Source organism: Nitrospira sp., assembly GCA_005116745.1.
Classification (GTDB): domain Bacteria; phylum Nitrospirota; class Nitrospiria; order Nitrospirales; family Nitrospiraceae; genus Nitrospira_D.
Map to the genome: position 1 here is coordinate 341,757 of SWDS01000001.1, position 57,671 is coordinate 399,427.

At 55.6% G+C, this 57,671-nt stretch carries 53 protein-coding genes and 1 tRNA gene (1 of these 54 only partly in view); 29 read left to right on the forward strand and 25 right to left on the reverse strand.

Going from position 1 to position 57,671, the window contains the following annotated elements:
• Positions 1-99: 99 nt before the first annotated feature.
• Complete coding sequence (locus tag E8D52_01625) at positions 100-462, reverse strand: DUF2442 domain-containing protein (protein ID TKB70819.1); 363 nt, start codon at positions 460-462, stop codon at positions 100-102.
• A 72-nt stretch (positions 463-534) separates the two neighbouring features.
• Positions 535-1,128, reverse strand: coding sequence for a thermonuclease family protein (locus tag E8D52_01630; GenBank protein ID TKB70820.1), 594 nt, complete (start codon positions 1,126-1,128; stop codon positions 535-537).
• Between the two features lie 130 nt (positions 1,129-1,258).
• Between E8D52_01630 and E8D52_01635 the strand changes: the two genes are divergently transcribed.
• On the forward strand, positions 1,259-1,489 hold the full coding sequence (locus E8D52_01635) for a hypothetical protein (protein ID TKB70821.1): 231 nt from the start codon (positions 1,259-1,261) through the stop codon (positions 1,487-1,489).
• Between the two features lie 128 nt (positions 1,490-1,617).
• Here the strand turns inward: E8D52_01635 and hemL are convergent, their stop codons facing one another.
• The 3 genes from hemL to E8D52_01650 all read right to left on the reverse strand — a co-directional run bounded on the left by hemL (position 1,618) and on the right by E8D52_01650 (position 4,262).
• A complete protein-coding gene (hemL, locus tag E8D52_01640) occupies positions 1,618-2,901 on the reverse strand; it encodes a glutamate-1-semialdehyde-2,1-aminomutase (protein ID TKB70822.1) in 1,284 nt (427 codons plus the stop codon).
• Between the two features lie 584 nt (positions 2,902-3,485).
• Positions 3,486-4,034: a hypothetical protein gene (locus E8D52_01645; GenBank protein ID TKB70823.1), complete on the reverse strand. Its 549-nt coding sequence runs from the start codon at positions 4,032-4,034 to the stop codon at positions 3,486-3,488.
• Positions 4,035-4,061: 27 nt separating this feature from the next.
• Complete coding sequence (locus E8D52_01650) at positions 4,062-4,262, reverse strand: hypothetical protein (protein TKB70928.1); 201 nt, start codon at positions 4,260-4,262, stop codon at positions 4,062-4,064.
• Positions 4,263-4,823: 561 nt separating this feature from the next.
• On the opposite strand from E8D52_01650, the gene E8D52_01655 reads away from it, so the two are divergent.
• The 9 genes from E8D52_01655 to E8D52_01695 all read left to right on the forward strand — a co-directional run bounded on the left by E8D52_01655 (position 4,824) and on the right by E8D52_01695 (position 12,925).
• Positions 4,824-5,288, forward strand: coding sequence for a hypothetical protein (locus E8D52_01655; GenBank protein TKB70824.1), 465 nt, complete (start codon positions 4,824-4,826; stop codon positions 5,286-5,288).
• Entirely contained in the window at positions 5,288-5,935 is a 648-nt protein-coding gene (locus E8D52_01660) for an HAD family hydrolase (GenBank protein TKB70825.1), read from the forward strand. Before E8D52_01655 ends, E8D52_01660 begins: the two co-directional genes overlap by 1 nt.
• On the forward strand, positions 5,932-7,554 hold the full coding sequence (locus E8D52_01665) for an insulinase family protein (protein ID TKB70826.1): 1,623 nt from the start codon (positions 5,932-5,934) through the stop codon (positions 7,552-7,554). Before E8D52_01660 ends, E8D52_01665 begins: the two co-directional genes overlap by 4 nt.
• Positions 7,551-9,023, forward strand: a complete 1,473-nt coding sequence (locus E8D52_01670; protein ID TKB70827.1) for an insulinase family protein — start codon at positions 7,551-7,553, stop codon at positions 9,021-9,023. Before E8D52_01665 ends, E8D52_01670 begins: the two co-directional genes overlap by 4 nt.
• Positions 9,024-9,276: 253 nt before the next feature.
• Positions 9,277-10,119, forward strand: a complete 843-nt coding sequence (locus E8D52_01675) for an MBL fold metallo-hydrolase (GenBank protein TKB70828.1) — start codon at positions 9,277-9,279, stop codon at positions 10,117-10,119.
• 11 nt (positions 10,120-10,130) lie between these two features.
• Positions 10,131-11,111: a site-2 protease family protein gene (locus tag E8D52_01680; GenBank protein TKB70829.1), complete on the forward strand. Its 981-nt coding sequence runs from the start codon at positions 10,131-10,133 to the stop codon at positions 11,109-11,111.
• A gap of 317 nt (positions 11,112-11,428) precedes the next feature.
• Positions 11,429-11,713 (forward strand): hypothetical protein, encoded by a 285-nt coding sequence (locus tag E8D52_01685; protein TKB70830.1) that lies wholly within the window; start codon positions 11,429-11,431, stop codon positions 11,711-11,713.
• The gene (locus E8D52_01690; protein TKB70831.1) at positions 11,710-11,913 is read left to right on the forward strand and encodes a DUF2283 domain-containing protein; all 204 of its coding nucleotides are present in this window, start codon (positions 11,710-11,712) and stop codon (positions 11,911-11,913) included. The genes E8D52_01685 and E8D52_01690 overlap by 4 nt, the downstream gene beginning before the upstream one ends.
• A 328-nt stretch (positions 11,914-12,241) precedes the next feature.
• Positions 12,242-12,925: a hypothetical protein gene (locus E8D52_01695; protein TKB70832.1), complete on the forward strand. Its 684-nt coding sequence runs from the start codon at positions 12,242-12,244 to the stop codon at positions 12,923-12,925.
• 420 nt (positions 12,926-13,345) lie between these two features.
• Here the strand turns inward: E8D52_01695 and E8D52_01700 are convergent, their stop codons facing one another.
• Positions 13,346-13,690, reverse strand: coding sequence for a DUF2442 domain-containing protein (locus tag E8D52_01700; GenBank protein ID TKB70833.1), 345 nt, complete (start codon positions 13,688-13,690; stop codon positions 13,346-13,348).
• Positions 13,671-13,907, reverse strand: a complete 237-nt coding sequence (locus E8D52_01705; GenBank protein TKB70834.1) for a DUF4160 domain-containing protein — start codon at positions 13,905-13,907, stop codon at positions 13,671-13,673. The genes E8D52_01700 and E8D52_01705 overlap by 20 nt, the downstream gene beginning before the upstream one ends.
• A 163-nt stretch (positions 13,908-14,070) precedes the next feature.
• Between E8D52_01705 and E8D52_01710 the strand changes: the two genes are divergently transcribed.
• The 8 genes from E8D52_01710 (at position 14,071) to E8D52_01745 (ending at position 24,699) form a co-directional block, all read left to right on the forward strand.
• A complete protein-coding gene (locus tag E8D52_01710) occupies positions 14,071-14,823 on the forward strand; it encodes a zinc ribbon domain-containing protein (protein ID TKB70835.1) in 753 nt (250 codons plus the stop codon).
• 246 nt (positions 14,824-15,069) lie between these two features.
• Positions 15,070-15,159, forward strand: a complete 90-nt coding sequence (gene kdpF / locus E8D52_01715) for a K(+)-transporting ATPase subunit F (GenBank protein TKB70836.1) — start codon at positions 15,070-15,072, stop codon at positions 15,157-15,159.
• On the forward strand, positions 15,159-16,964 hold the full coding sequence (gene kdpA, locus E8D52_01720; GenBank protein ID TKB70837.1) for a potassium-transporting ATPase subunit KdpA: 1,806 nt from the start codon (positions 15,159-15,161) through the stop codon (positions 16,962-16,964). The genes kdpF and kdpA overlap by 1 nt, the downstream gene beginning before the upstream one ends.
• A gap of 19 nt (positions 16,965-16,983) precedes the next feature.
• Positions 16,984-19,101, forward strand: a complete 2,118-nt coding sequence (gene kdpB / locus E8D52_01725) for a potassium-transporting ATPase subunit KdpB (GenBank protein TKB70929.1) — start codon at positions 16,984-16,986, stop codon at positions 19,099-19,101.
• Between the two features lie 31 nt (positions 19,102-19,132).
• Positions 19,133-19,705 (forward strand): potassium-transporting ATPase subunit KdpC, encoded by a 573-nt coding sequence (gene kdpC, locus E8D52_01730; protein ID TKB70838.1) that lies wholly within the window; start codon positions 19,133-19,135, stop codon positions 19,703-19,705.
• Positions 19,706-19,878: 173 nt separating this feature from the next.
• On the forward strand, positions 19,879-22,596 hold the full coding sequence (locus E8D52_01735) for a sensor histidine kinase KdpD (protein TKB70839.1): 2,718 nt from the start codon (positions 19,879-19,881) through the stop codon (positions 22,594-22,596).
• A gap of 18 nt (positions 22,597-22,614) precedes the next feature.
• Positions 22,615-23,316, forward strand: coding sequence for a response regulator (locus E8D52_01740; GenBank protein TKB70840.1), 702 nt, complete (start codon positions 22,615-22,617; stop codon positions 23,314-23,316).
• A gap of 291 nt (positions 23,317-23,607) precedes the next feature.
• Positions 23,608-24,699, forward strand: coding sequence for a porin (locus E8D52_01745; GenBank protein ID TKB70841.1), 1,092 nt, complete (start codon positions 23,608-23,610; stop codon positions 24,697-24,699).
• Here E8D52_01745 and E8D52_01750 read toward each other — a convergent pair.
• Positions 24,691-25,419: a hypothetical protein gene (locus E8D52_01750; protein ID TKB70842.1), complete on the reverse strand. Its 729-nt coding sequence runs from the start codon at positions 25,417-25,419 to the stop codon at positions 24,691-24,693. The genes E8D52_01745 and E8D52_01750 overlap by 9 nt on opposite strands.
• 124 nt (positions 25,420-25,543) lie before the next feature.
• Positions 25,544-26,011 carry a hypothetical protein gene (locus E8D52_01755; GenBank protein TKB70843.1) on the reverse strand — a complete coding sequence of 156 codons (468 nt, stop codon included), beginning with the start codon at positions 26,009-26,011 and terminating at the stop codon, positions 25,544-25,546.
• A 113-nt stretch (positions 26,012-26,124) separates the two neighbouring features.
• Between E8D52_01755 and E8D52_01760 the strand changes: the two genes are divergently transcribed.
• Both E8D52_01760 and E8D52_01765 read left to right on the forward strand, forming a co-directional pair.
• Entirely contained in the window at positions 26,125-27,492 is a 1,368-nt protein-coding gene (locus E8D52_01760) for a M20 family dipeptidase (protein ID TKB70844.1), read from the forward strand.
• Positions 27,493-27,861: 369 nt separating this feature from the next.
• Positions 27,862-29,088: an ammonium transporter gene (locus tag E8D52_01765; protein ID TKB70930.1), complete on the forward strand. Its 1,227-nt coding sequence runs from the start codon at positions 27,862-27,864 to the stop codon at positions 29,086-29,088.
• 192 nt (positions 29,089-29,280) lie between these two features.
• Here the strand turns inward: E8D52_01765 and E8D52_01770 are convergent.
• From E8D52_01770 to E8D52_01795, 6 genes are all read right to left on the reverse strand, one after another.
• Positions 29,281-29,356 (reverse strand) — tRNA-Arg (locus E8D52_01770).
• A gap of 192 nt (positions 29,357-29,548) precedes the next feature.
• Positions 29,549-29,944 carry a hypothetical protein gene (locus tag E8D52_01775; GenBank protein TKB70845.1) on the reverse strand — a complete coding sequence of 132 codons (396 nt, stop codon included), beginning with the start codon at positions 29,942-29,944 and terminating at the stop codon, positions 29,549-29,551.
• Between the two features lie 194 nt (positions 29,945-30,138).
• A complete protein-coding gene (locus tag E8D52_01780; protein ID TKB70846.1) occupies positions 30,139-30,372 on the reverse strand; it encodes a hypothetical protein in 234 nt (77 codons plus the stop codon).
• Between the two features lie 351 nt (positions 30,373-30,723).
• On the reverse strand, positions 30,724-32,106 hold the full coding sequence (locus E8D52_01785; protein TKB70847.1) for an HD domain-containing protein: 1,383 nt from the start codon (positions 32,104-32,106) through the stop codon (positions 30,724-30,726).
• Entirely contained in the window at positions 32,107-33,111 is a 1,005-nt protein-coding gene (gene galT, locus E8D52_01790) for a galactose-1-phosphate uridylyltransferase (GenBank protein ID TKB70848.1), read from the reverse strand.
• Positions 33,112-33,147: 36 nt separating this feature from the next.
• The gene (locus E8D52_01795) at positions 33,148-35,349 is read right to left on the reverse strand and encodes a glycoside hydrolase (GenBank protein TKB70849.1); all 2,202 of its coding nucleotides are present in this window, start codon (positions 35,347-35,349) and stop codon (positions 33,148-33,150) included.
• Positions 35,350-35,448: 99 nt separating this feature from the next.
• On the opposite strand from E8D52_01795, the gene E8D52_01800 reads away from it, so the two are divergent.
• The 3 genes from E8D52_01800 to E8D52_01810 all read left to right on the forward strand — a co-directional run bounded on the left by E8D52_01800 (position 35,449) and on the right by E8D52_01810 (position 37,789).
• A complete protein-coding gene (locus E8D52_01800) occupies positions 35,449-35,850 on the forward strand; it encodes a hypothetical protein (GenBank protein ID TKB70850.1) in 402 nt (133 codons plus the stop codon).
• Positions 35,851-35,911: 61 nt separating this feature from the next.
• On the forward strand, positions 35,912-37,015 hold the full coding sequence (locus E8D52_01805; GenBank protein TKB70851.1) for an aminoglycoside phosphotransferase: 1,104 nt from the start codon (positions 35,912-35,914) through the stop codon (positions 37,013-37,015).
• A gap of 12 nt (positions 37,016-37,027) precedes the next feature.
• On the forward strand, positions 37,028-37,789 hold the full coding sequence (locus tag E8D52_01810; protein ID TKB70852.1) for an NDP-sugar synthase: 762 nt from the start codon (positions 37,028-37,030) through the stop codon (positions 37,787-37,789).
• Between the two features lie 53 nt (positions 37,790-37,842).
• On the opposite strand, the gene E8D52_01815 is transcribed toward E8D52_01810, so the two are convergent.
• The 3 genes from E8D52_01815 to E8D52_01825 form a co-directional block, all read right to left on the reverse strand.
• Positions 37,843-39,204, reverse strand: a complete 1,362-nt coding sequence (locus tag E8D52_01815) for a sigma-54-dependent Fis family transcriptional regulator (GenBank protein TKB70853.1) — start codon at positions 39,202-39,204, stop codon at positions 37,843-37,845.
• Between the two features lie 94 nt (positions 39,205-39,298).
• A complete protein-coding gene (locus E8D52_01820) occupies positions 39,299-40,621 on the reverse strand; it encodes a DUF1015 domain-containing protein (protein ID TKB70854.1) in 1,323 nt (440 codons plus the stop codon).
• Positions 40,622-40,750: 129 nt separating this feature from the next.
• Positions 40,751-41,929 (reverse strand): polyprenyl synthetase family protein, encoded by a 1,179-nt coding sequence (locus tag E8D52_01825; protein TKB70855.1) that lies wholly within the window; start codon positions 41,927-41,929, stop codon positions 40,751-40,753.
• A 47-nt stretch (positions 41,930-41,976) separates the two neighbouring features.
• Here E8D52_01825 and gltB point away from each other — a divergent pair, with 47 nt between their 5' ends.
• The 4 genes from gltB to E8D52_01845 all read left to right on the forward strand — a co-directional run bounded on the left by gltB (position 41,977) and on the right by E8D52_01845 (position 49,812).
• Positions 41,977-46,494: a glutamate synthase large subunit gene (gene gltB, locus E8D52_01830; GenBank protein ID TKB70856.1), complete on the forward strand. Its 4,518-nt coding sequence runs from the start codon at positions 41,977-41,979 to the stop codon at positions 46,492-46,494.
• 48 nt (positions 46,495-46,542) lie between these two features.
• Positions 46,543-47,979 carry a glutamate synthase subunit beta gene (locus E8D52_01835; GenBank protein TKB70857.1) on the forward strand — a complete coding sequence of 479 codons (1,437 nt, stop codon included), beginning with the start codon at positions 46,543-46,545 and terminating at the stop codon, positions 47,977-47,979.
• A gap of 308 nt (positions 47,980-48,287) precedes the next feature.
• A complete protein-coding gene (locus tag E8D52_01840) occupies positions 48,288-49,112 on the forward strand; it encodes a hypothetical protein (protein TKB70858.1) in 825 nt (274 codons plus the stop codon).
• A gap of 211 nt (positions 49,113-49,323) precedes the next feature.
• Entirely contained in the window at positions 49,324-49,812 is a 489-nt protein-coding gene (locus tag E8D52_01845; protein TKB70859.1) for a type VI secretion system tube protein Hcp, read from the forward strand.
• Between the two features lie 177 nt (positions 49,813-49,989).
• Here E8D52_01845 and E8D52_01850 read toward each other — a convergent pair whose 3' ends face one another.
• The gene (locus E8D52_01850) at positions 49,990-50,355 is read right to left on the reverse strand and encodes a PilZ domain-containing protein (protein TKB70860.1); all 366 of its coding nucleotides are present in this window, start codon (positions 50,353-50,355) and stop codon (positions 49,990-49,992) included.
• Between the two features lie 149 nt (positions 50,356-50,504).
• On the opposite strand from E8D52_01850, the gene E8D52_01855 reads away from it, so the two are divergent.
• Both E8D52_01855 and E8D52_01860 read left to right on the forward strand, forming a co-directional pair.
• Positions 50,505-50,942, forward strand: a complete 438-nt coding sequence (locus tag E8D52_01855; GenBank protein TKB70861.1) for a DUF5069 domain-containing protein — start codon at positions 50,505-50,507, stop codon at positions 50,940-50,942.
• Positions 50,926-51,372 carry a hypothetical protein gene (locus E8D52_01860; GenBank protein TKB70862.1) on the forward strand — a complete coding sequence of 149 codons (447 nt, stop codon included), beginning with the start codon at positions 50,926-50,928 and terminating at the stop codon, positions 51,370-51,372. Before E8D52_01855 ends, E8D52_01860 begins: the two co-directional genes overlap by 17 nt.
• A 20-nt stretch (positions 51,373-51,392) precedes the next feature.
• Here the strand turns inward: E8D52_01860 and E8D52_01865 are convergent, their stop codons facing one another.
• The 6 genes from E8D52_01865 to E8D52_01890 form a co-directional block, all read right to left on the reverse strand.
• On the reverse strand, positions 51,393-52,025 hold the full coding sequence (locus E8D52_01865; GenBank protein TKB70863.1) for a hypothetical protein: 633 nt from the start codon (positions 52,023-52,025) through the stop codon (positions 51,393-51,395).
• Positions 52,026-52,251: 226 nt separating this feature from the next.
• Positions 52,252-52,683: a hypothetical protein gene (locus E8D52_01870; GenBank protein TKB70864.1), complete on the reverse strand. Its 432-nt coding sequence runs from the start codon at positions 52,681-52,683 to the stop codon at positions 52,252-52,254.
• 207 nt (positions 52,684-52,890) lie between these two features.
• Positions 52,891-53,709 (reverse strand): hypothetical protein, encoded by an 819-nt coding sequence (locus E8D52_01875; protein TKB70865.1) that lies wholly within the window; start codon positions 53,707-53,709, stop codon positions 52,891-52,893.
• Positions 53,710-53,715: 6 nt separating this feature from the next.
• The gene (locus tag E8D52_01880) at positions 53,716-55,275 is read right to left on the reverse strand and encodes an AAA family ATPase (protein ID TKB70866.1); all 1,560 of its coding nucleotides are present in this window, start codon (positions 55,273-55,275) and stop codon (positions 53,716-53,718) included.
• A gap of 236 nt (positions 55,276-55,511) precedes the next feature.
• Positions 55,512-56,123: a hypothetical protein gene (locus E8D52_01885; protein TKB70867.1), complete on the reverse strand. Its 612-nt coding sequence runs from the start codon at positions 56,121-56,123 to the stop codon at positions 55,512-55,514.
• Positions 56,124-56,153: 30 nt separating this feature from the next.
• Positions 56,154-57,671: the 3' portion of a hypothetical protein gene (locus tag E8D52_01890; protein TKB70868.1), read on the reverse strand. 645 nt of this gene lie beyond the right edge of the window; 1,518 of the gene's 2,163 nt are visible here — the last part of the coding sequence; its start codon lies beyond the right edge, outside the window; the stop codon is at positions 56,154-56,156.

Here is a 57,671-nt window from a genome sequence, read left to right on the forward strand (position 1 = left end):
GGTAGCACGCCGGTTTGTTAATCCGTACTTTGAGCGGTGCCTCCTTCATTGGTTTTGTATGAGAGATGGCATTAGGAAAGTGCGAAATCCTTGGAGAGCTTATGCGTTGTTCTTTGGTGACGTTCTGAGGGGACCTGAAGGCAGACCGCTTTTTGATTGTGTGATAGGATCCGTCTTCGCTTGTCGACTAGAACGTGTTGTTGGGCGTGATGTTTGTGACAAAAGCGGAAAGCATCTGACGGATTCGACGGCGAGATCAATCGCGAGATCGGGCCAATGCAGGTAGGTGGGTGTGCGCTGCTCCACATTCATGAGCTTCCGCACGGAGGCGTCTTGAAACCAAGGAAACTCTTTGAAGGAAATAAAGAGCTCACGGTCTCTGGTCGCCAACCAGATTCCGTGCTTGGAGATGTTTAGGACTTCAATTTCCGAAACACCTTTGTCTTGGGTGCTGAATTCCATCTGACTGCTCTCGTATGAGCGGGCTCGTTCTGTTCGTGAATGATGAGAACGATGAATAACGCAGCTATCGGTCTATCCTGCTTTTGAAAAGCCTTCATTTCGAAGAATCTCCGCCACATTCTGCTCGTTCACGAACACGTCGGCCAGAAGACGATTGTAGACATCTCGGCCGTGTGGCTCGATGCGAATCGAGCCGCCGCGAAGGAGTTCTTCTAGCCGTTGCTTGGCTGCCGGTCCTTGCAGCTCGCTCATTTCTGGGGTGTCGATGCCACGAAGTCTGATGCGCTCGCTTCCGACGCGAAGGGTATCTCCATCGACGACACGTACTAATAGCGTACTCAGCAGTCTCGCCTCCTGCCTTGACCGAGTGCGAAGCGTAGAAAGTCGAGACTGTTTGTGCGTAGAGCCGAGTTTGTACCGCCCTTTGGGGTAGCGCTGTGGTCGGCTGTCCGGCGGACGCCGAGGCCGACGCTGCTTGTAGGTGGGGAGGCGATCTGAGTCTTGTTCCTGATTCGGTGACGGATACCAGCAGAGATCACATTGCGGTTGTAGCGTCGAACCAAGATTGGAGTTCGGTAAACGATCAGCATGGGCATTGGGTTGGAAGGGTATGAGAACCCACCAGCCGATAAACAACCAAGTCACAATGGGCACATGCAGTTTCATAGAAAGTGTGCCTATGCAGGTGTCGCGCCAGACTTTGATCGATTGACAATGTTTAAAACCGCATGCTGCAATGGGTTCGCATTTTTACAAGATACGAATGACGCTTCACGATTCACGGAGGTTGAATGTCATGGATATGATGGGACGGGTGGGGCTGGTTGAAATTCCTATATTGATCGCCCCGGATCAAAAGGCTTGGATGGATCGCATGATTAAGGAAGGGAAAATCGCCATCCCGCCTGGCGGCACGTTGGAAAAAGGGTCGCTCTATTCGATGTTTATCCGCATGCTGCTCCATAACGCGATGGAGGAACAGAAGCGGCAGGAGGCATTAGAAGCAGAAGATGAGGATGATGAGTAGAAAGTACTCAGATAGCCCTCAACGAGAAGGGCTCTTAGGCGTCGGTGCCCTGTATCTAAATAGATAACGAGTGTATCCTGGAAGATACGAATGACCGATCTAACTGGACGTCTTGGGCGGGCGTTCAGTTAGAGTTTCTTGAAGGCAGTGTGCGCGGCACGGAGGGTCTTCTCGATGTCCTGTGTGCTGTGGGCGGTGGAGAGAAAGGCAGCCTCGAACTGAGAAGGCGCGAGATAGACACCCTGCTCCAGCATGTGGTGAAAAAAATGGCCGTAGCGCTTCGTGTCCGACTGTTTTGCCGTATTCCAATCCACAACAGGGCCTGGGGTAAAGAAGGTCGTCAACATCGACCCGATTCGGGTCTGCGTCACGGGAATTCCGGCCTTTTTCGCCGCGTCGCCAATCCCCTTGGCGAGAGCTGCTGATCGCTCCTCTAGTTTCTTGTAAACCCCCTTCACTCGCAACTGCTTGAGGGTTGCCAGTCCAGCGGAGACTGCCAGTGGATTCCCAGAGAGAGTTCCGGCTTGATAGACCGGCCCGACGGGCGCAATGAGATCCATGATCTCTCTCCGTCCGCCATAGGCACCGACGGGCAAGCCTCCTCCAATAATCTTACCCAGCACCGTCAGATCAGGCGTGATGCCATAGAGAGCCTGCGCGCCTCCATAACGCACTCGGAATCCTGAGATGACTTCGTCAAAAATCAGCAAGATGTTGTGGTCAGCGGTCAGCTGCCGCAGCGCCGCGAGGAAGTCCGGAGCAGGAGGAACGACTCCCATATTCCCTGCAATCGGCTCAACGATGATACAGGCCAGCTGATCTCGGTTGGCCGTGATCAGTTGCTGAACCGTACGAATATCATTATAGGGAGCGGTGAGCGTGTGTTTGGCAAAGTCATCCGGCACGCCCGGTGAATCCGGAATCCCCAATGTCGCCAGCCCTGACCCGGCTTTGGCTAATAGATAGTCCCCGTGACCGTGGTAGCACCCCTCGAATTTCATGACCTTGGTCCGCTTGGTGAACCCTCGCGCGACGCGGACCGCGCTCATGACGGCTTCGGTCCCGGAGCTGACCAGCCGGATCTTTTCCATGGAGGGGAAGGCGCTGCGGATTTCTCTGGCCAGCGACACTTCCGACTCGGTCGGGGCTCCGTAACTGGTGCCTCGCCCGGCTGCGCTCTTGATCGCGGTGATTACCGACGAATGGGCATGCCCTAAAATCATCGGCCCCCACGAAAGCACGTAGTCGATATAGACGTTGCGGTCTACATCGTAGAGCCGTGATCCCTTGGCACGTGCGATGAAGCGTGGCTGCCCGCCGACCGAGCGGAAGGCTCGAACGGGGCTATTGACGCCACCGGGAATGAGTTGCTGGGCTTCGGTGAAGAGCTTGGTAGAGCGGGATGTTTTCATAATGGCGGCGCACCCTATCATGCAGGGTGAGAGCCGGTCAAGAAACCCAATTGGTGTGCGATCTGTTCGGAGGGGCGCCGTGAGCGGTCAAAAAATGTCGTAAGGGATACCGTACTCATGGATATAGATATGGCAACACACTCTGAGAATCGAAAGGAAGTTGAAGTTCTCGCCTGTTTTCGTCCTAGTCTCTATTGCGGCGTGACGGCGCGATTCTTGCTGGCTTGCTGGGATGTTAGGTTGCTCAGGAAAGCGAGACGAATATGCAAGTCATCTGCTCATGGTGCCGCGGGGAAGGTCGGGTTGGATTCGTCGGAGAAAAGGCTCCCCTTGGAGACCGCCGAGAGACCCATAGTATCTGCCTTGAGCATCTGCAGGTGGTTCGAGCTCGATGGACCGCCTGTCAACGGAGCACAGGTCTCCCTGGCGCTTTCATCGACATGCCGAAGGAGCATCCTTCTCATATTCGCCGGGCGGTGCGATCGGTCGTGCGGTTATGTGTTGGTTTAAGGGGCTTGGCTCAAAAGACTCGCTGGTAGTTTTTTCTCACCGGTGTGGTTTACCCCAGCTCGTCGTCGAACGTGTTACTTTTTAGACCGCTTCGGCGCACGTTTGGGACGGGGTTTCGTCTTGGGTGTTGTTGACTCGGTCGAGGAGAACTCTTTCACGTGCCAGTGTGTCCGTTTCGATTTGTTCTGTTCCATCACTGCCAAACACACATGGAATGGGGCGCGCCGACCTTCAGCCGTTTGTCCCTTGCTCCAGGCTTCGCCAGCGTCGCTGAGGATTTCCAGTAGCGTTTCGTACTCTTCTTCATCCTCGGGAAGCACCGCGTCGGCATCGTGAATGAGCAAGATATACCCTTTAGCGGGAAGCCATTCGAAATCGGCCAGACACTCCTCCAATGCGTCCCAGTTGTGTCCAAAGTAATCCGGAAAATCCAGTGCTCGTGCAAACTCACCGAAGAGAATCGATGGAGTTCGGCATTTCTTTCCCTGGATGGCACGCACGGCAAAGCCTGGCGGTGTTTTCACCAGGGCCGAGGCTGAGGTCCCTCGAGGGACGACGAGAAGAACCGACCAGGGAGGTGTGGCATTGCAAAGATGAGTGTGTAAGATAGGGGTTCCCGCCATAGATCGCTCTGTCGGTTTGGACGTTCGTCAGTTCAGAGGAACAAAGGTTCGGTAGTGATCTCCGGTGTAATAGGCTTTCCCGGTTCGCCGTTCGATGACGATGCGTTCGGCATCGCGACCGCGGCCTCGTCTCTTCGGATTCACATCATACTCCCGATAGGAGCCTCGTGGAAGACGTCGTTCTCGATTTTGGAAGTCACGCCCTCCGACGTAGCCTGGCAGCGGCATCCCGTCTCGCTTCTTGAGCTGTGTGAGCAGATCATAGACCTTCTGGGGAGGTGTGGTGAGCGAGGATGGGTGCTCGATGTGACTCGGTACGCTGAAGATGGGGTTCGTATTCAGAAGTTCGGCGTTGAGGTCGGCAGCGGCGATTGAGCCCGAGGACACCAGATTGATCGTGCACAGCAGGCTGAGAAGAAGACCGATGAGCCGAATTGGTCTCCATCGAGGGGTGAACACAGGCTCTTCTTCCTTAGGCAAGGTGTTGAACGGAAGCTTGACCGTAGCATTCTCTTTTCAAGAAGGTCAAACAAGGCAAGAGCCATCATCTCGTTACCTGGATGTCTCTCGTCCCGTTTGCTAGAATGAGGCGGCGGAAGTGTACCGCTCAAGAAAGAGGGATGTGATATATGTTCTTGGGTCATCGTGTGAAACCTGTCCGCTGTGTGTGAGAGCCATCCGGTTAGACGCGTGTATTCTTTACCCAAGCGCCTCATCTACTCCCTGGTTGCTCTGGTCATCCTCGCTCTGGCCATCCCTTCGAACGCACAACTGAGCCCGAGCGGTTCGATGCGGCGGTCTCCCGTGGAAGTCGTGAAGCGGTATGTGCACTTGGACCAGAAGGGGGCTCGTTTAGACGCGCCGTCCTTCGACACTGTGATCCCCTATATTGATTGGAAAGAAGAGCCGGCATGGGGCCGTGTCGTCATCATTCAGGACACAACCGTCCCGGAGGACTATCGAAAATGGGAGATTCTCAATAATCTGGAAGTGATCATTCCGGTCACCTTTCACGTGCGCGGGGCGGTCTACCTAGAAACCGCTACTTTCGTTCCTGAGGACACGACGGAAGAGGTTCGTTTTCACGTGAAGGTGGTGAAGAACTACTGGCGCATCATTGCGCCGGTCATCCCTCCTCACGTCGGCTTAAAACGGATGGTGAGTTTTGCACGAGAGGCGGAGGCCCATGAACAGGATACAACACAGCGGATCGTGCTCGCTGCCCTCATTGACTCATTGCGAAAGGCGAAGTAATGGCTAAGACTTCTGTGGATTTGATGATTTTCGATTTGGACGGTACACTGATCGAGTCGAAGTGGGATATTGCGCAATCCGTCAACTTGACCCTTGCTGAACTGGGATTACCTGAACGCCCCATTGAAGAAATTTTCGGTTTTGTCGGCGATGGCGTCAAACGGTTGCTGCGTCTGGCAGTCGGGGAGGGCAATCAGACCAGATTCGAAGAAGCGCTCAAAGTCTTTCGAGGCCACTATCTCGAACATTGTCTGGACCGGACCAGCTTCTATCCAGGTATTGAACCGATGCTGCAACATTTTTCCCACAAAGACAAAGTGATTGCGACCAACAAGTCGATCGAATACACCCGTGTGATCCTGAACGGGTTAGGTCCGCAGCATTTCCTGTACATGGTCGGTGGGGACAACGGGTTTGGGCTCAAACCGGAACCAGGGATGTTATTGCACATCATAGAAAAAATCGGTGCGCCGAAAGAGCGGACGATCCTTGTTGGGGACAGCACGAATGATATCAACGGAGGACATAACGCCGGGATTCGTGTGTGTGCCGTTGGGTATGGCATGGGGAATCGAGAGAAGATGGCAGCCTGTCAGCCCGATTGGTTCATCGAAAAGCCAGAACAACTCATGGAGATTTTCATATGACCTATCGTAAGCAGGAACGATTGAACCTGGGCTGCAGGAGGTTCTCGGGGGCGAGTGGTCGTTCAATTATTGGAGCCTGTGTCTTCATCATCTGCGGTCTTCCCTCGATCTTTCACCCGGCGTACGCTGCCACGCCGAGTCTCGCCGAACGGGTGATCGAGCATCGGCTGGGCAATGGGCTGACCGTGCTCATGGTCGAACGACATCAGACGCCTGTCGTCTCCATCAACATCACCTTCGCGGTGGGTGGGATGGATGAGCAGGTCGGCCAAACTGGACTCGCGCATCTCTATGAGCATATGGCCTTTAAAGGCACGCGTGTGGTCGGCACGACAAGCTATGAGAATGAACAACCAATTTTGGACGAACTCGCGCGAGTCGGGACCGAGCTCGACCAACGTCAGCGTGATCGGGCCACGAAAGGGAGTGGTGCAACGGCTGAAGAGCGTGCCGCGATTGAATCGCTCCAGAATCGCCTCGTTGAGCTACAGACGCAGGCCTCGCGCTACGTGGTCGGGAATGAAATGGCGTTGTTGTATCAGCGGCATGGTGGTGTTGGACTGAATGCATCGACGGGCAAGGATGTGACGCGGTATATGATTAGTCTGCCGTCCAATCGGTTGCCCTTATGGGCGGCGATTGAATCAGACCGAATGGCCAACCCTGTGTTGCGCGAGTTCTATAAAGAACGCGGTGTCGTGATGGAAGAACGGCGTCTGCGGAACGAAGACAGTCCGAACGGTCTGTTGTTTGAGACCTTCACGTCGGCCGCATTTCGCGCTCATGGCTATGGGGTTCCCACCATCGGGTGGGGATCGGATATCCTATCGTTGACACCCGCCGCCACGGAAGCCTTCTTCAAGACCCATTATGGCCCCAATCGTGCCACGATCGCGTTGGTCGGTGATATTAATCCACAAGACACCATCGCGTTGATCGAGCAGACGTTCGGGAAAATTCCTGCCGCACCGCCGGTGCCGCCTTTGGTGACGATCGAACCGGAGCAGCGAGGCGAGCGGCGAGTTGACGTCGAGTTTAATGCCGAGCCGGCTATCGTGATTGGGTACCACAAGCCAACCTTGGGGGATTCAGATGACGATGTGTTTGACGTGATCGACGCAGTACTGAGCGATGGACTGACGTCTCGCTTGCATCACAAACTGGTACGGGAGAAGCGATTGGCCGTCTCAGTTGGGTCGGATGCCAGTCATCCGGGAGTGCGGGCGCCGAATCTCTTCGTCGTCACAGCGACTCCCTTAGCCCCTCATACGACAGCGGAAGTCGAAACTGCCATCTATGAGGAGTTGGAACGGTTGAAGCGGGAGCCGGTTTCCTCTCAAGAACTGGAAAAGGTGCTCAACAATCTGGATGCCGATCTCGTCCGAGGCCTACGATCGAATGGTGGTCTGGCTGCTCAGTTGTCCTTATATCAGGCGGTGGCAGGCGGCTGGCGCTACATCCTGACCTCACGTGACAAGGTTGCCAAGGTCACGGCGGCTGATGTGCAGCGAGTGGCGACGCAGTACTTTATAAAATCAAACCGTACCGTGGCGGTCTTGGTGAAGAAACAGACCGAGAAGACCGTTGCCGCAGTACCAGCCGGTGAGGTGAGGCCATGAAGCAGATGAGGGGTAAGGGGTTAGGGGTGAGGGAAAGTGGAATCGCTGGCTTGGTTGGCATGGCCATGCTGCTGACGTCAGTCACCACGGTGTATGCGGGGGACCTCTCACTCGGTGATCCCAGGACCATGGTGTTTAAGCCGGTGGAATTTTCTCCACCGGAACCCGAGCGGGTCGTGCTGGACAACGGCATGGTTCTCTATTTGCTGGAAGACCATGAATTGCCGTTGGTGTCGATCACGGCGACGATGCGAACAGGGAGTTGGCTAGACCCAACCGATAAGATCGGACTGGCTGGCATGACCGGGGCGGTGATGCGGACTGGTGGTGGCGGTGGTCTTTCTGCCGAACAGGTTGATGCTGAACTCGAGCAATTCGCGGCTGATGTGAGTGTCGGGATCGGGCGGCAATCAGGGGCGGCGTCTCTCGATGTCCTGAGCAAAGATGTGAAGCGGGGGTTGGAGATTTTCGCCGGTCTCATTCGGACCCCGGCGTTCGATCCCGCCCGTGTCGAATTAGTCAAGCTGCAGGTTATTGAGGGGATCCGCCGCCGTCAGGATAATCCCGGTTCTATCGTCGGTCGTGAATTTGCCAAGATGCTCTATGGGGCTGCTCATCCAAGTGCCCGAGAGAGCTCGCTGGATTCGGTCACGCGCATCACGAGGGACGATCTCGTCACCTTCCATCGCAACACGATTCATCCGAACGGGATGATCCTCGGTGTGACGGGTGATTTTAAGAGAGATGAGATGGTGGCCTCTCTACGCACAGTATTCGGAAATTGGAAAAAGGGGACGGTGCCGGAATTGAGGATCGTCGATGTCCCGGAGGCGGAGCTGTCCAAGCCGGTTGTCCGGTTCGTCGGTAAAGAGACCTCGCAGACTCATCTTCGGGTGGGACATCTTTCGATCAAGGAGAATGATCCCGATTACGTGGCGTTGGCCATCGTGAACGATATTTTGGGCGGGAGTTCGTTTCGCAGCCGCCTCTTCAACGATGTGCGGACGAAACGGGGGTTGGCCTATTCTGTTGGGAGCCGCCTCAATACGGGGATGCATGACCAAGGTGTCTGGCTGATGCGGGCGGAAACCAAGTTGACCTCCACACAGGAAGTGATTGAGCGGTTTGTGGCGAATATCGAACGAATCCGTGCCGAGTTGGTGACCGATGCCGAGCTGGCGGAGGCGAAGGAAGCGTACGTGAATTCGTTCGTGTTTTCCTTTGCGAGCCCTTCGGCGATCGTCAGCCGATTGGTCGAGTTAGAGTACGATGGATTGCCGAAGGACTTTCTGCAACAGCTGCGGGCCAAGGTCGTGCGACTGACCAAGGAAGACGTCTTGGCGGCAGCCAAGAAACATTTGCGCCCGGATCAATTGAAGATCGTGGCCGTCGGGTCAGGGGAGGCGTTGCCGAAGGCCCTTTCGACCTTTGGAGAGGTGAAAGAAATCACGCTCAGTCCTGAAGGGTGACGAGGGGGGTCGCGTGGCGGGGCGAAGCGCGCATTTCGGTGCCATCATCATGCGTCCAATACGGATGGCAGTCGAGATCATCGCCGGCACGATCGCACGCTCCTCTGGGGCTGCGGCCTTGGGCCGCAATGCCGTCGCGTGCTGTGCGTTTTACTGGTGAGAGCGAGTTGCGCGATGACACGGTGTCTCAACGCGCGCTTCGTCCGCCACGCATAGGTTAAGGGAGAAAGAATTCACGGCTGAGGGTTAATTCATGCCTCTCGAAGACGACTTTTGCGACATCCTCAAGAAAGCGCGGACCGGACAAGGGTTGTCGGTCGGTGACGTGGCCAGAATGACGGGGTTGCCCGGCGGCGATATTACAGCGCTGGAACGTGGCGATCAGCCGCGAGACCATGCGGAGGTGCGCGCACTGGCCAAGGCGTTGGGTTTGCGAGCTGGGCCGCTGGAGCAAATCGCCATTGATAAGTGGGAGCCCGTTGCCCAACGGACACCGCCCTGGGTAGAGATGGTTCAGGGCTCCATCAGTGGGTATGGCGTGCAAGGGTATATCGTGCATGATGAGGGTGAAGCGCTGTTGGTGGATACCGCCTATAACGCCCATGCGATGCTTGATGTGCTTCGACGCCGCAGTTTGCGCCTGGTGGGTATTTGTTTGACGCATGGCCATGCGGACCATGCGGATGGAATCGAGCAGATTCTCAGCCGTCATGAAGTCCCGGTCTATCTTGGACCGGAGGATATGGGCCTGTTGAGCTGGCGGCCACGGACGGAGCTTCTGGTGGTGCCGGCAGATGGATTGTCGATCAGTGTCGGACGCCGCACGGTGTATTGTGTGACGACACCTGGCCATACCGCTGGCGGCATCTGTTATCGGCTGGATGACGCACAACTTCCAGTCTGTTTCGTCGGGGATACCCTCTTTGCCGGATCGATCGGTCGGTCCAATCCCAAGGAACTGTATGCGGCTCATATCGATTCGGTTCGCAACCGTCTGCTGACGCTCTCTCCTGACTATCGCTTCCTGCCAGGCCATGGACCTGCCACAACCGTTGAGGAAGAACTCGATCACAATCCGTTTGCGACGATTCAGTAGACAGGGATGATATGGATGGATTGGGACGGCATGAACATCGAGATCTTGAGAACAGGCCTGTTCTTGATGCCAGGGAAGAGCCGGCTCCAGAGATCATTGACGCGACGGAGGCCGATGATGAGGGAGAGCCGTCGTTTTTTTCGAAGTGGACATTACCGATCGTCCTCTTTCTCCTGACAGTCTTTACGACGTTGTGGGCTGGCGCGTACCAAGCCTACCACGGCCCAGTGCGTGGGCCTCTCAATTTTCTCTTGAGCGCTCCCGAGACGCTGTGGCGGGGCATCCCGTTTGCCGGTGCACTGCTGTTTATTCTCACCACACACGAGTTGGGGCATTATCTGTTATCTAAGATCCACCGAGTTCCCGCCTCCTTGCCGCTGTTCATTCCTGGACCGCCGCATTTCATTGGGACATTCGGTGCCATCATCCGCATGCGCGGTCCAATTCTGAGCCGCCGTGCGCTGTTTGACATCGGTGTCGCCGGTCCCTTGGCGGGCTTCGTGGTTGCCGTCGTGGCATTGATCGTGGGACTGCATCTGTCCACAGTCGTGGATCGAACCGGCACGTTTGGATTGCAACTCGGCGAGCCGTTGCTGCTACAGTTCATGGCCTGGGTGATCATCGGGCCGCTCCCGCCGGAGGCAGACGTGGTGTTGCATCCCATCGGCTTCGCCGCCTGGTTCGGACTCTTCGTCACCTCTCTCAATCTTCTCCCAATCGGTCAGCTCGATGGCGGGCATGTGGCGTATGCCCTGTGGGGCCGGCGCCAACGGACGATGGCGCTCGTCTTTCTCCCGATCTTGTTGGCCTTGGGCTTCTTCGGCTGGCCAGGCTGGTTGCTCTGGGCGTTCATGGCAGGACTCTGGGGACTCGGCCATCCCCCTGTCATCGATCCACATGTTCCGTTGGGTCGCAATCGGACCATTGTGGGCTGGATTGCCTTTGTTGTGTTTGTCGTCACCTTTGCACCGGTACCGTTTTCCTTTCACTAACAGGCACCTCGCCTTGTCATTCACACTCGCACTATTCTTCTGATTTCCTTGTCCGAATTCGTGCCTGATCCTAAAGTAGAGTACTGCGTACGACCGATGTGCCTACGTGGAATCCGTGGCATAGGAGGCAGTGTGTATGGGGCGGGCAGATAGGAACGCAAGTGAATAGTAGCCCGTTCCTATTTGTTCACCAGATCAAACCGGTTCTCCCGGCCATGCGTCATTCACGATCCAACATCACCCGCTGACTCCCTCCTCCAAATCTTCCCAATTGCTCTAACTCAGTGTATCCTGCTTCCGCAACCTGAAGCACGCTCATGGAACCTACGCCCATCACGGACTATATCCTGACGCCTCATGCCCAGTGGGAACTATCCAGGCGCAGCTTGAGTGAGGCTACCATCCATGCCATACTTTCAGCACCAGAACAGCGATTTGAGGTTCGTCCGGGGAGGTTTGTGCTTCAATCAAAGGTCGTCTCCGCACATCCGGGAAAGACAGTCCTCGTTCGGGTCTTCGTGGATGTCGATCGTACGCCGGCAGAAGTAGTGACGGCTTATCAGACAAGCAAGATCGCGAAGTACTGGAGGGACGACAGATGAAAGTATCATATGATGAAACGACGGACACGCTCAGCGTGATTCTCAAAGACAACACGCCAATCGTCGAAAGTGACGAGGATAAACCTGGGGTTGTTCTGGACTATGATGCCGCAGGCAACCTAGTGTCGCTGGAAATTCTTGATGCCTCGAAACGGGTCACTGAAGCACATAAGGTCGAATTCCAGACAACCGGGTCGTGAATTTTCAGGCGTAAGGAGCACGCTTGGGGATCGGATCGTGTTTCGTGTATGGCACAGAGAAGCTGCTTCAGCTTTCCCGCACGACCCCCTAGCAACGACCACATCCGAAATTCTCCTTTACCCTACACGGATGGACTTCCCGTCACTTTCTGATCATCTCTTCTTCAGGAGGAACCTTGCTCGTGCCTCTCACAACGCCTACTATACGATTTGTACGATTCGTTTAGGTTCCTAGGAAAGTGGAAACCGCTTATACGGAAAGACGCAGTCTGTGTCGGGTGGATTATACAGACTGTCTAATCAATGTTAGGCCTTTCTCAGCATCCCTATGAGCCAACGCATTGCCGACTGCATTGAAGTTCTTGATCTCGTGCGATCACTTGCCCGCCAAAGCCCCCGAAGTCATTCGAGCGAATGGAGGCAAAAAGCGATTGCGCATGTGGCTTCGCGCGGTGTCAGAACAAACACAGTTTTTGCTCATCTCGTCGGCAAAAACACAAATGACACTTTGAGCGCTAATGAGATCGACCGGCTCATTACTGCATGGATCAAAGACGGCTCTCCCGCACTACAGCAATGGCTCGCGCGATCATGCTCCGGAAAAGGCGCTAAGCGTGTTGCCCAGTTTTTTCTGACGGAAGATACAACGCCAATCGCGACTGACATTGGCGAGCCAGAGCCAGCGGAGCGCCACCTTGTAACCACCTATCGGGTACTCCGTGATACTGCTCTTGCGCGCCGCGTCAAAGCAGACATGGACTACACCTGCCAGATCTGTTCTGCTCGCATTGTTCTTGGCGACGGAACGCCCTACGCAGAGGCGCACCATGTTAGACCACTTGGGGCACCCCACAATGGCTCAGACCACCTTGGAAATATCGTCTGTGTATGTCCAAACTGCCACGTCATGCTTGACTACGGTGCAATCGCGGCCGATCCGGAGAGGCTCAGCAATGTCTTGCCGGATTTCATCAGTTACCACAATGATGTCATTCTCCGGGGAAAGGCCTAACAAGTTATTCAAGCCGAACCCGCTTCGCGGGTCAGCTTAATTCAGGCGTTAGCCAGCAATGAGCAAAGATCTTATTGGAACGTGTGCTTACTGCGGGAGCGAATTCCAGACCACCCGCGATCACATTCCCCCGAAGTCGATATTCCCCACTCCGAGGCCGGATGACCTGAGAGAGAAAAATAGGGACAGGCTGGTTTTCTAACGGAAGTGAGAGCGGGATGTGGCTTTGAAATGGTGACGAGAGAGTTGTGATGATCCAGTTGGTGATCTCAAACGTGCTGTCGGTAATCTGTTGTCGGTCGCGGCGTTAGGAGCATTGGCTTGCAAGACCACACAAGGATGTTCTACCGGTTCAAAAGAACTGTACAGTGGCCTGCAAGATGAACGAATCCAGTTGGCAAGGGGAGGCTGGATGAATCGCTAATGACGACGATTCCCAGTACGTCGAACAGAGCTTCGTGTCTTACTGGCCCCGCGAGCTAAGAGCCATTTTTTAAACGACGCTTGGCTTTCACCGGACGGTCTGCCTGCAAGAAGGCTTTCGATACTGATGTCCTCGTCGAGCTTGTCCCAGTGAATCCCGTGCCCTCTGCCGATCAATCGCCAGTTTTTGCGTTCTACGGGTGTGGCATGAACCAGACGGGGAAACCAGGCAAGTGGCACGGACAAGCTCCGCCCATCGCTCAGCTCTACGGTGAGCGTGTCTTCTGTCAGAATCACTGTTTCGGCTACCGGCAATGAAATGTCAACTGCCGAAGTATTCATTCCATGCCTCCAGAAGGGTATTCTTGTGCTCGGTCACGCGTGTATGAATCCAAACGATTTCCGGACGTGAAAATCCTCCGCTTTCTTGCAACCGAATCGGATCAAGCCAAAACTTTGCCACCTTATCTTCTCGTTCAATGTGGATATGTGACGGTTCATCACGATCGCCCGCATAAAAGAAGAACCGATAAGGACCAACCCTCAGAACTGTCGGCATAAACCTGCGCTCACATGAGAGGGCATCTTAGCACGTCTGCTCTTTCAAGCTGAAGCGATCTGCTGCTTCTCTGCGGATCGACTTGTTGGGGTTGAGTGTCTAACTGCTGCACTGTTCTGATGATTTTCTTGTCGGACTCCAGGCACAGTCCTACAGTGTAGTAATGCTCACAGCCGGTGCATCCACCACCCACTGTCCGAAATGTCAGGCCGAACGACCGGATGAAGCGGAGGAGTGCGTTCGCTGCGGGATCATCTTCGCCAAGTATCGGCCGGACCTATTAAAAGAGCGTCTCTCGTCATCCTCCTCCTCAATTGCAAAATCTCAGTGGATCCTGACGGCCAGACAGTGGCTGATTGAGTCGGACACCACGACCGATTCGATGACGCTCTACGGTCGGGCTGCCATATTTGTAGCCATGGTCTGGTGGGGGTGGAAATTTATCACCACGCCGCTCGAAACGAATTACACCGGTGAGTCATTTCTCCATCTGATCAATCTGCCGTTTCATGAAGCCGGACATGTGATCTTCATCCCATTTGGTCGTTTCATGACGATTCTGGGTGGAAGTCTCGGCCAGGTTCTCATGCCGATCATCTGTCTCGGTACATTTTTGGTGAAGACCCGTGACCCGTTCGGCGCCTCTGTTGCCTTGTGGTGGACGGCGGAAAGCATGATGGATATCGCGCCCTACATCAACGATGCGCGCGCGCTGGATCTCATGCTCATCGGCGGAGTGACGGGAAAGGAAACCGACGGACACGACTGGAACAATATTCTGACGATGCTGGGCTTATTGGAATGGGATCATCGGCTGGCGCACCTCACGTACCAACTCGGGATTCTCCTAATGCTTGTGTCCTTCCTCTGGAGCGGCGCCCTTTTGCTGCGACACTATCGGCGGCTGTCGGCCTAGCCTGCCTCGCTTTTTACTGCTCAACGCCAGTACACCTTCACCAACATTTCACTGTCTTGCACGAGTTTTGATCTCTTCTTGACGATGCTGACGACCATTTTGACGCCATCTTTACGGCGAGAGAGGTAGACTGATCGCCTATAGAGGATTTTGCGATGGACTTGATCTACATCGGGCTGGTGGTGGGCTTCTTCATCCTCTCCAGATGGCTGATCTCGGGCCTGGAGCGACTCTAAGGTGGTGGGTATGAATGTGATGTACGTGCTGAGCGGAATTGTGTCTGTAGGTCTGCTGATCTACCTCATGATCGCGTTGCTCAAGGCGGAGTGGTTCTGATGACCACGAATGCAATTCTCCAAGTGCTCGTGTTTTTCTTCGTGCTGCTGGCACTTGCCAAGCCCTTGGGCTGGTACATGGCGAGAGTCTATGAAGGCAAACCTTTTGGCTTGGACCGTCTCCTCGGTCCCGTTGAACGGGCACTGTATCGGCTCTGCGGCGTTCGACCAGCCGATGAGATGGACTGGAAACGCTACGGGGCGGCCATGCTGCTCTTCAATGCGGCTGGGCTCTTCTTCCTCTACGGCTTGCAGCGGCTACAGAGTCTTTTGCCCCTCAATCCGTCCAACCTCGGCGCGGTCGCACCGGACCTGGCTTTCAATACAGCCGTAAGCTTCGTGACGAACACCAACTGGCAGGCGTATGGCGGGGAAACCACCTTGAGTTATTTGACCCAGATGCTCGGCATGACCGTGCAGAGCTTTGTCTCCGCCGCGACGGGAATGGCAGTGCTCGTTGCATTGATTCGGGGTTTGAGCCGGAGCACGTCAACGACCCTGGGGAATTTCTGGAGCGATCTGGTCCGGAGCACACTCTATATTCTGCTGCCTTTGGCTCTGCTGTTGTCTCTTCTCTTGGTGTCTCAGGGAGTTGTCCAGACCTTCAATTCATATCAGACGGTGCCCCTTCTACAACCAGCTGGTCATGACAAGCCTATGACCGATGCGAACGGCCGACCGGTGCTCGATGAGCAAGGGAAGCCGAAAACCGAGCCTGCCACGGCGATCGGACAGATCCTTGCCGTTGGTCCAGCTGCCTCCCAAATCGCCATCAAGCAACTCGGCACAAACGGCGGAGGATTCTTCAACACCAATTCCGCGCATCCGTTCGAGAATCCCACGCCGCTGTCCAATTTCCTTGAACTCTTGGCGATCCTCCTCATTCCTGCAGCGCTTTGCTACACGTTTGGTCGAATGGTGGGAGATACCCGCCAAGGCTGGGTTATTCTCGCCGCCATGGCCATTCTTCTTCTCTGTTTTGTTCCCCTCGGACTGTGGGCGGAACAAAGCGGCAACCCGATTCTGACGGGTATCGGTGTGGATCAGCAGCCTCAAGGCGGTCAAGCCGGAGGCAACATGGAGGGGAAGGAGCTGCGCTTCGGCATCACTCAGTCGGTCCTGTGGTCCGCCGTGACGACTGCCGCTTCCAATGGCTCGGTGAACTCGATGCATGATTCCTATACCCCGTTGGGCGGGCTCGTGCCGCTGTTCCTCATGCAGTTCGGCGAAGTGGTCTTCGGCGGAGTAGGGTCGGGACTGTACGGCATGATCGTCTTTGCGATCATCGCCGTGTTTATTGCCGGTCTCATGGTCGGACGGACACCGGAGTATTTGGGCAAGAAGATCGAACCCTATGAGATGAAGATAGCCGCATTGCTCATTCTCATCATGCCCATCGTCGTCTTGGGTTTCACAGCCCTGGCGATCAGCACTGAGACCGGCAGATCGTCTATCTTGAATCCCGGTCCCCACGGGTTCAGCGAAGTCCTCTATGCCTATACTTCCCAAGGGAACAACAACGGCAGCGCGTTCGCCGGTCTCAACGTCAATACGCCCTTCTACAATCTGACGGGTGGCCTTGCGATGCTGATCTCGCGGTTCTGGCTGGCCATTCCGACGCTGGCACTCGCAGGGGCTCTGGCTCGCAAGAAAGTGGTGCCGGGCGGACCCGGAACCTTGCCGACCCACACTCCGCTGTTCGTGGTTCTTCTAATCGGTGTGGTCGTAATGGTCGGGGCGCTCACATTTCTTCCCGCTCTAGCCTTGGGGCCGGTCGTTGAAGGGCTGATGATGAGGGGACAGTAAGGAGTCACACCCGATGAGCATGCCGACAAAAACACACAAGTCCCAGTCTCTGTTCGACATTGCAGTGATACGTCATGCGTGGCGTGATGCCATCTTCAAGCTCGACCCTCGTCATCAGGTCAAGAGCCCAGTCATGTTTATCGTCTGGACCGGAAGTGTCTTGACGACCCTCTTGTTCGTACAGGCGCTAGCGGGAACCGGGGAGGCTCCCACCTGGTTCATTCTCTCGATCTCGGCCTGGCTCTGGTTCACTGTGTTGTTTGCAAACTTTGCCGAAGCGATGGCGGAAGGTCGGGGCAAGGCGCAGGCCGATTCGCTGAGGCGGGCACGCCGGGAACTCACGGCCAAGAAGCTTGGCACAGTCGATCCCAGCAGCGAGCATTATGCGGTGTGGAACCGTCAGTTCCAGCGGGGCGATATATTCAGCGTGGTGTCCGCGAATCAGCTCACGAAGGGGGATGTGGTTCTTGTGGAGGCAGGAGATTTCATTCCGGCCGACGGCGAGGTTGTCGACGGCGTGGCGTCAGTGAATGAGAGCGCGATCACCGGTGAGAGCGCGCCCGTCATTCGCGAAAGCGGCGGCGATCGCAGCGCCGTCACGGGGAGTACGAAGATCCTGTCTGACTGGCTCATTGTTCGTGTGACGGCCAGTTCAGGAGAAAGTTTCCTGGACCGGATGATCGCCATGGTGGAAGGAGCCAAACGCCAGAAAACGCCGAATGAAATCGCCCTCACGATTCTACTCGCAGCTCTGACCATCATCTTCCTCTTGGCCACGGTGACGTTATTGCCGTTCTCGCTGTATAGCGTGCAGGCCATGGGGCAGGGGACGCCGGTCACTGTCACTGTGTTGGTAGCACTTTTGGTCTGCCTGATTCCGACAACCATTGGGGCTCTCCTCTCGGCAATCGGTATTGCCGGCATGGACCGCATGGTACAGGCCAATGTTATTGCGATGTCGGGAAAGGCTGTTGAAGCAGCCGGAGACGTTGATGTCCTGTTGCTGGATAAGACCGGCACCATCACGCTGGGCAACCGTCAGGCGACTGCCTTCCTTCCGGCGGAGGGAGTAGACGCCCAGGCGTTGGCTGACGCGGCCCAACTCTCGTCATTGGCGGACGAAACGCCTGAGGGTCGCAGTATCGTCGTCCTGGCCAAGGAGAAGTATGGGTTACGTGCTCGAGACATCCATGAGATGGGCGCCACATTCATTCCCTTCACGGCCCAGACGCGAATGAGCGGGGTTAACCTTGATGGGCGGCAGATCCGCAAAGGATCGGCGGATGCGGTCGAAGCCTATGTAACGTCACAGGGAGGGCACTTCTCTCAGGTTGTCAGATTGAATGTCGAGACGATTGCCAAACAAGGCGGAACGCCACTGGTGGTGGCGGAGAAAGCCAAGGTGCTTGGGGTAATTGCGCTGCAGGACATCGTAAAAGGCGGGATCAAGGAACGATTTGTTGAGCTGCGCCGGATGGGCATCAAAACGGTCATGATCACCGGCGACAACCCGCAAACAGCCGCAGCCGTGGCGGCGGAGGCCGGGGTGGATGATTTCCTGGCGCAGGCCACACCGGAGGCCAAACTTAAGTTGATCCGCGAGCTTCAGGCAGAGGGCCGGCTCGTGGCCATGACCGGGGATGGAACAAACGACGCACCGGCCCTGGCGCAAGCTGACGTCGCCGTCGCAATGAACACTGGGACCCAGGCGGCAAAAGAGGCGGGCAACCTGGTCGATCTGGATTCCAATCCCACGAAGCTCATCGAAATCGTGGAAATCGGCAAACAATTACTCATGACTCGCGGCGCGTTGACCACCTTCAGTATCGCGAACGATGTGGCCAAATACTTTGCCATCATTCCTGCGGCCTTCGCCACAACCTATCCGGCACTCAACACATTGAACGTGATGGGGCTGGCGACTCCGCAGAGCGCGGTCCTGTCCGCGGTCATCTTCAACGCACTGATCATCGTCGCGCTCATTCCGCTCGCCTTGAAAGGAATCACCTATCGCCCGATCGGCGCCGGTCTGTTGTTGCGGCGCCATCTCCTGATCTACGGATTGGGTGGTGTCGTTGTGCCGTTCGTTGGCATTAAGCTGATCGATCTGATTCTGGTGGCTTTGCATCTTGTTTGACTGAGATAACGATTAGGACGCGAGGAGAGACATGAAGGACCACGTAAGACCTGCTCTGACCATGCTCTTACTTATGACTGTCTTGACTGGCCTGGTCTATCCGCTGGCGGTCACAGGGCTGGCCCACGTGCTTTTCCCAGACCAGGCGAACGGCAGCTTGATCGTGCGCGAAGGCAAAGTGGTCGGGTCCAAGTTGATCGGACAGTATTTTGACAAACCGGAGTATTTTTGGAGTCGTCCCTCGGCGACCGTGCCGTTTCCCTACAACGCCGCTGCATCCGGGGGATCAAACCTCGGACCGACCAACCCGGTGTTGATCGATGGGGTTAAAGCGAGAGTGGTCGCATTGCGGGCCGCTGATCCGGGTAACGATGCGCTTGTCCCTATTGACCTAGTGACTTCATCAGGGAGCGGGCTGGACCCTCACATCAGCCCGGCGGCGGCTCAGTACCAAATCAGAAGAGTAGCTCGTGCTCGAGGGATCGATGAGGTTGTGGTGCGCGACCTCGTGGTCCAACACACAGAGGGCCGCCAGCTCGGTGTTCTTGGAGAACCACGAGTCAATGTTCTTCTGCTGAATCTCGCTCTGGACGAGAGGCGTTAGTTTCAGAGCCTCTATGTCCGGTGGTCATCAGTGGAAGCATTAGCTGAAGCACATGTAGCCCTTGTAGGATCGATCGGGCCGTTGACGCTTTTCCGGGCCTACCCTAAAATTCAACCGCCGTTCACGAAGTTGTCTTCAATTTTGCGCGCAACCTAACGCGGGAAACTGCTTGCATGAGCCAACCACGACCAGATCCGGATGCGCTGCTGAAACGTGTGCAGGCGGAGGAAACTCGCAAAGCCGAAGGCAAACTCAAGATCTTCTTCGGCGCCAATCCCGGCGTTGGGAAGACGTACGCCATGCTCGAAGCGGCACATGAGCAGCGGCGTGACGGTGTCGATGTCGTCATCGGCATCGTTGAAACTCATGGTCGGCGTGAAACCGAGGCGTTGGTGGACGGACTTGAGGTCCTCCCGCGCCGCGTTGTCGGCTATCGTGGCGCAGCGTTGCAAGAATTCGATCTTGACGCGGCCCTCGCGCGACACCCCACTATCATTCTCATCGACGAACTTGCGCACAGCAACGCGCCGGGTCTGCGTCATGTCAAACGGTGGCAGGATGTTCAGGAATTACTCAAGGCCGGCATTTCGGTCTACACCACCGTCAATGTGCAGCATCTGGAAAGCTTGAACGATGTGGTGGCACAGATTATCGGCGTGCGGGTGCGTGAGACCGTCCCGGATTCCGTGCTCGAACGGGCAGATGACGTCGAACTCATCGACCTCCCGCCTGACGATCTTCTTCAGCGGCTCAAAGACGGGAAGGTATACGTCCCGGAACAGATCCAACATGCGATTCAAAATTTCTTTGCCAAAGGCAATCTGATCGCGCTTCGAGAACTCGCGTTGCGCCGCACGGCCGAGCGGGTCGATCAGCAGATGGAAGTCTACCGGCGCGACCACGCAGTGGTCCGAACCTGGCCGGCAGCGGAAACCATCATGGTCTGCGTGAACATGAAACCTCGTGGCTCACGCTTGATCAGGGCTGCGCGCCAGATGGCGGCGGATCTCCATGCCAAGTGGATCGCGATCTATGTGCAGCTTCCTCGGCATCTTGGCTTGCCGCAAACCGAACGAGATCGCCTGGTACAAACACTGAGACTGGCAGAGCAGTTAGGGGCCGAAACCGTCACGCTCACCGGCGAGAACGTCGCCCAAGAGATTTTGAGTTATGCACGCAGCCGCAATGCCACAAAAATTATTGTCGGGAAACCAGTCAGGTCTCGGTGGAAGGAATGGGTGTTTGGGTCGGTTGTCTCGGACCTCGTCCATCAAAGCGGAGAGATGGATATCTATGTCATCACGGGAGAGGCAGGCGAAGGGCAGCCGCTGATGCGTCGCACTCTCCGAAGTGCCAATGATGCCTCAGGATATGCCTACGCCTTGGCAGGGGTGTTGATAGCGACGGCAGTCGCTTGGCTGATGTTCCCCTATTTCGCGGCGGCGAATTTGATCATGATGTATCTCATTGCCGTGATTGTCATCGCGATTCGTTTTGGGCGTGGGCCGTCGGCGATGGCTTCGATTGTGAGCGTGGCGGCTTTCGATTTCTTCTTCGTGCCGCCCTACCTCTCCTTTGCCGTCTCCGATATTCAATACCTATTGACCTTCGGCGTCATGCTCGTGGTTGCCTTGGTCATTGGCAATCTGGCCGTGCGTCTACACCAGCAAGCCGAGCTGGCCCGTTACCGAGAAAGACGCACGGGAGTGCTCTATACCATGAGCCGCGACCTCGCCACGCATCGTGGAACCGGCATGCTGGCGCAACTTGCGGCCAAGCATCTCCGTGAGGTGTTTGACGCTCAAGTTGCCATCTTCCTGGCGGATGTGGAAAAGCGGGTGCAACTGCAACGCGGGGAACTCCTGTTTTTTGAGTTGGACCCAAAGGAAGCGGGTGTGGCTCAATGGGCATTCGATCACAGTGAGCGAGCCGGACTTGGGACGGATACGCTGCCGGGGGCCAGCGCTCTGTACTTGCCCTTGGTCGGATCATCCGGCGCGATCGGGGTAGTCGCAGTCCGGCCGAAGGACCCGGGACTCTTGCTGGACCCCGAGCAACTGCACTTGCTTGAATCTCTGGTGAATCAGGTGGCGCTGGCGATTGAGCGGACGCGCCTGTCGGAGGAGGCGCAGCACGCCCACATGCGCGCCGAAACGGAGCGCATGCGGAACGCTATTCTCAGCTCGGTGTCTCACGACCTGAGGACCCCGCTGGCTACCATCACCGGCGCTGCCAGTAGCTTGGCGGAAGAGCAGAGGGAACTCGACCCCGCCGCTCGGCGTGAGCTCTCTCGGTCCATTTATCGAGAGGCTGATCGTCTTGATCGTTTACTGAAGAACCTTCTCGATATGATGCGTCTTGAAGCGGGAGCCGTACAGCTCAGCAAAGAGTGGCATTCTCTAGATGAGGTTGTCGGTGCAGCCTTGGCCAGACTGGAGGGACGGTTGCGCGAGCATATCGTCAACACGGCGTTTCCAGCCGATCTGCCGCTGGTGTTAGTCGATGGAGTGCTGCTGGAACAAGTGGTCATCAACCTGGTGGAGAATGCCGTGAAGTATGCGCCTTCGGGAGGCCCGATTGATCTGTCCGCATCAGCGAGCGATCGCGACGTGATCGTCGAGGTCGCAGATAGAGGACCGGGTATTCCAGTTGGGGATGAGTCCCGTATCTTTGATAAATTCTATCGCGGTAGTCTTGCGCGAGAGGGAGGGGTTGGGCTCGGGTTGACGATTTGTCGCGGTATCATGGAAGCGCATGGCGGCCGTATTTGGGCTGAGAATCGCTCCGGTGGGGGCGCCCTCTTTCGCTTCTCGATCCCGTTGCCGGATCAGCAGCCGTTTCTGGAGGCGGAGACTCAACAAGGCCAATCATTTTCCATCGAAGAGCAGTGATCAAGACCGTATTGCCATATGTCACAGGAAGCCACGATACTCCTCATTGAAGATGAACCGGAGATTTGCCGCTTCCTGCGGACGACACTACCTGTCCATGGCTTTCGATTGTACGAGGCGACGACGGGGCGGGATGGTCTTGCCGAAGCTCAAGCAAGAAATCCTGACCTTATTCTGCTGGATCTCGGTTTGCCAGATCTAGAGGGGAGCGAGGTCATTCGGCAGGTGCGGGAATGGACCACCACCCCCATCATCGTGCTTTCGGCTCGAGACCAGGAACAGGTCAAAGTAGCGGCACTCGACCTCGGTGCCGACGATTATGTGACAAAGCCGTTCGGGGTCAACGAACTCCTTGCACGGATGCGAGCGGCGCTTCGTCATGCGTCCCGACCTGCTGATGGCGGCGAATCGGTGTTTACGCTGGGTGATCTTGGCGATCTTAAGGTGGATCTCGGACGGCGGCAGGTGTTTGTCTCAGGGAAGGAAATTCATCTTACACCGATCGAGTATAAACTGCTCACAACGTTGATCCGGTATGCCGGCAAAGTGCTGACTCACCGTCAGCTGCTAAAAGAGGTCTGGGGACCGCTCCATATAGAGGAAGGCCATTATTTACGGGTCTATATGCGTCAATTGAGAAACAAACTGGAGAAAAACCCCGCTCATCCCCGCTATCTTGTGACAGAACTGGGAGTTGGATATCGACTCCGGACAGAATAATCTACTCCTGTCTTTATGCCGCACTCACTGTCACGGCATTGGTTTTTATCCCGTTTTGATATCTGACGAAGTATAGTTTGTAAGTGAGAGTTGGCTCTCAGCAGTGGGGAAACTGCATTGATACGAGCGGGCATTGCGCATCCGTCAACGATCAATATGATGACCAGGAATCATGGGCGCAGTTGGCGCAGAAACATCAGTTTGCTAGTGATTCTATGGGGGATCATTGCGACGGTTTCCGTATGCGAGGCTCAAGACCTCAGTCAACGATCAGAAGAGAAAGCGGCACCTATGCCCGCAGCTGCCTTCATGGGCTCCATCGCAACCGATTGGCACTATGGCGGGTACGTGGATGTTGGGTATATCGGAAATTTCAACTTTCCCGATAACCAACTCTGGCGCAATCGTGCCACAGCTGCGCATCACAATCAGCTCTCTCCGAACATGGGGTTGGCCTATGTGCGCAAGGATGCCAAAGAATCTTCACGCTGGGGTATGGAACTTGGCCTCCAAGGCGGGCGGGATTCGGAAGAGTTCGCATTCTTGGTGGGGGAGAGACGAGTTGATGGGTCGGATGTGCTTCGACACATTCATCGCGCAAATATGTCGTACCTAGCTCCGGTCGGCAACGGGCTGACGATCACCGCCGGTCTGTTCAACAGTCTGATGGGGTACGAGTCCCTCTATGCCAAAGACAACGCCAATTACACGAGATCGTGGATTGCGGACAACACGCCCTACATGATGTTTGGGGTGAATGCGCAGTATCCTCTCAACGACAATCTCACCGTCACCGCCTTCGTCGTGAATAGCTACTATCATCTGGCGCATCCGAATGATCTCCCAAGCTATGGGGGGAGATGGGTTTGGAAAGCTACGCCACGGGTCACATTGACCCAAACCCTCTACGCAGGACCGGATCAAACGGATACCTCTCTGGAGTTTTGGCGTCTGTATGGAAATCACATTCTGGAATGGAGAGGGGACGATGTGACGGTTGCGGCATCCTTCGATATTGGAACTGAAAGCATTGCCATTCAGCCAGGTCGCCCACGAACCTTTGTCATGGGAGGCAACATGGTTGTCAGGTGGCATATCACCGGGCCGTGGTCTGTGATATTGCGACCCGAGTTCTACTGGGATCGGAACGGTCGGTGGAGTGGTTCAGAGCAGTTCGTGAAGGCGATCACTTCTACCGTCGAGTACAAGCTCCCATATAAATGGACCAACATGGTGGTGCGAGCAGAACATCGTTACGATGACTCAACTGGGGCAGGAGGCGGGTTTTTCAAGAATGGGGGGATCCGTCCCGACGTCGTTGGCCTTGCGCGTGAGCAGCATCTGCTTTTGTTGGGAGTCCTTGTCAGCTTCGACTCACCGTGAGTGGGGAGCAGGAGGAGGGAGCTCTTGTATCCAGTGTGGGAACCGATCGACGATGCGTTGGCCGAGTGCTTGGATGGCGTGTCGCTTCGCCTCTTGTAGCGCGGCGATATCTTCAACTAAGACAGCCGATCCGACCAGCTTCGATGTTCCTTCAACTGTCTGCATCGGTGCGTGCCATTCTGAGCGCACAGCCCACACGTCGCCGGTGATCATGACGAGCGTGTCGCTTTCGGTACCAGGGGCGAGATAGGCGCCGATTACGGTCGGATACAACCAGGCAAAGCGGTTGTTGTATCGATCGACGGCTGCAACTCCGTTGACGATCAAAACCACATCTACTCCATATCGAGCACCAGCCTGGCGGATTCTGCGGATATCTTCACCTCGCAGAGTGGCATCCATCAGCACAAATGCATCCTGGAGGACATGCGCATCTTGTAGTGGAGCCAGCTCGCGGAGTAGTTGGTCTCTATCCCTCGCTGGCCATTCTACCGCTCGGACGGACTGCCTGTGCGGAAAGTCGTGATGTACAAAAAAGACACCGAGCCGAACGGGTGTGGAAAGGTGAACGCCCTGGCTCGTGACGGGCTGACTTTCAGGGATTGGGACAGGCTCGACATGAAGGACTTCGTTCATCACCGTCCGATCGAACCCTTGGCTGCTCGCACAGCCGGTTACTAACAGGAATATCAGCAACCAGACAGTCTTTGACTCTTGCATCAGAGGTTTCTCATGCCTTTCGTTAGGAGGAAAGATGGATATCCCTATTGTGATGCTTGGCAATATCCCCAAAGTCCCAACCTTCAACGCGTAGACTTCCAATCCGCTGTATCTGAAGGGGACCTTATTCCACAATTGGAAGAATGCGATCGGCAACTGCCTGTACCACACGTTCTTGTTCGGTCGCCGCTTTCAACCCTTTGAAACTGAGATAGTGTCCCCCGTGACTCGGTGCCTGAATCGTGGCGCTGACTTCGACACGATCTCCATCCTCGACTTCCGGATCGCGGACAACTGGTCTACCACAAATGCCTAACACGGCCACTGGAATCGTCGCCTCATCGTCCTCAAGACGGAACAAGTACGCACCATAACAATTGTCCCCATTGGCAATTGGGTAGGGCTCCAGGGGCCGTACATCCCGTGCAATGCCTCGCAAGATGACATGCCGAAGGTGATAGGCCCGCGGTTCTTCGAGTATGGCTTGTATGCTGGTCGGTTCCTCTGCCCATACCGGTATCGGTGTGTCTGCTCCTAGAAGTGTGAGCAGCGCAATGACGAGAGGAGCGATGATCCGTGCCGAAATGGTCATGCTGGGTGAAAGGCATTTTATCATCATTTTGAGTTTGGAACTCGGGGCTGCTTTCTCTTGCGAGGCATGATCGCTATAATTCCCCGTCTTTTTGTTAAGGAGGAGCACTCGCTATGGTGAATGAGCGGCAACTGAGGATGTTTGTGAAGGAATCACGGCCAAGGTTTGAGGATCTCTTGGGGCAGATGGTGGAGGTGCCGTCGATCAGTATGGATTCATCCCGCGCGGGCGATATGCGACGTATGGCTGACCTTGCGAAGCAGTATTTGGTCGGGATGAATGCCAAGGTTCACGTGGTAGAGACCGGTGGGTACCCCATCGTCTCCGGCGGGTGGATGGCAGGGCCTGAGTATCCGACCGTCACAATCTACAATCATCTGGACGTGCAGCCGGCGCAGGAGCCGGAATGGAGGCAGGCGCCGTTTGCCTTTAGGAATGAACGGGGGATCTATCGAGGGCGAGGAGCGACCGATGACAAGGGCCCAGCTCTCACGGCGATGTTTGGCGCTCAATATGCGATCGAGCAAGGTTGGCCAATCAACATCCGATTCTTGTGGGAACTCGAAGAAGAGATCGGAAGCCCACATTTTGCTGCAGGACTTAAGGATCGCACGGCTGTTCCACGCCCCGATTCCGTGGTTGTCTCAGATACGATCTGGATTGCCAAGGGGCGGCCTGCGGTGCCATACGGCTTGCGCGGCCTGCTCGGCGCACGTCTGATCCTGCGCACGGGGGAGAACGACGCACATTCGGGTGTGACTGGAGGGGCCGCACGTAACCCGCTGGCCGAGTTGATAGAGGTGGCGAACAGCTGTGTTGAGGCGAAGACCGGCAGAGTAAAAATTCCTGGTTTCTATGACGATATGGTCCCGCCCACGACCACTGAGATGAAGGATTTCCTGAAGTCCGGTTTTGAAGTAGAGCGATTCAAGAAAGCCTATGGATTTCGATCGCTTCGCGTACAGGATCCCGCCGATGTCATGCGACGGATTTGGGCATCTCCGACCTTCGAAATCCATGGCCTCAGTGGGGGATACCATGGACAGGGAGTGAAGACGGTTGTGCCCGGTCATGCCGAGCTCAAGGTCAGTATGCGCCTTGTCCCAGGCCAAGTGCCGGAGAGAGTGTTTGCCCTGTTGAAGAAGCATGTGGCGAAGGTGAATCTGGATGTGAAGGTGGAGAAAGAGGGCATGCTCCATCCATTCAAGGGCAGTTTCGAAGGATCATATGTGGACTGTGTGAAACGTGCGGTAAAGGCAGGGTTTGGTAAGGATCCAGCATTTGTGCGAGAAGGAGGGTCAATCGGTGCGGTGGTTACCATGCAGAAAACCTGGAAGGTCCCCATCCTTTTCATAGGTTTGAGCCTACCTGAGCATGGATATCACGCTCCCAACGAATATTACGACTGGGGTCAGGCTTCAGGGGGGATGAAGACATTCGCTCATTACTTCTCAGAGCTAGCAAAGATAGGGAAGGTATAGGGTCTGTTTTTGACCAGGCGGTTTCAAGTTCCAAGTGCAACGGGTGAATGGGAGCGGAGTTCCGCATAGACCCTACGCGCAGTGGCGCCTTCATTCACCCGTTGCACTTGGAACTTGAAACCGCCCTGAGAAATCAGTACGTTGTTCGATGTATCACCTATTCCCTCATTATTCTCCCATTTCTGACTGACTGATTGACACTGGATGTGCAGTATTGATCCCGCGACTAAGCCTTTGGTTGGGTTTGACAAGAGCGCTCGCCAATGGGGTACACTGCTCTCCCTATAGCCCCCCCTTTTACTCCTATTGTCCAAGGAGGACTCGATGCGGAACAGCTTCTGGTTGAAGGTGCTCAGCGCAGCAAGTCTGATGCTCTTGTGCGTCACAAGTTGGGTCGGTGCCGAAGAGCCGGCTGGCGCCGTGAATGAGGCGCGCTTGGTCGCGCAATATAACTATTCAATTCACATCCTGGCCATGCTGGTCGTCGGGTTCGGCTTTCTCATGGTCTTCGTCCGACGATATGGCTTCGGGGCCACGACCGGCACCTATCTCGTCGTCGCAACGGGGATACCGCTGTACATGTTGTTGCGCGCGAACGGAGTGGTGGGGCATTCGATACAGGCCCATTCGGTTGAAACGCTCATGTTGGCAGAATTTTCAGTAGCGACGGCGTTGATCGCGATGGGGGCGGTGCTTGGACGCTTGCGGGTGTTTCAGTACGCGTTACTCACGTTGTTGTTAGTGCCTCTCTATGCGCTGAACGAATATTTGGTGTTGGACAATGGTTCGGGGCTGACCAAAGGGTTTCAGGACTCAGCTGGATCGATTGTCATCCACGCATTCGGTGCCTATTTCGGATTGGCTGCGTCTCTGGTACTGACGACGGCGCAGCAGCGGAGTCAACCGATCGAATCCGATCCGACGTCTGATCGGTTCGCGATGCTCGGGTCCATGGTGCTGTGGCTGTTTTGGCCGAGTTTTGCGACCGCAATTGTGCCGTTCGAGCAAATGCCTCAAACGGTCGTGAATACGATTCTGGCATTGAGCGGGGCGACGCTCTCGACCTATTTCCTCAGCACACGTTTTCATCATGGAAAGACCTCGATGGTGGATATGGCTAATGCCGCATTGGCGGGTGGAGTCTCCATTGGCTCGACCTGTAACCTCGTGAGCCCCACAGGTGCGTTTGGGATCGGATTGCTCGCCGGTGCTTTGTCGGTCATTGGGTATGTGTTTATTCAGCCCATGCTTGAATCGAAGATCAAGCTTGTCGATACGTGTGGCGTCCACAATCTGCATGGGATGCCTGGGTTATTGGGTGGACTGATCGCAATTGTTGTGGTGCCTGGTGTCGCTGGGGTTCAACTCGTGGGCATCGCGATGACGCTTGCCACCGCAATCGTTGGAGGGGTCATCGCCGGTATGATCATCAAAGCCACAGGTACGACTGAACAGGCATATGAAGACTGCCATGAGTTTTCCCATGTGCCGGGGCCGGAGAGTGAACGACGGGTGGAGGAGCTGGCGCTTGGAGCCAAGGCCGATATCGACGCCCTGCAGAAAGAAATTCTTGCTCGGACTGCCGCTCGCACATGAGTGGTGGTGCATTCTGCAATTGTTTGTAAAGGATCTGATGGGAGGTCTGGCTAATCCAGATCTCCCATCATGTAGAGCTGTTTGCATAGGCTCAGCACCCAGCACCAACGCGCAGTCCAGTCGAATGCTGAACCAAGAGGGTATTGGCTTGTCGCCTTTATTGAGTAGGCTCTAGTTCGAGCAAGGTTTGTGTGGTGCGCCCGACAGGACTTGAACCTGTAACCTTCTGATCCGTAGTCAGATGCTCTATCCATTGAGCTACGGGCGCATCTGTATTTTCCGCTGAGGTGTAGGTCCTGAGGTAAAGGGATCGCTTGACGACGAATAGGTAGAGGATGCTGTCTCGTCTCAGCGCTTTTGTCTCAGCACGTACCGGTGTCAGTGGTTATACAGTTCTCAGTGAGAAGGGGTCAAGAGACGAACGCGAGAAAGTCTGGATTCGAGGTCCGGGGAAAGGTGGTTAAGGGATGGTCTTTCGCACTTCGTTTGAGAACGAACTTTCGGCACCATCCATATTGTATGTGGTGACTGTGAAGAAATAGGTGGTGCCGGATGCAAGGCCAGGCACAGTGTAGCTCGTGACATTCATGGGAACGGTCGCTATCGGTTCTCCATACGCACCTGGCGCTGTTGCCTGATAGATCTTGTATCCTACAAGATCTGATCCCTCACTAGCCTCCCACAAAAGCGTGGCTGTTCCACTGGGTACGGTCTGGTTGAATAAGGCGCATGCTGTTGTCACGAGCAAGAATGCACATAGCTGGAATGCAAGATAATGACGGATCATCGATCTGGTGAGGCTCATAAGACGCCTACGTCCAACTCCTGTGCCGAGGGATTCAGTTTGGTGAGCCATGGGAGGAACATATTTGCACGGATCTTGGCACCAGAAATATTCTTACAGAAGCGCATGGACATATCAAGGATGAAGGTTGACCGTCTGTGGCGATCAGCAGGAGGGTAGGGGATTCTGTTCTGGAGAAATGAAAACACTGGGGGATTTCTCTTCTTCTAGAGAAAGCCCCCAGCCTCGTTCCAGCAAGCTAGAACTTACTTACCGCCCTTTTCATCCTTCTTCTCGCCGAAGGTGTCGGCATGGCCGCCCTTCTTCTCTTCCTTCTTCTCGCCGAAAGTCTCGTCGACCTTGCCATCCTTTTTCTTCTCTTCAGCAGACACCACCACGTGGCCGCCCTTCTTCTCTTCTTTCTTCTCGCCGGCGAACGCTGGTGCGCTGAACGTGACTGCCACTGCTACTGCCATGATTGCCATCAACATGCTCTTCATTATAAGAACCCCCTAAAATAAGAAGTTAAAAAAATGTGTGCCACTCACTTGGCACTTACCGAGATACTCAGCAAAGGTAGTGCCATTCCGTCCTATTAGTAAGATGAGACAAAGACCATCAGGTAATCAGTAGGTTACGAAATTCCTCTCATGAAGCTGTGAATGGTTTATCCTACATGATGCCGTAGCGGAATAGTTTGTATACGACTAAACTGCCTCACTCCGCTCGCGACCATGTATGATGGGCTGCGCGTTTCGTGAGTTCTCATTGTCAGAGGAGTAACTTGAGGAGGACGAGGTGTTCGAGGGAACAAGTGTAAGAATTCGAGATTCCAGGAACAAGGTTGTCGACTAGCACAGAGCAGAGCGTTTGTTTTTCGCGTAGACTAACCCTTCCTCCAGCGTTGCGAAGACTCCATCAAGCTGAGCCTCATAACAGTCATCAAGCAGTCGGCCCATGTCAGGACCAGGCTGGATTCCACATTCCAACAAGTGACGGCCCATGATAAGGGGAGAAGGCGTCTGACGGTCCACTTCCAGCTGGCGTGCTCGGGCCAATAGCCACTCACCGGCGGGAAATCCATCAAACTGTTTCGGCGGCCGTCCTGCATGGTCAGCCCGCGCCACGCGCACCAATCGGTCTATGCGCTGGACTTGCCTTGCCAATCGGCGGACTGCGCTGTCCGAAGCGTTGGCGTCATGCAGGGCACGAGGACGAAGATGGCACAATACCAGAGGGACCACCTCATCGATCAGGCTGTGCTGGTTGGTCAGTCGCTCAAGAAAACGTTGTGTCGGGCCTGCCCCTTCCGATTCATGCCCTCGCGAGGTGACGTGTCCATATTCTTCTTTGGTCGTGGCCGGTTTGCCGAAGTCGTGGCAGAGGACACCCAACCCAACGGCCAGGTCATCCGGCTCATCACCGGTGCGCTCGGCAGCGAACCAGTCCAGGCAGTGGAGTGTGTGGATCCAGACGTCGCCTTCCGGGTGCCAGGTGGGATCTTGTAGACAGCCTTCAAGGGCTGCGAGCTCCGGATAGAAACGGAGCCAGCCGCAGTGACGTAAGAACTGCAATCCCAGCGATGGCTTGCGTCCTTGCAGGAGCAGCTTCTTCCATTCTTCCCAGAGACGTTCGCTTGGCTGACTTTCCTGCGAGAGTGTCCGGCACAGGGCCACTGTTTCCGGCGCGACCGTGAGTTCAAAGCGGGCAGCCAGCTGCATGCCACGCAAGACACGCAGAGGATCTTCTGCGAATCGGCTCGACGCGTGGCGCAAGATCCGTGCATGGAGGTCGCCGCGACCGTTGAAGGGATCGCGAAGCTCCATGGTGTCCGGATCCCAGGCCATTGCGTTGATGGTGAAGTCTCGTCGTGCCAGCGCCTCATCAATCGGCATGTTGGGGTCGGCTTGTCTCAGCAAGCCAGGGAGGGAGGTGTCGTCAGTGCGCATGCGGGAGGGAATGGACAGATCGACCGGTAGGCCTTGCAGCTTGAAGACCGCAAATGCTTTCCCGACGAATTGCACGGAGAAGTATTCGGCCAGCAATGCATGAACTTGACCGGGCGGCACACCCGTCACTTCAAGGTCCAAATCCCGTGGCTGCTGACCTAGCAGGAGATCCCGGATCGAGCCGCCGACTAGCCATGTTCTCCCACCGGCGCGGCGAACTAGTTGCTCAATCTTACGCAGTGCTTCCGCAAGCGTGGGATCTTCGATGCGAAAGCGGGCCGGCACTTAGATTTCTGCTTCGCGGAGGAACGTCGCGGCTTCCTCCGGTGATACCGGATTGATGTAGAAGCCGGTGCCCCATTCGAAGCCGGCCACTTGCGTCAGCTTCGGGATAATCTCCAGGTGCCAATGGTAGTACTCGCCGGTTTTCTCATGAAGGGGAGAACTGTGGAGGATGAAGTTGTATGAGGGGCGAGCCAGCACTTTGTCCATACGGCGCAGTGACTCCGAAAGGATCGGGGCCAGAAACTCGAACTGGGATTTCTGACTTTCCTCAAAATATGCCGCGTGGCGCTTGGGGAGGATCCACATTTCGAACGGAAACCGAGGCGCAAAGGGTGTGACGCAGAGGAACTCTGGGTTCTCGGCGACGATGCGATCTCCTTCCGAAAGATCCTGCCGGAGGATATCGCAATAGATGCAACGCTCTTTCTGCTGATAGTGCGTGCGGCATCCGTCCAACTCCTCCTGCACGTTGGTCGGGACGATCGGCAGGGCGATGAGTTGAGAATGGCTGTGTTCCAGAGTGGCGCCGGCGGACGCGCCGTGGTTCTTGAAAATGAGAATGTAGCGGAATCGAATGTCTTTTCGGAGATCAATCATTCGGTCACGATAGGCCCATAGCACGTCCTCGATCTTCTTGATCGGAAGATCGGCAAGGCCTTCAACATGGTTAGGGGTTTCAATGATGACCTCGTGCGCTCCCACGCCGTTCATACGGTCGTAGAGCCCGACTCCTTCGCGCCCCATGTCACCTTCAACTTGCAGCGCAGGAAATTTATTCGGGACGACGCGTACGGTCCAATTGGGAGAATTGGGTCCACCCGGCTGCGGCCGATAGGCCATGATTTCTTTCGGCGTGAGCCGTTCCTGTCCAGGGCAAAACGGACAGAGGGTCGTCGAAACCGGTCGGGCCGGTTGGAGGTTGATAAAGTCATGTGGGCGCCCTCTGCGCTCAGTGGAAATAATCACCCAGCGGCCCACAATGGGGTCACGTCTTAGATCTGGCATCTCTTCTCCTCCTACTATCACAACCCTTTACGATGATCATACTCTCCACAGTTCGGCCTCAAATTCAGGTCCAGGTACGGTCAGGACGGCCGGATGATGGCCAGGATAGCGAGCGACTTCGAGGCCGTGTTCTCGCACGATGATCGACATCTGGATCGTATGTCCTTGTTCCAGACACAGCTCTTTCCAAGGGACGGCCAACTCCAGAATGGTGTGGGCCTTGATTGACTGATAGGAGCCGATCTCTTGCCAGGCATCTGCCTGGGTTTGGCGAGACAAGAGAAAAGCCTCCGGGCCTGGCGAGGTCAGCGCAAATGTCAGCCGAAAAGTACATTGAGGCCCTTGCAACCGAATATCAACGTCGAGGCCCTGTCGTGTCGTACTCGTTTCGTCTGGGTCGAATCTCATCACGAGCTGACCTGAGGTCCAACCGAATTGAATCGCCGTGAAGAGTCCATCGGCTTTCCACATGGCTCCAAGCGGGGGCTGGGTGTTAATGTTTCCGGCGCCACGCCATTCGAAAAAGTCGGTCACGATGCCGTCGATTGTGGGATTCAACAGGACGAGCGGCTGTTGGACCGAATCGGATTCTGAGGCGATGGCCCTCGTGCAGATCGGAGTATTCAGTTGATCGGGGGGCGGGATGCCCATATGCGTCCAGACATTCCGAAGATGGGTGCGGAAGAGGCGGTCAAATTCAGGCTTGAAATCGGTATCGAAATCATCGCCGTACCACCAGAACCAGTCGCTCCCTTCGGCGGCGTAGAGTTCTTGCCATGCCGCGTGTGCACGGTCAGGTGGAAGACTTTGTGCGAGATTCACCAGTTGTGTACGAGTGTGACCGAGGAGATCCCACCCGCGATTGTCTTCGTAGTGCCCGATCCAGATCTTGTAGTCGGAATTGATCCAGGATCCTGAATGGAGGCAGGGGAGTTGTTGTGCGGGTTGCACGGCAGCCATCGCATCCGACATGGTGGAGGCCTGGACCAGGACCTGTCCGTCGTGATCCAGTTCGTGGTTGGTGAAGGCTTCGTACAGGAGAGACAGGAACTGTTCCCCGCCGTCGTGATAGTGTTCCCATGGATTTTCACCGTCCAAGATGATGGGGATGATGATCTTCTCTTGCGGTGCATCGTGGACAATGCCCCGCAGACGCCGCAGGACATCCTCAGCGGCGGATTCGGGCGTCGTCTTGTGGTAGACGAATCCGAATGCGTCTGAGATTTCGCGGTCGCGAAACAGTACGGTCAACGCATGTTCGGGTTCACCGATGCGATAGGGTTGATAGAGCGCGGACTGCCGATGCCATGGGCGACCGCACATTCCCAGGGAGCGTGCGAGGATGCCCTCGTCCGTGGCAAACCAGCGAAGGCCGGTCTGATGGATCAGCGGAAGCATCTCTGGACACACCGATCCCTCTGATGGCCACAAGCCGGTCGGAGCCCGACCGAATGTGGACTGATGAAATTCGACGGCTTGTTGAAGTTGTGCTGCCGCGTCCTCCAGCGCATGGAAACGAGCAGGCAAGGGAAGGTCAGGCCTGGCCCGCCGGTTGATCTCGGTGTCGATCACCAGAGGCAGAATCGGGTGGTAGAAGGGAGTCGTCGTCAGTTCGACTTGCTCTCGCTCCATGAGTCGCCGGTATAGCGGAATAATGTCTTGTATGGCTCTCCGCTGCAACGCCAATACTTCCTGCTTGTCCTCCTCGGTGAAGCTGCGATTTTTCTGGCGCAGCGCAGCCAGACGAGGATATTGTTGAACGGTGCCATATCCGAACCAGGCAAGGTTGTGCCAGACTTGGAGGTCTAGCAGCTCTTGTGTGGAGAATTGACGGGCGACGCGGTGGAGATCATGCCCCGGGACGTCCAGTCCACGTTTCACCAGCAACTCATGGTATCGTGGATAGGGGCGCACCATGGTCGCCCAGTTGGCTGAAAAGAAATGACGGACCAGGAAGGCCTTTTCTTCAAGGGTGAGGCTGGCCGCTGGGCGTTGTGCATGTTCGAGAAACAGATCGAGGATCTTCCCGCTACCGATCTCTTGTAACTGCAAGAGGAGAGACGGCGTAAAATTGAACGTGGCGCGTACACCGGGGAATTTCTCCAACAGATAGGCCATATCGTAATAGGCCTTGGTCGCATGCAGGCGCACCCATGGCATACTGGCCGATCCGGCCACCGGATCGGTGTAATAGGGCTGGTGCATATGCCACAGAAAACATACGTGGATATGCTTCATTGATGCCGATCCCCTTTCATCTTGGCGAGTATGTCATAGGGGGTATGAGCATGCAATCCGCAGGCAGATTTTTGATGGAACATCGTACGAGGAGTTGAGATGGTGACTTTTCTTCGATATTGGGGGCCGGTGTGCGGCTATGCCGGGCTCATTTTTTATTTATCCGCGCAGTCGCATCCGGAAGAGCATGTGCCGTTCGTCACGCATTTTAGTGATAAGGTCTTGCATGCCATCGAGTATGCGGTACTCGGTGCGTTGTGCTACCGGGCGCTTTGTGGAAGTGGACAGACCGTGTGGAGGCAACAGGCGATTCCGGCAGCCATCCTTCTGGCCTCCTTGTATGGGGTAAGCGATGAGGTCCACCAGGCGTTCGTTCCATTTCGAGATTCGAATTGGCTCGATTGGCTGGCCGATACGGTCGGAGCTGCGATTGGCGTGAAGGTCATGCATCGGGTGTTCAGTCTCAGGCCGGTCGGCTCGATTCCAGGAGTGTTGAGGTAGGGCCGATCGAATATGAGGTGTTCGTGACAAGTCGCGGGATGCTCGCTATAATTTGCTGAATATGTTGTCGGCGAACACCACTCCTTTCACGAATCCCCTGTCTCCTCCCGATCAAACTCTCATCGCGCAGGCCGTCGAGACTCGTCTTTCTCCCGGTCTCGTTTTGAAGGCGCTGACGCCATTGGCAGGCGATGCCTCCAATCGGCGCTACTATCGCGCCACCGTTGCCGGCGGGCCACCTCATGCTGTGATCGTGATGCAGTTGGCTGAGCCGGAAGGTTTCAAACAGTCTGAAGAGGCGGTCAGTGGCGGGATCCACCAGATCTCGGAATTACCCTTCATCAACATCATGTCGCATCTGGCTAAAGCAAAGGTGCCGGTGCCTGTACTCCATTACTATGATCAATCCGCAGGGCTGCTCTATCTGGAAGATTTCGGAGATGTGACCTTGGCAGAGGCCGTTAGCCAAGCGGATGCGCCAAGCTTGGAGTCACGGTATAAGCAGGCCATCAATGTCTTAGTACAGATGCAGATCAACGCCACGACGCCGGCAGATCCTGGGTGCCTGGCGTTTCACCGCAGTTTCGATGTGCCGTTGCTGATGTGGGAGTTCGATCATTTTCTCGAGTATGGAATTGTGGCGCGTCGCGGCAACCCGTTGCCTGATGGGGACGCCACGGCAATCAGACGGGAGTTCGAAGGAATCGCGGAACTCCTCGCCGGACAACCACGCGTCTTTACGCATCGCGATTATCACTCTCGCAATTTGATGGTCGACGGGTTGCGGCTTGGCGTGATTGACTTTCAGGATGCGTTGATGGGACCGGCAACCTATGATCTGGCCTCACTCTTACGGGACGCCTACATTCGACTTGACGAAGCCCTCGTTGACGATTTGGTGGGGTACTACCTCGATCAGCTGGCCGAACAACGCTTCGTCTGGACCAATCGTGCCGCGTTTCGACGGCTGTTTGATCTGACAAGTATTCAGCGCAATCTGAAGGCGGCCGGCCGGTTTGTCTATATTGATCGGGTCAAAGGCAACTCGAAATTCTTAGCGGATATCCCCCGCGTCTTGAGTTACGTCAGGCGCAATCTTGAGAAACATCCGGAGCTGGATACCCTCCGGAGGCACCTCACACCGCATGTGCCTGAATTGCAGTAGAGGACTGATTGTGTGAAGGCCATGATTCTTGCGGCTGGTCTTGGCACTCGCCTGAGACCGCTGACGTACACCATTCCGAAGCCGTTGCTGCCGGTCGGTGGGGTGCCGCTCATTGTCTGGAACCTCCTGTTGCTGAGGCGGCACGGATTCCGTCAAGTCGTGATCAACTTGCATCATCTGGGGCCGATGATCGAACAGGCTTTGGGCACGGGTTCGAAATTTGGGATGCAGATCATCTATTCGCATGAGCCGGTCATTCTGGGCACCGGCGGTGGAATCAAACAAGCGGAGCCTCATTTTTCGGGAGAGCCCGTGTTGATTCTCAATGGGGATACGCTGGTGGAATTGGACCTTGAGGCGCTCTGTGATTTTCACCGTAGCAGCCACGCGGCGGCAACGTTGGTGCTTCGGGAAGACTCAGACGCGGTTAGCTGGGGGCTAGTTGAGGTGGAAGAGAAGGAGAGGAAGATTCTGCGTATCACCGGAAAAGGGCGTGCGGATTCCGTTCCCACGATGTCGCGCATGTTCGCTGGGATTCACATCTTGCACCCTCGGTTGCTCCGGCAGGTGCCGAAAGGAGTGGCCTCTTCGATCATCGATCCCTATGTGAGGGCCATTGAGCAAGGAGAGCTGGTGCTCGGGTATGATCTGCAGGGCTATTGGTCGGATATTGGCACGACCGAGCGCTACACGCAGGCGGAGCGGGATGTCCGAGCGGGACTGATTCGTTTAGAAGCCCGTCAGCCAGCCGCATCGCGCGTGCCACTCTGCTAGACCGCCTTGCCCCAGTCGCAACCCTCCGTCGACCAGTCACCACCTCGTCTCGCCTATTTTTGCTGTTTGAGTAATCGAGCCAGATAGGTTCGCTGAAGCTTGAGCGATTCCGAGGCTTTTGTCTGATTGCCTTCAGCCAGTTCCATCGCGCGCGCGATGATGTAGCGGCTGTGGTGTTCCATCGATTCATGGTAGGGCAGGTTCAGGTACGGGAGGAAAGGGTCTTCGTCTCGACAGGGGCTAGTGTCATCTGCCAGGAGCGCCAACATCTCCGGTTCAATGGTGTCTTTCTGGCTCAAGACGACGGCGCGCGCGATCACATTATCCAATTCCCGAATATTCCCCGGCCAGGGATAGCCGGTCAAGGCCTCGATTGCCGCTATACTCAGTGCCATGCCTGGTCGTTTTGCATCTCTCGTATGCCGATCCAAAAAGAACTGGGCCAGGGCCGGGACATCCCCTGATCGTTCGCGAAGCGGTGGCAGCGTGAAGGTCACGACGTTGAGTCGAAAATAGAGATCTTCACGGAACTGGCCTGCTCGTACGGCCTGCCGAAGGTCCTTGTTCGTGGCCGCAATGATACGAATGTTGACTGAGACGGTCTTGGAGCCGCCAACACGCTGAAACTCCCGGTCTTGCAGGACACGTAACAGCTTCGCTTGCAACGGAAGGGACATGTCTCCGATCTCGTCAAGGAAGACGGTCCCACCGTCGGCCATTTCCAGCTTGCCCTTCTGTTGTCGGTCGGCCCCGGTGAATGCTCCTCGCTCGTGTCCGAATAGTTCATTCTCCAGTAGCGTCTCCGTCAAGGCAACGCAGTTGATGACGATGAGTGGCATGGCACCCCGATGGCTCCACTGATGGATCGAGCGAGCGAAGAGTTCCTTGCCGGTCCCGCTTTCGCCGAGGAGTAATACGCTCGCATCGGATTTGGCGGCCCGTTGTGCCGCTTCCACGACAGACTTGACGGACTGGCTGTTGCCGACGATGGAGGCGTAACGGCCGTCGACTTCAGACCGGAGATAGGCGACCTGGCGTCGCAGTGAATCCCGCTCCAAGGCTTTGCGAATCACGATCAACAGATGGTCTTTATCGAGGGGTTTGGTCAGAAAGTCGTACGCCCCTTCCTTCATGGCCTCAACCGCGGCTTCAACAGAGCCATGCGCAGTCATGACGATGACAGGAATATTTTCAGCCGGTTTGATCTGGGACAGACGCTTGAGGACATCAAGTCCCGACACTTTGGGCAAGGTAAGGTCCAGGAGGATCAGCTGGGGAGACTCGTGAACGATGTGGTCAAGCGCCTGTTGTCCCTCGGCGGCCGCGACGGTCTCGTATCCGGAAGCATGGAGCCGGTCCTCAAGCATCATGACGATGTCGGGGTCATCGTCGACAATAAGAATTTTAGCGTTCATCGGAATAATCCTCTATCTTAGGTCGCCCGCTAGGGCCGAATCGGCCAGGAAGTCGTTATCCATTGACGAGCGGCGAGGTGTGAGACATCTCCACCTACCCGTTCATGACGTTGATGACGAGCCCCGTCAACGGCTTCGGGTAAAAATACGTCGATTTGTGCGGCATCCGCTCCCCCGCAGCTGCGACCGCTTGCACTTCACTGACCTTCGTGGCGTTGAGCAGGAATGCGCCGGTTCCTGTTCCGTTGTCCACCCAATCCAGGGCTTCATGGTCATCTTTGGTGTACAGAATGGCTTCTTGTTCCTGTTGTGTTGGACAGAGCTTGGTCACGATCAGTTGCTGCAGCAGTGAGACGTCGAGTTTGGCTCGAGGTGAGGCCTGAATGGAAGGTCGATGGGCCGGTTTCAGGGTGAGGGTGACGTAGCGGTTATCGCCTTGACGTATCAGCCCGAACACCGGGGCCTTTGTTCCTTCAGTCCGCAAGCTAGCCAGGAATTGTGAGCGTGTGTGATCTTGAGTGGATGCGTTAAAGGGGAATTCTTGAAGCTCAAACACGTCGCCCAATACGGTCTTGATCTGGTCCGAAGACGGCAATGGGGTGGTCGCAACGCGGTGCGTCGGTAAGACCGTCAATCCCGGATCTTCAAGTGGGGTAAGCAGCATGAGCACCGAGTCGTAGGGTTGCAGCCCAGTCTGATGGCCCATCTGCTGTCGCCGGAGCTTTTGATAGTTCAACGCCGTTTCATAGCGATGGTGACCATCCGCGATGAACAACGGCTTGCTGTGCATCGCATCGGTCACCTGTTTCAGTACGGTCTCGTCGGTCACGGTCCACAAGCATTCTCGACATCCAGCATCGTCTTGAAAGTCGTAGCGCGCCGGCGTGCCATTTGTTGCGGTGTCCAGAAGTTGGATGATGGCACCGAGCGGATCAGAGTAGAGGGACCAGATCGGGCTGAAGTTTGAACGGCAGGCTTCGATCAGATTCAGGCGGTCGGTCTTTGCCGCGGCACGTGTGTTCTCATGAGGGTAGATATGTCCGGAGTCGAGCGCCTCCAGCTTTGCCAGCGCCAGAAATCCACGAAGCACTTTCTTCGGAGCATCAGGAGCTGAATAGAGAGGGGTATATTCAATCGTGTGATAGTAGACGGCTGGCTGCGCATCGCGTTTCAGGATCCCCTCGTTGAGCCAGGTCTGCAGGGTCGTGGCTGCACGGGTGTATCGGTTATGGGCAGGGCTGTCCCCGGTCTGGTCGAGCCCTAATTCCATTCGGATAATGTTGTGGGGATGGCGATCGTGAAGTCGCTTCTGCCCATTCATGTCGATAATGTCGTACGGCGGGGCGACCACATCCTTGATGGTACCCACGAGCGTTTGATCGTATAGCATGCCCTGGAATGGCAAAATCTGTGACATGAACAACCCCTTGGTTAATGTCGTGACAGCGCGACGACGGTTTGATGGTTACAGGAGAGAGTGGGATCCTTTCGCCCTATGCGTTGCCGCTTCTACGGTCCAGCGTTCTTCCAGCTGGTGGGAAGACCACTATCGGTCGCGGGTAATCATGTAATCAGCGGCGACTGACAGCGCACGGCGTGCGGTACTATCATCGAAGCGTTCAAGCTCATGTTTGGCGGCGGCGATATAGGTGCTCGCGCGATCCATCGCATAGGTGATCGAACCGAAATCGGCCATGAGGAACAGGATACGCTCAAGATCGGACGTGCTGAGCGTCCGGGTCTCCATGCGGTCTTTGATCATTTGGCGGTCCTGCTCTGAGCATTGTTGCAACAGATGCAGCAGCGGCAGCGTCGCTTTTCCCTGCCGGAGATCTTGCCCGATCGTTTTGCCGAGCGACTCGCCGTTTGCGATGTAGTCTAAGGTATCGTCGGCGACTTGAAAGGCGATGCCGAGGTATTGTCCGAAGCGAAACAGCGCCTCCTGTTGGGTTTCAGATGCCTCGGCCAGAATGGCGCCCATGCGGCATGCTGCCGCAATGAGGCCGGCGGTCTTATGCTCGACGATCTTAATGTACTCCAGTTCCGGCATCGCAGGGTTGCCGTTATAGTACAGCTGAAGGACTTCTCCTTCCGCCATTTTATTGCAGGCCTCGGCTAGGACTTCATTGATGCCTTGATTCTGGAACTCCACGACTTTGCACATGGCTTTTGTATAGAGGTAATCGCCAACGAGAATGCTGATTTGATTTCCCCACACTTTACGTGCGGCTCTCCTGCCTCTTCGGAGATCGGCGTCATCGACGACATCGTCGTGTAACAGGGTTGCGGTGTGGATGAATTCCACGATACTGCCGAGTTGATGATGGTCAGCGCCGGGATAACCGCAGAGGCGAGCCGACAGGAGGAGCAGGAGGGGTCTGATGCGTTTGCCGCCACCGCTCAAGATATGGGCGGCGACCGTATTGACCAGGGTCACGCTAGAGTCGAGGTTTCCCTTGACTCGATCTTCCACTCCGTCCAGTTCACCACGGTATGCATCCCACACATCTGACATACTGTGCAGGGTTGCGATCGCTGGACTTTGTGCCATGCGCGGATGGTATGGCAGCCGAGGAAATAAAGTCAAGCAAATGAAAGAGGTATAGACTACCGCAATCTTGACAGAGGAATGACCCATCCAGTAAGGTCCCATCGTAACAATGGGGTGACGGTCACCCTGAGCGCTAGAGGGGGCAACCCACCCCAGGTTTCTCGCGTGCTTCATTCCATTACATAAGGAAAAACTCTCAGTCTTTTAACGAGAATAGGTACATGAATATTCCTGGGTTTCCCCGCCAGCAAGGGCTCTATGATCCTCGGCACGAGAAGGACTCCTGTGGGATCGGTTTTGTCGTCAATATCAAAGGGAAGAAATCCCATGACATTGTCCGTAAAGGGCTTCAAGTCTTAGAGAATTTGACCCATCGTGGAGCGCAAGGCGCTGATTCCTGTACGGGAGACGGAGCAGGCATTCTTTTGCAAGTTCCGCACACATTCCTGAAGCGGGTCGCGGGGGATGTCGGCGTGTCATTGCCGGATGTTGGCGAGTACGGAGTGGGCCAGCTCTTTCTCCCGCCGACTGCAGATGCTCGACGGCTGTGCGAGAAGCTGTTCACAGAGGTTCTTGTGGAAGAAGGCTTGCGTTTGCTCGGTTGGCGGGATGTGCCGGTCAAGAGCGACCAGATCGGCGCGCAAGCGCGAACGACCGAGCCGTTCATGCGGCAGATCTTCATCGCGCGAGATGCCCTCAACGAAGCCCAATTTGAGCGAAAACTGTATGTGACTCGCAAGCGGGTTGAAAAGGCCGTGGCGGAGTCGGCCATTCAAGGGCGGGAACACTTCTATGTGTCCAGTCTGTCGGCCAATACCATCGTCTATAAGGGGTTGTTGCTGCCGCATCAAATGGCGGCGTACTACCAAGACCTCACTGATGAACGAATGGTCAGTGCGCTGGCCTTGGTGCACTCACGCTTTAGTACGAATACTTTTCCCACCTGGCCACGGGCCCATCCCTATCGGTATGTGTGCCACAACGGAGAGATCAATACGCTGAAGGGGAACGTCAATTGGATGAAGGCTCGCCAGGGACGTCTTCATTCCGAGCTGTTCGGGAAGGACATGGAGAAGCTGTTCCCGATCGTCTCGGAGGATCAAAGTGACTCGGCTTGTCTCGACAATACCCTCGAATTTCTACTACTCGGGGGCCGTTCGCTCCCCCATGCCATGATGATGTTGATTCCAGAACCTTGGGTGGCGAATGCCCAGATGGATTTGGATCGTCGAGGCTTTTACCAGTATCACGCGGCGATGATGGAGCCGTGGGACGGGCCAGCAGCGGTCTGTTTTACCGACGGCAAAATGATCGGTGCGACGTTGGACCGGAACGGGCTGCGTCCCTGCCGCTATCACGTGACGACCGATGGCCTCGTGGTCCTGGCATCCGAGGCCGGGGTCTTGCCGGCTGACGCGAAAGAGATCCGCATGAAGGGCAGGCTCCAACCGGGCCGCATGTTCCTCGTCGACACGGTGCAGGGCCGCATCATCGATGACGAAGAGATTAAGGCCGATATCGTGGGCCGCAAACCCTATCGCAATTGGGTGACGCAGTACGGGGTCTCGTTGGATGAGTTGCCGGAGCCGCTGAATGTCCCGCAGCCCGACCACCCGACGATCCGCCAGCGGCAGCAAGCCTTCGGCTATACGGTCGAAGAACTCAAAATGGTCATCACGCCGATGATCATGACGGGCGAAGAAGCACTCTCGTCGATGGGCACCGATACTCCGTTGGCGGTGCTGTCCGATCGACCGCAGCTGCTGTTCAAATATTTCAAGCAACTTTTTGCGCAGGTGACGAATCCCCCCATCGATCCGATCCGCGAACAGCTTGTCATGTCGCTCGTGACCAACATCGGCCCGAAGCCGAACTTGATGGACGAATCGCCCGAGTCGTGTCGCCGTATCAAGGTGCAGCAGCCGATTCTTACGAACGCCGATCTGCAAAAAATCAAAGGCATTTCTGACCCGCACTTCAAGAGCAAGACCCTCCGTATGTTGTTCCGCGTCGCCGAAGGGCCGGATGGGCTTGGCGAGGCGGTCGACGACCTCTGCCGGCAAGCCTCGCAGGCGATTAAGGAAGGCCACAAGTTTCTTATTTTGAGTGATCGTGGCGTTGATGAACAGTGGGCCCCGATCCCAAGTTTGCTCGGTATCTCCGCCGTTCATCATCACCTGGTTCGGGAGTGTACGCGAACTGAAGTGGGCTTGATTCTCGAAACGGGCGAGCCTCGCGATGTGCATCAGTTTGCCTGTTTGCTCGGCTATGGTGCCGGGACCATCAACCCGTATCTGGTGTTCGAGTCGCTCGTCGACATGGAGCGCGACCACTATCTGCCGGAAGGGCTTGATGCGCAGACGGCGGAAGGGAAATTCATCAAGGCCATCAATAAGGGCCTGCTCAAGATCTTCTCGAAAATGGGGATTTCTACGGTGCAGTCCTACTGCGGGGCGCAGATCTTCGAGGCAATCGGGTTGAGTCGCGAACTGATCGATCGTTACTTTACCGAGACCCCGTCGCGCGTGGAAGGGATCGGCATTCGCGAAGTTGGTGAAGAAACGCTACGCCGACACCGAACTGCCTATGAGCCGGCGGCGATCCGCCAACTTGATTTCGGCGGCGAGATCCACTACCGCATCCAGGGTGAGCACCATAACTGGAATCCGGAAACGATCTATAAGCTGCAGCATGCCAGCCGTTCGAACGACCCGAAGACCTACGCCGAATTCGCGCAGATTGTGAACGACGAGAGCAAGCGGCGATCGAATCTGCGCGGCCTCCTTGATTTCAAGTTTGCGCCCCAGCCGATTCCGATTGAGGAAGTGGAGCCGGCCAAAGACATCGTGAAGCGCTTCAACACCGGCGCGATGTCCTTCGGCTCGATCAGCAAGGAAGCGCATGAAACGCTGGCGATCGCGATGAACCGGCTCGGCGGCAAGAGCAACACCGGGGAAGGTGGCGAAGATCCCGAGCGGTTCAAACCCTTGCCGAACGGCGATTCAAAGAACAGCTATATCAAACAGGTGGCGTCGGCCCGATTCGGAGTCACAGCGCATTATCTTGTGAATGCGCGGGAATTGCAGATCAAGATGGCACAGGGTGCCAAGCCTGGAGAAGGCGGTCAATTGCCGGGGCACAAGGTGGACGAAAACATCGCGCGCTTCCGGTATGCCACGCCGGGCGTGCAACTGATTTCTCCCCCGCCGCATCACGACATCTATTCGATCGAGGATTTAGCCCAGCTGATCTTCGACCTCAAGAATTCCAATCCTGATGCCGGGGTTTCCGTGAAACTGGTGGCGGAGGTCGGCGTCGGCACGGTCGCAGCCGGTGTTGCCAAGGCCCATGCGGACAAGGTGCTCATCAGCGGCGATTCGGGCGGCACGGGTGCGTCACCGTTGTCGTCGATCAAATATGCCGGAATTCCTTGGGAGCTGGGGCTGGCGGAAACTCATCAGACGCTGGTCCTCAATGATCTTCGTGGCCGCATCCGTGTTGAAACGGACGGTCAGATCAAGACCGGTCGCGACGTGGTTATCGCTACGCTGCTCGGTGCGGAAGAATATGGGTTCGCGACCGCGCCCCTCATTGTCGAAGGCTGCATCATGATGCGCAAGTGCCATCTGAATACCTGCCCGGTCGGGATCGCCACACAGGACCCTGAATTGCGCAAGAAGTTCAACGGCAAGCCGGAGCATATCGTCAATTACCTGTTCTTTGTGGCCGAGGAAGCTCGGCAGTTGATGGCGAAGCTCGGTTTCCGGACGATCAACGAAATGGTTGGCTGCGTCGACAAGCTCAAGATCACGACAGCTGTCGACCACTGGAAAGCCAAGGGGCTGGACCTCTCACCGCTACTGACGGTTCCGGATGTGCCAGCGAATGTGCCGCGCTATTGCGTGCAGAAGCAGGACCATGGTCTCGCTGACATCCTCGACAATAAACTCGTCGAGCTCTGCAAGGTCGCCATTGAGAAGGGTAAGAAGGTCACACTCGATCTTCCAATCAGGAATATCAACCGGACGACCGGCACGGTGCTCTCCAGCAAGATTGCGAAGACGTACGGGCCGGACGGATTGCCGGAAGACACGATCTCGATCAAATTCACCGGCTCGGCCGGCCAATCGTTTGGGGCCTTCCTCGCGAAAGGTATTACACTGACGCTGGAAGGGGAGTCCAACGACTATATCGGCAAGGGATTGTCCGGAGGCAAGATCATCGTTTTCCCGCCTAAGAATATTTTGTACAATCCGGAAGAGACGATTTTGATCGGCAATACGTCGCTCTATGGAGCAACACAAGGCGAGGCCTATTTCTACGGCATGGCGGGTGAACGGTTTGCCGTGCGCAACAGCGGGGCGCAGACTGTCGTCGAAGGAACAGGTGATCACGGGTGTGAGTACATGACCGGCGGCGTGGTTGTGGTGCTCGGTAGGACCGGCCGGAACTTCGCGGCAGGCATGTCCGGGGGAGTGGCGTTCGTGCTGGATGATGCCGGGTCATTCCAGAGCCGTTGTAACACCGGGATGGTCGAACTGGAGCCGGTGACGACGAAGGAAGACAAGCAACTGCTCCATGGGTTGATCACGAAACACTTCATGTACACGGGGAGCCGGAAGGCCAAACAGGTGCTCGATGCGTTTGAGGCCACCTTGCCGAAGTTCGTCAAGGTTATGCCGGTCGATTACAAGCGTGTGATGGAAGAACGAAAGCGGAAGGCGAGTGCGGTACACTAGTTGGTGAGGAGTGAAGGGTAAGGGGTAAAAGAGGTTAGAAGAGAAAAGATGGGAGACCCAAAAGGTTTTATAAAATACGCCCGTGAGGGCCCGAAGCGCAAACCGATCGAACTGCGTGTGCTCGATTGGAAGGAGATGTACGAACCGATCTCCGAGGACAGGTTGAAGACCCAGGGTGCGCGCTGCATGGACTGCGGTGTGCCATTTTGCCAAGGGAACACCGGTTGTCCGGTTGTGAATTTGATTCCGGAATGGAACGATCTTGTCTATCGTGGCCGTTGGAACGATGCACTAAAAGCGCTGCACACGACGAACAACTTTCCTGAATTTACGGGACGGCTCTGCCCGGCGCCCTGCGAAGGGGCCTGTGTGCTGGGTATCAATGAGGATCCGGTGTCCATCCGCATCCTCGAATGGAACATCGTCGACCGTGGCTTCAACGAAGGCTTCGTGACACCGGTCCTACCAGTTATTCAGACCGGCAAGACCGTAGCGATTGTCGGTTCCGGTCCGTCGGGGTTGGCTGCTGCGCAGCAACTGGCTCGGGCCGGCCATGAGGTGACGGTCTTCGAAAAGTCCGATCGGATCGGGGGCCTGCTTCGCTACGGCATTCCCGATTTCAAAATGGAGAAGTGGGTCATCGACAGACGGTTGGAACAGATGAAGGCCGAAGGGGTGAAGTTTCAAACCAACGTCGCCGTCGGTCAGGACATCACTGGCGAACAGTTGCGCCAACAGTTTGATGCGGTGGGATTGACGATGGGCGCTGAGCAGGCCCGCGAGTTGCCGATCCCGGGACGTGAACTGAAGGGTGTGCATCTCGCGATGGACTATCTTACCCAGCAGAATAAGCGGACGGCAGGCATTCAGTTTAGTGATGAACCATTCACCGCAAAGGGCAAGCGGGTGATCATCATCGGCGGCGGCGATACGGGGTCCGACTGTCTCGGCACCGCGCACCGTCAAGGCTGCGTGGAGGCCCATCAATTCGAGTTGCTGCCGGAACCGCCACCGCAGCGGGCTGCATCCACACCTTGGCCGCTCTGGCCGATGCAACTGCGTACGTCCCACGCCCATGAAGAAGGCTGTGACCGGCAGTGGAGCGTGTCCACGACCAAATTTGCCGGCCATGATGGCCACGTCACAAAACTCCATGCCAATCGGGTTAAGTTTGAAAACGGAAAGTTTGAACCGATGCCTGGGACCGAGTTCGAGATACACGCTGATCTGGTATTGCTGGCCATGGGATTCACCGGCCCCGTCAAGAGCGGCCTGCTCGACAATCTGGGCGTGAAGTACGATGCCCGCGGTGCAGTCTCGGTAGACAATAATTTCATGAGCAACCTCGACGGTGTCTTCGCCGGCGGCGATACCAAACGCGGCGCCTCCCTCATCGTCTGGGCGATCGCCGAAGGCCGCAAGATGGCGGCAGGCATTGACAAGTATCTGCACGCCAATCGTTCTGCAAAGAAAGCCGTCTTGTGAGCTGACTAACCTGGCGGTTGTCTGCATGGTGGCCAGGACGCATCGCTTCTTTGCCTCCTGGAGTGACCATTCCGGCCTCAGCCGAGTAGAATCCGTGCTGTGCGCCCTTCTGGAATTCCTTCCGGCTGCGGTCTTCGACCACAGTATCTCAGGCAGTTCCTGCGTTCCTTCTAAGCCGAGTTTCGGTAAGCGCAGCTCCTCCGGTAAAGTCGCTCTGAGCCCAGGTACGTCCTCTTGAAGTCTTGATCGGTTCCTGACACCATTTTGGCGAGTGCACTCAGCAGGTCACCTTATTTTGGGGATACGAAATGACCGCAATAGCGATTTGGCTTAACGAGGAAAGTCCAGTGCATCCGATGCTTTGGGTTGCAGCTGACAGCCGCGTCACTGTGCAATCCGGCGTTCTGGATGACGGTGCGAAGATCTTCGGTTTGTCGGTGGTCTGCAGGGCACCTGACGGAGATGGATTCTTCTCCAGGGTGACTTACGCCCATTCATACGGGTATTGCTTTGCCGGAAGCACATTAATGGGGCAGAACTCCTATCTCGCGCTTGTTCCTCTCCTTGGGAATCTTGCGGCTGCAGAGGGGTACTTTCCATCTCTTGAAGACACCGCCCGGTACGTTCATAGGTACTTAGCTCGGAGCTTCGACGACTTCAAAGTCATAGCGGGTCCGGGTGCGATGCTTGAAGCTGCGCTCTTTGGCTATTGTCATCGAACCAAGAGGCTTGCGACGTTTCGATTTTTCCCAAGGATGGAGGCCGACACTTTGGTCTTGACATGCCTCGAGTGGAATGTAAGCAGCGGCAGTACTCTGTATCTAGGAGACGAGAAGGCCAAGATGGAAGCACGACTTGTGGCTGCGTACCAAGGTGAGTCTCTGCCAGGACGGCCGCTGAGCCGGATTCCCCGCTACGTCATCCAGGATAGCGTTCTCGACGATTCGTTTCCAACGATTGGTGGAGATATACAACTAGGTGTGGCGGATTCGTTAGGCTTTCGGGCCTTCGCGCTTTGCAAACCGCGAGTCGTCGGGCAACCCCAAGCGGTCATTAGCTACCTCGGTAGAGAGCTGACGCCAGAACTAATGCAGGTTGGTGAAGCATTCGTGGCGGGGCCGGCGATGGTGTAAGGAGGAAGTGGTGTCAACAGCCAGTTCCTTCGAGGGAAAAAGAAAGGGAGTCGTGTGTCATTCTTTGGTGAGCAATTCTGAGTCTGTAGCGGAAAAACCTCCAAGAACCATTGCTTTCACCGGCTACAGCCCATCTCATTGACAGCGTTCCTTCCGGGAACGTAGCCTATCTCCCGTCTTACAACATTCAAGGATTCTGAGGAGGGCTATCATGGCGGCTGTTGACTATTTTCTGAAGATCGCCGGGATTGAGGGCGAGAGCAATGATTTGAAGCACAAGGGAGACATCCATCTGGGTTCGTGGTCGTTCGGAGGCACACAAACGGGGGGCGAGCATTTCGCCGGCGGTGGGGGCGGGGGTAAGTTCTCGGCGCAAGATTTTCATTTCACGACGAAGCTCAGCAAGGCCTCACCGAAACTCTTCCAGGCCTGTGCCACTGGTGAACGGTTGAAGAATGCGACGCTCGTGGCGAGAAAGGCAGACGAGGGACAGCAGGAGTACTACACAATCACGTTCAGCGACTGTTTAGTGTCTTCCTATCAGCAGGGTGGGGCTGTTGGATCGGACCTCATTCCAACGGATCAGGCGTCGTTGAGCTTTGGGAGGATTGAGATCGAGTACACAGAGCAAAAGGCGGATGGGTCGCTTGGAGCAGTTGTGAAGGGTGGCTATGACTTGAAGCTCAATAAGGCTGTCTAGCAGGATGCGGAAAAGTCAGCCAGCGGCGTTCTCGCATCGCTCAGAGGCTCACCGTACCGAAGCGAATGCCTCGTCTCACACCTCGATATCCGAGACGGCTACAGAGATCGGAATGAGTTTTCCCACAGCCTACTAAGGAGCTGGATGTGTTCGGGAAAAACTCGAGAAAGAAGACGTTTACGCAGCGATGGTGTTAAGCGCCGATTCTGCTTCAACAGATTGGCTCAAACTAGCAGGAGCGTTGTAGCCTTCGACCAGATCGATGAAGTACTCACGGACTCCCTGTGCGTACCGAAGAAACTCGATGCCAAACTGGTTGTCTTTGTGCCAACGCACGATTGAGATTTCGACGGCGAGCGGAGATTCTGTGTCAGGCGCCTCGATGTGCAATGCCAGATAGCTGCCTGGCGTCAGGGCGACATTACTCTGCATTCGACATCCCGTTGGAGAGAGATCAAAGAGGGTTCCTTCTCCAGCACCGTTGTCGGTCTGGACGCTGGTGGGGTACCGGACATATTTTCTTGAGCTGCACCGGAGCTGCATGTCAACCTCGCTGTTAGTGCCTTTATCGGCAGTGCCGAATAAAACTTAAATATGCTGGCTCTACAATTCCTCTTTCTCTGGTTCCTGCTAGACGCGACTGCGCTCATGCTTGTATCGTACGTGTGACTCTTCATCTGGAGAACCGAGCCATGATCCAACCAACCTATCCCCGCAGCCCTAAGGCTCTCCTCTGCGGCATCGCTCATCTCGGGAGGTTGATCGACAAGATTCGTCTGCGCCATGCCGGGCAGATTCAGGATTACAACTACATCACTGTGGGGTTCGATCAGTATCTTGTCGAGTTTCTTGGGATCGACGCGAAATTGTTCGAACAGCGTGTCTTGGCAGGTGGGACGGATGAAGAGCTACTCGTCTGGGTGAAGGGCAATGGCCGCAAGCCATCTGAACAGGAAATCGGGCAATGGACACAGGCGCTACTGGCTTCTGGACCAAAAGATGATGCAGCTCGCCAGAGATTCCAAGGTCGTTTGAAGGACATCGCGACCAAGCGCGGTGTGACCGTGAGTTCCTTGCCAGCTGTGACGACCTGGGTAGATGTGATCGAACTAGATGAAGAACGTCTCTGAGTATCGTGGCCTCTCCATGCCAGACCCTCGTCTCCTCCGGTTTTTTGGTCTTATTGCCATTCTGAACGTATTGCATCTGGTCGACCATATACTACGCGGTGATTTCCACTTGCCGATTGACGAGCAGTCGGTCGGGTTCATCGGCGTGGCAACCATTATCCTGGGTGGGATGGGACTTGGTGTGCGGCTCTATCGGTCAGGCCGCGTCGGACCACGGTTCTGGGTGATGGTCGGAGTGCTTGGTTTGGGGCTTGGGTGGCTTTCGCATTTCAGCCCAATGACTGACCAACCGGTGTCGGTCATCTACCATGCGTATACGGCTCCGTGGGCAGGGAGCTTGGCGGTAGGTTGCCTGTTCCTGCTTATGTTCTCTGTGTTGAGTGGGACTGTCCTGGCCACATATCTGTGGAGACGAGGTGACGGGCTGTGACTCGCGAAACCGAATCGGTGCTATCTCAATTCTGTCCACCCGCCTGTTTGCGAGCGAAAGGCTAGTTGGCGCGTCGTGGTGCGAATCACAGTCACGTCGTTGGTCTGGTCGATGGATTGCATCTGTTCGTGCGCCGACCAGCGCATGGCAAAGAAACCTCCGGTGAACGCGGAAAACGCCAGGGCTCGCTCAGAGGTAATCACAACGATGACATGGCCGCGACCCTGCAGTTGTTTGACGGTTTCATTCGGCCCCAACGCATCGCTGAACCAATGGCCACGACTTTCTTGAAACCCATGGACTCGCCGGTTGGTCTGCACCACAAGCAGGCGTGGCAGTACCTGATGCCGTTCAACCTGTTCTTCGACGTCCAACTGCACCTCTGTCCATCGACGTAAGCCAGAAGCGAAGCCCAACAGTCGGCGGGTGGTCTGGGCAAAGCCGGCTGGTCCCTGAGCCGCCGTGGTGACGAGTGTTTCATTGACCCCCAATGGTTCCTCGACGGGACTGCCACCTCCTGGGAGCGCAACGACTCTGTCTTTGACGACCGTGACGAGGACATCGATCTGGCGAACTTGTGCGAAGGCAGGACTTGAACCTAGGAAAACTAGAATCACAAGCGCAAGCGTGGCGTAACTGGTAGTGAAAAGCATCGGCATTCCGTTCGTAGGGCTGGTTGAGTGTCGCCTACGCATAGAGCATCTTGCAACAGATCGAACCGGACGTCTTCAGAGAAAGCCGATGGTGTTGATGCAGTTCCCTTGTCGAGCGGGGGTGATCTTGCCGTGGATGCTTTGTCGGGCAGCTAAGGCAAGTACAGGCTGTCGGCCTTAACGGGCCGACAGCCTGTACTTGCCTTCCGTCGAATGGCAATAGGTTCTACAGAGCGGGCAGTGTCAGTAACTTCTTCATTTCGCAGTGTGCAAGAACGACGTCGGGGGCGCGCTGTAGCGCCTCATAATAACTCCGCTCATATCCGTCACCGAGTTCCGAGGGGCGAATGAGCGCTCGCACCTCGGTTAACAGGACCGCCACATCGTCGACCCTCAGTTGGTCGTTCCCATCAAGGAATTCATCGATACGGACCACCATGTTGGATAGCGGATGCAGCCAGGTAAACCACGGGTCGTTCATCACCAACTGTAAGAGTTGGCCGGTGCTGTCCACTCGACCGTAAATGCGCTCATAGGTCAGCTGTTCGGCGACGATCAGGGCCTTATGTAACCCTAAGAGTCCGTACCGAACATCCGCCAAGGTTCTCCTGAGCGGGTTGGTTTCTCGAATCTGTGTCTGTTTCGATGAAAGAGCCATATGAATAATCCTAACAGGTCAATGAGAAAATAAGGACTCAGGGGTCTTCATGTGTGAAGAGCCAATCACGTTCTATGCTCTTATCGGAGATCAGCTGGTTGTTCTGTAGTCGCAACGGGGGGCATGGCGATGGGTTGCTTGGGGGCAGATGCTCATCGCTCTCATCCGAGCCGAGTTGGCTCTGTGGCATGCCAGAAGTCAGCGTCATTATTCGGGTAATTCTGAGGATAGGGAGACAGTAGCCTGCCGCCGGTTGGGATTCTGTGCATCCATTCCTTCTGAAGACATCTGTTTCTGTGGGCTGAGAAGGTTCCCGTAGAACGCAAATAGCTCACCAGTCAGACGGGCTGCGTTCTCCGGATCGGTTGGGTGTTTTCGCCGGATATAGTCGTTGAGCACCACGCCTTGGGCGGTTTTATGGACATGCGGCTGGTCCAGGTTCATACGGTAGCGCTCGATGGCGTTGGCGACGCGACTGATGAAGATCACGGTACCATCTGGTTCCAGCCGCTCGACGATTCCCACATGGGTCAGAGGATCGTTCAACTTGCCGTCTCCGTTGAAATCCCAGGTATTATCGAAAAACACGAGATCGCCTGGGTTGACGCTCGATCCTCGAAGAAGGGTGCCGTGCTGACGCACATGGTTGTGAATGAGTCTGACGCCGTTTCCTTTCGGATCATGGAGCGCTCCTCGATACAGATCGAGCCCGTGCTCCAGGAAGATGGCACGTGTCACCCCTGCACAGTCGTAGGCGATCCGCTTGCCCTGGCTTGTAATAGCTCGCGCTCCGACGAGCCGTGCTGCAGACTCGACGATGGCTAATCGACTGGGGAGCGATGTCAGGAAGGATGTTGGGTAATTCCCTGGGGCTGACCTGGGAGAAGGCTGCGGCAATGCTGGTACGTCATGAGGTTCTACTGAGAGTGAGGGCGCAATGAGTGCTCGCTTCAGCGTCTGAGCTGGCTGGGTGCAGCCCACGAGAGTCGTGATCGCAAGAACAGCTATGATCAGGACGAATGACATCGGTGGTTATCGTACGTTCACAAATCGGCCTTCGGCTGTCTGCCGAAGCGCATCGATGTCTTCACGCCGGGTGACTGAAAGCGGAATCGTCTGGGTCAATTCTTCGATGAGCAGATTGGTCGTGAGCGGAGTTTTTTGATGCAGCGCTCGATAGAGGGCCGTGACCACCGCTTGTTCTATTTCCGAGCCGCTGAAGCCATCGCTTGCGCTGACGATCTTGCTCAGATCGAACGCCTTGCTGTCTTGCTTGCGGAGGCCGAGATGAATCTTCCAGATGGACTCCCGTTCAGTATCGTCCGGTAGATCGACAAAAAAGATCTCATCGAATCGCCCTTTGCGCAGGAGTTCGGGCGGCAATGACGATAGATTGTTGGCTGTGGCGACGACGAATACGTCCTGCTTTTTTTCCTGCAGCCACGTGAGAAAGGCGCCGAAGAGTCGTCGACTCAACCCTGCATCGGCGTCGCCGCTTCCTCCGCCTGCGACCATCGCTTTCTCGATTTCATCGATCCAGAGGACAATCGGGGACAAGGATTCCGCCATTTCAATCGCCTTGCGGAAATTCTTTTCCGATTCGCCGACGAACTTGTCGAATAACCGGCCGGCATCGAGCTTTAAAAGCGGAAGTGTCCATTCCCGTGCGATGGCTTTGGCGGCGAGCGACTTGCCGCAACCCGGCACGCCCACCAACAGAATGCCGCGAGGCGGGGTGAGATTGAGTGCTTTGGCTTCGGCGGTAAACCCAACTTGGGCGCGATCCAGCCAGGACTTCAGATTGGTGAAGCCTCCCAACTCAAACCGATTATCCTCCACGGGATAGTATTCCAAGAGGCCGCCGTCCTTGATCGCCTGCACCTTACGTTGCAGGATGGTTTGAACGTCCCCGGGAGAGAGAGAGCCGTGTTCTACGATGCATTGGGCCATGACCTGACGAGCTTGATGGAGCGTCATCCCCTGTAAGGCGCGGAGGATCGCATCGGACGCCTGGGTTGTGGGGCCGTTGTCGGCTGCCGTGGTCTCGCTGATCGAGGTGAGCATGCTGTGCACAAGCGTTGTCGAGCGTGGGCGAGCGGGCGTTCGAGATCGCAGCGATTGGAGCAGTCCCCGGAGCATGGAGTGAAGTTCGTCTCGATCCGGCAGTTTCAGCTCGAGTCGCACTGCGATTTTGTCCAGGTCCATTGGGAGTGAGATCGGCTGACCAGTCAGCACACAGGTGGCTCGTGATCGGCTGTAAAGAGCTGACACCTCTCGAAGCTGTCGGCAGACAGCGGGATCTTGCAGATGCGGTCCGAGATCCTTGAGCCAAAACACCGCTTCCACGGTCAACCCATGAAGGTGCTGGAGCACCGCCAAGGGGGTTGCGGTCATCTTACTGAGGGTTGCGCCCTCGTCGGCGCGGGTGAGCCCTCTGGTGATGGACCACTCGAAAAGTGGCATGCGCTCTTGTGCGGTCACCGATTGTAGTAAGGCCAGGACCCGCTCCTCCTCCACCGTTTCAATCACGACGAGAGGATGGGAGGAGCGGATCAAGGTACGGAGATCGTGCACGCTGGTCGACAGAGCCATCGGAGGGCAATGCTAGCACGAGGCCTTGGCCGGACCAAGAAAACCGGTGATTGTTAGCAGGCGTTGGGAGGTGACCCTGGTGTCGAGGTTGTGCGCCAGAGTTGATCCATGGGGATTCAATAGAACGGACGACAGAGCGCACTAGCCTAGCCAACCGGTGCCGTGTTCTTTTGGTGTTCCCCTGAAATCAACTCAGGTGGAGGTTAATCGTAGAGGAATACCATGAAAATTCGTAATTATCTGACTGCCAGCGCCGTGCACGTGTTTGCTTCTCCGTCATCGCTGGGACGATAAGATTTCACAAAATCATCAAGCTTGTGTGCGTAGGGAGGGGGCATCTTCCCGAGACTCATATCGTATTGCATGACTTGATTATCTTTGAGAAACAGCATTTGGCCTTGCTCAAGGCATTCCACGCCATCTATGCTTTCCCATACACCAGGCCATCTTTCTGCAATAGGTCGTGGATATCCAGTTTCTGCTCTGGTTGAATTGACATCAAAGACGATAAATTGTGTGCTTCTAAAAAAGTAAACCTTGTCATCAACAAGCACAGCGTCACTTATATCTGTGGGCCATATCCCTTTCCATTCGAACAGAATCTTCTTTGGGTATCCGGGTGCGACAGACTTTTTGATTAAGTCGTACTTTACACAGTCCATCCCCTTGAAAAAGAATACTGTCTCATCATCCCATCTAAGTGCCGCATCAACGGTCGGAAAGGGAATATTAAATACCGCCTGAATAGTTCTCTGGTGGTCCTCCACTTCTTTGGCCGCTAAATCGAGATAGAGGTAGGTATCGCCATGGAAGAGGAAAAGACCATTCTTATTTAGTAAAAGTGACATGCGATATTCCTTCAGTCTTCTAAGGTTATATCAAGACCATTTGAGTGTGAGGTCAGGATTGGGTGATTTAGGAAGTCGCTTGCAGACATAAGCTAAAACAAAGACGCCATCAAAAGGGAATGTTTCGATAACGAAGTCAGTCTTTGAGCCCGGCATTCCGCTACTTGCGGGAACTGCTGTGATAGTTGGATTAACCCATGCAGCCCAGTCTTGTCCTGATCCTTCACCGGCATCAACGCGTAGCTCTATAGAAATAGATTGCCCTGCATAAGCACTTAAGTCGACATCTATAGTATCTAAGCTTTGCGAATATTTCTTGAAACGTTGGGCCACCGGCTTCCATTGCTCCACGTTTCCAGCGAAACCTCCGATTAGATAGTGTACCCAGACCCAAAATGTTACCCCATCAGTGGCCATCGCGCCTTGTACAAACCCTACTTGCGCCCGAAAGTGCGCGCCCACTGGAATGGGTTTCCAAGCCAACCAGCCTTTGATTGTGCCACGAGCAACCCACTTTGGATGTGTTCGTAAAACGGACGGCCATGAACGGCCATCTTCCATTAGGACGTTTGTGTCTGAATGAACAGACCCAAGAGGATTGGGACTACCGTCATTCCATGGTAAGTCGGCATTATCGGTAGTGTTGTGCTCATCAACCAGTTGACCGCTGGCCCACCTGCTTTGGGGGTCACCCGCGAGTTGAATGAGATCGAGATCAGCTGGAGGCTTAGCCGGGGATGTGTCAGGGGGAATGTTAAGTATCGGAGTGGCGATTACAGAGTTGTCATATTTTAGGCTCGCATAGTTGAGGTTGGCGGTAAACGGTCGTTTGTCCGAAACGGAGGGGACGATGGGTGCTTCCGCTTTGAAACGTCTCGCCATGGCAGGAGTGGGTTCAGCCGTTACTCGAGCGCCAGACAATTTAGGGTTAATGGCTCGACCTTTCAACGTCGCTGTATGGTGAGGCTTGAACGTCAGGCTGTTTTGCTTTCCTGTGCTCACATGAGCGGATACGGGAGTAGCACTATTAATCGACACGGTACTTAGAATCGGCAGAACCAATGGCACAGGAGACAACGCATGCATTGTTGCCTTGCGGGTAATGGTAATATTTCTTCCCACAATCATGCTAGAAATGTAAACCGGGACCCTGCCTCTGCAGGGAACCAGTCCATCCGATACAACGGCATCTGGAAAGTTATCAGGCAGTTTCCAGTAACGAGATGCGAAATATTCTGGACGAAACCAAGGGCGAGCAACAAAGACAGTATTATATTCAAGCGAAACGGCCTCTATGTCGTCATTTCCTACGCCTCCGTCGAGAAGAGTCTTTAATTCGGCTGGTGCTCGTTCAGCAAACACATTGATTTCGTCCTTGCTAAGATGAATGCTTGTCCAAGGAATAGATTTATTTGCGATATCATGGGGACTATAGAAAGTAAGTTTGGTTGGCAGCCCATTCGCATTCAAGTCTGGGACGTCGGACTGTTCTAGATCGTTGATATAAGCACTACTAACCAAATTGGCATATTTTTTCTGTTCCAGGGT

What these genes read in the sequence shown, in the direction of transcription:
- E8D52_01625 (TKB70819.1), bottom strand. Translation starts at nt 462, where the DNA reads ATGGAATTCAGCACCCAAGACAAAGGTGTTTCGGAAATTGAAGTCCTA.
- E8D52_01630 (TKB70820.1), bottom strand. Translation starts at nt 1,128, where the DNA reads ATGAAACTGCATGTGCCCATTGTGACTTGGTTGTTTATCGGCTGGTGG.
- E8D52_01635 (TKB70821.1), top strand. Translation starts at nt 1,259, where the DNA reads ATGGATATGATGGGACGGGTGGGGCTGGTTGAAATTCCTATATTGATC.
- hemL (TKB70822.1), bottom strand. Translation starts at nt 2,901, where the DNA reads ATGAAAACATCCCGCTCTACCAAGCTCTTCACCGAAGCCCAGCAACTC.
- E8D52_01645 (TKB70823.1), bottom strand. Translation starts at nt 4,034, where the DNA reads ATGGCGGGAACCCCTATCTTACACACTCATCTTTGCAATGCCACACCT.
- E8D52_01650 (TKB70928.1), bottom strand. Translation starts at nt 4,262, where the DNA reads ATGCCGCTGCCAGGCTACGTCGGAGGGCGTGACTTCCAAAATCGAGAA.
- E8D52_01655 (TKB70824.1), top strand. Translation starts at nt 4,824, where the DNA reads ATGCGGCGGTCTCCCGTGGAAGTCGTGAAGCGGTATGTGCACTTGGAC.
- E8D52_01660 (TKB70825.1), top strand. Translation starts at nt 5,288, where the DNA reads ATGGCTAAGACTTCTGTGGATTTGATGATTTTCGATTTGGACGGTACA.
- E8D52_01665 (TKB70826.1), top strand. Translation starts at nt 5,932, where the DNA reads ATGACCTATCGTAAGCAGGAACGATTGAACCTGGGCTGCAGGAGGTTC.
- E8D52_01670 (TKB70827.1), top strand. Translation starts at nt 7,551, where the DNA reads ATGAAGCAGATGAGGGGTAAGGGGTTAGGGGTGAGGGAAAGTGGAATC.
- E8D52_01675 (TKB70828.1), top strand. Translation starts at nt 9,277, where the DNA reads ATGCCTCTCGAAGACGACTTTTGCGACATCCTCAAGAAAGCGCGGACC.
- E8D52_01680 (TKB70829.1), top strand. Translation starts at nt 10,131, where the DNA reads ATGGATGGATTGGGACGGCATGAACATCGAGATCTTGAGAACAGGCCT.
- E8D52_01685 (TKB70830.1), top strand. Translation starts at nt 11,429, where the DNA reads ATGGAACCTACGCCCATCACGGACTATATCCTGACGCCTCATGCCCAG.
- E8D52_01690 (TKB70831.1), top strand. Translation starts at nt 11,710, where the DNA reads ATGAAAGTATCATATGATGAAACGACGGACACGCTCAGCGTGATTCTC.
- E8D52_01695 (TKB70832.1), top strand. Translation starts at nt 12,242, where the DNA reads ATGAGCCAACGCATTGCCGACTGCATTGAAGTTCTTGATCTCGTGCGA.
- E8D52_01700 (TKB70833.1), bottom strand. Translation starts at nt 13,690, where the DNA reads ATGAATACTTCGGCAGTTGACATTTCATTGCCGGTAGCCGAAACAGTG.
- E8D52_01705 (TKB70834.1), bottom strand. Translation starts at nt 13,907, where the DNA reads ATGCCGACAGTTCTGAGGGTTGGTCCTTATCGGTTCTTCTTTTATGCG.
- E8D52_01710 (TKB70835.1), top strand. Translation starts at nt 14,071, where the DNA reads ATGCTCACAGCCGGTGCATCCACCACCCACTGTCCGAAATGTCAGGCC.
- kdpF (TKB70836.1), top strand. Translation starts at nt 15,070, where the DNA reads ATGAATGTGATGTACGTGCTGAGCGGAATTGTGTCTGTAGGTCTGCTG.
- kdpA (TKB70837.1), top strand. Translation starts at nt 15,159, where the DNA reads ATGACCACGAATGCAATTCTCCAAGTGCTCGTGTTTTTCTTCGTGCTG.
- kdpB (TKB70929.1), top strand. Translation starts at nt 16,984, where the DNA reads ATGCCGACAAAAACACACAAGTCCCAGTCTCTGTTCGACATTGCAGTG.
- kdpC (TKB70838.1), top strand. Translation starts at nt 19,133, where the DNA reads ATGAAGGACCACGTAAGACCTGCTCTGACCATGCTCTTACTTATGACT.
- E8D52_01735 (TKB70839.1), top strand. Translation starts at nt 19,879, where the DNA reads ATGAGCCAACCACGACCAGATCCGGATGCGCTGCTGAAACGTGTGCAG.
- E8D52_01740 (TKB70840.1), top strand. Translation starts at nt 22,615, where the DNA reads ATGTCACAGGAAGCCACGATACTCCTCATTGAAGATGAACCGGAGATT.
- E8D52_01745 (TKB70841.1), top strand. Translation starts at nt 23,608, where the DNA reads ATGCCCGCAGCTGCCTTCATGGGCTCCATCGCAACCGATTGGCACTAT.
- E8D52_01750 (TKB70842.1), bottom strand. Translation starts at nt 25,419, where the DNA reads ATGCAAGAGTCAAAGACTGTCTGGTTGCTGATATTCCTGTTAGTAACC.
- E8D52_01755 (TKB70843.1), bottom strand. Translation starts at nt 26,011, where the DNA reads ATGACCATTTCGGCACGGATCATCGCTCCTCTCGTCATTGCGCTGCTC.
- E8D52_01760 (TKB70844.1), top strand. Translation starts at nt 26,125, where the DNA reads ATGGTGAATGAGCGGCAACTGAGGATGTTTGTGAAGGAATCACGGCCA.
- E8D52_01765 (TKB70930.1), top strand. Translation starts at nt 27,862, where the DNA reads ATGCTCTTGTGCGTCACAAGTTGGGTCGGTGCCGAAGAGCCGGCTGGC.
- E8D52_01775 (TKB70845.1), bottom strand. Translation starts at nt 29,944, where the DNA reads ATGGCTCACCAAACTGAATCCCTCGGCACAGGAGTTGGACGTAGGCGT.
- E8D52_01780 (TKB70846.1), bottom strand. Translation starts at nt 30,372, where the DNA reads ATGAAGAGCATGTTGATGGCAATCATGGCAGTAGCAGTGGCAGTCACG.
- galT (TKB70848.1), bottom strand. Translation starts at nt 33,111, where the DNA reads ATGCCAGATCTAAGACGTGACCCCATTGTGGGCCGCTGGGTGATTATT.
- E8D52_01795 (TKB70849.1), bottom strand. Translation starts at nt 35,349, where the DNA reads ATGAAGCATATCCACGTATGTTTTCTGTGGCATATGCACCAGCCCTAT.
- E8D52_01800 (TKB70850.1), top strand. Translation starts at nt 35,449, where the DNA reads ATGGTGACTTTTCTTCGATATTGGGGGCCGGTGTGCGGCTATGCCGGG.
- E8D52_01805 (TKB70851.1), top strand. Translation starts at nt 35,912, where the DNA reads ATGTTGTCGGCGAACACCACTCCTTTCACGAATCCCCTGTCTCCTCCC.
- E8D52_01815 (TKB70853.1), bottom strand. Translation starts at nt 39,204, where the DNA reads ATGAACGCTAAAATTCTTATTGTCGACGATGACCCCGACATCGTCATG.
- E8D52_01820 (TKB70854.1), bottom strand. Translation starts at nt 40,621, where the DNA reads ATGTCACAGATTTTGCCATTCCAGGGCATGCTATACGATCAAACGCTC.
- E8D52_01825 (TKB70855.1), bottom strand. Translation starts at nt 41,929, where the DNA reads ATGAAGCACGCGAGAAACCTGGGGTGGGTTGCCCCCTCTAGCGCTCAG.
- gltB (TKB70856.1), top strand. Translation starts at nt 41,977, where the DNA reads ATGAATATTCCTGGGTTTCCCCGCCAGCAAGGGCTCTATGATCCTCGG.
- E8D52_01835 (TKB70857.1), top strand. Translation starts at nt 46,543, where the DNA reads ATGGGAGACCCAAAAGGTTTTATAAAATACGCCCGTGAGGGCCCGAAG.
- E8D52_01840 (TKB70858.1), top strand. Translation starts at nt 48,288, where the DNA reads ATGACCGCAATAGCGATTTGGCTTAACGAGGAAAGTCCAGTGCATCCG.
- E8D52_01845 (TKB70859.1), top strand. Translation starts at nt 49,324, where the DNA reads ATGGCGGCTGTTGACTATTTTCTGAAGATCGCCGGGATTGAGGGCGAG.
- E8D52_01850 (TKB70860.1), bottom strand. Translation starts at nt 50,355, where the DNA reads ATGCAGCTCCGGTGCAGCTCAAGAAAATATGTCCGGTACCCCACCAGC.
- E8D52_01855 (TKB70861.1), top strand. Translation starts at nt 50,505, where the DNA reads ATGATCCAACCAACCTATCCCCGCAGCCCTAAGGCTCTCCTCTGCGGC.
- E8D52_01860 (TKB70862.1), top strand. Translation starts at nt 50,926, where the DNA reads ATGAAGAACGTCTCTGAGTATCGTGGCCTCTCCATGCCAGACCCTCGT.
- E8D52_01865 (TKB70863.1), bottom strand. Translation starts at nt 52,025, where the DNA reads ATGCTTTTCACTACCAGTTACGCCACGCTTGCGCTTGTGATTCTAGTT.
- E8D52_01870 (TKB70864.1), bottom strand. Translation starts at nt 52,683, where the DNA reads ATGGCTCTTTCATCGAAACAGACACAGATTCGAGAAACCAACCCGCTC.
- E8D52_01875 (TKB70865.1), bottom strand. Translation starts at nt 53,709, where the DNA reads ATGTCATTCGTCCTGATCATAGCTGTTCTTGCGATCACGACTCTCGTG.
- E8D52_01880 (TKB70866.1), bottom strand. Translation starts at nt 55,275, where the DNA reads ATGGCTCTGTCGACCAGCGTGCACGATCTCCGTACCTTGATCCGCTCC.
- E8D52_01885 (TKB70867.1), bottom strand. Translation starts at nt 56,123, where the DNA reads ATGTCACTTTTACTAAATAAGAATGGTCTTTTCCTCTTCCATGGCGAT.